This is a genomic window from Desulfolithobacter sp. (assembly GCF_054025815.1).
In genome coordinates, this window is sequence record NZ_JBPMMS010000034.1 from 171,478 (window position 1) to 229,148 (window position 57,671).

General features: G+C 57.1%; 46 protein-coding genes, 1 tRNA gene, 1 other RNA gene, 2 pseudogenes and 2 riboswitches (2 of these 52 only partly in view). Of the genes and pseudogenes, 36 read left to right on the forward strand and 14 right to left on the reverse strand.

Features of this window, described 5'->3' with window-relative positions; all coding sequences use genetic code 11:
• The 3 genes from selD to ACXJJY_RS08940 form a co-directional block, all read left to right on the forward strand.
• Positions 1-739: the 3' portion of a selenide, water dikinase SelD gene (selD, locus tag ACXJJY_RS08930; RefSeq protein ID WP_456387121.1), read on the forward strand. Its footprint begins 347 nt before the window's first position; 739 of the gene's 1,086 nt are visible here — the last part of the coding sequence; its start codon lies beyond the left edge, outside the window; the stop codon is at positions 737-739.
• Positions 740-927: 188 nt separating this feature from the next.
• The gene (locus tag ACXJJY_RS08935; protein ID WP_456387123.1) at positions 928-2,952 is read left to right on the forward strand and encodes an ABC transporter substrate-binding protein; all 2,025 of its coding nucleotides are present in this window, start codon (positions 928-930) and stop codon (positions 2,950-2,952) included.
• Between the two features lie 15 nt (positions 2,953-2,967).
• Positions 2,968-5,682 (forward strand): ATP-binding protein, encoded by a 2,715-nt coding sequence (locus ACXJJY_RS08940; RefSeq protein ID WP_456387125.1) that lies wholly within the window; start codon positions 2,968-2,970, stop codon positions 5,680-5,682.
• Here the strand turns inward: ACXJJY_RS08940 and ACXJJY_RS08945 are convergent.
• The 7 genes from ACXJJY_RS08945 to ACXJJY_RS08975 all read right to left on the reverse strand — a co-directional run bounded on the left by ACXJJY_RS08945 (position 5,669) and on the right by ACXJJY_RS08975 (position 11,080).
• Complete coding sequence (locus ACXJJY_RS08945; protein ID WP_456387127.1) at positions 5,669-6,811, reverse strand: M20/M25/M40 family metallo-hydrolase; 1,143 nt, start codon at positions 6,809-6,811, stop codon at positions 5,669-5,671. The genes ACXJJY_RS08940 and ACXJJY_RS08945 overlap by 14 nt on opposite strands.
• 5 nt (positions 6,812-6,816) lie before the next feature.
• Positions 6,817-8,070, reverse strand: coding sequence for a 2-C-methyl-D-erythritol 4-phosphate cytidylyltransferase (gene ispD, locus ACXJJY_RS08950; protein ID WP_456387129.1), 1,254 nt, complete (start codon positions 8,068-8,070; stop codon positions 6,817-6,819).
• Between the two features lie 79 nt (positions 8,071-8,149).
• Positions 8,150-8,525: RNase P RNA component class A (gene rnpB / locus ACXJJY_RS08955), an RNA gene on the reverse strand.
• A 54-nt stretch (positions 8,526-8,579) separates the two neighbouring features.
• Complete coding sequence (locus ACXJJY_RS08960; protein WP_456387131.1) at positions 8,580-9,221, reverse strand: ribonuclease HI family protein; 642 nt, start codon at positions 9,219-9,221, stop codon at positions 8,580-8,582.
• Positions 9,214-9,942 carry a zinc ribbon domain-containing protein gene (locus tag ACXJJY_RS08965; RefSeq protein ID WP_456387133.1) on the reverse strand — a complete coding sequence of 243 codons (729 nt, stop codon included), beginning with the start codon at positions 9,940-9,942 and terminating at the stop codon, positions 9,214-9,216. Before ACXJJY_RS08965 ends, ACXJJY_RS08960 begins: the two co-directional genes overlap by 8 nt.
• Positions 9,943-9,993: 51 nt before the next feature.
• On the reverse strand, positions 9,994-10,806 hold the full coding sequence (locus ACXJJY_RS08970) for a Nif3-like dinuclear metal center hexameric protein (protein ID WP_456387135.1): 813 nt from the start codon (positions 10,804-10,806) through the stop codon (positions 9,994-9,996).
• A 197-nt stretch (positions 10,807-11,003) separates the two neighbouring features.
• Positions 11,004-11,080, reverse strand: a tRNA-Ile gene (locus ACXJJY_RS08975).
• Positions 11,081-11,395: 315 nt separating this feature from the next.
• Here ACXJJY_RS08975 and ACXJJY_RS08980 point away from each other — a divergent pair.
• From ACXJJY_RS08980 to ACXJJY_RS09005, 6 genes are all read left to right on the forward strand, one after another.
• On the forward strand, positions 11,396-13,210 hold the full coding sequence (locus ACXJJY_RS08980; protein WP_456387137.1) for a M48 family metallopeptidase: 1,815 nt from the start codon (positions 11,396-11,398) through the stop codon (positions 13,208-13,210).
• Between the two features lie 67 nt (positions 13,211-13,277).
• A riboswitch (cobalamin riboswitch) is annotated at positions 13,278-13,518 on the forward strand.
• Positions 13,519-13,846: 328 nt separating this feature from the next.
• Entirely contained in the window at positions 13,847-14,398 is a 552-nt protein-coding gene (locus tag ACXJJY_RS08985) for a PepSY-associated TM helix domain-containing protein (RefSeq protein ID WP_456387139.1), read from the forward strand.
• An 82-nt stretch (positions 14,399-14,480) separates the two neighbouring features.
• Complete coding sequence (locus ACXJJY_RS08990; RefSeq protein ID WP_456387141.1) at positions 14,481-16,136, forward strand: B12-binding domain-containing radical SAM protein; 1,656 nt, start codon at positions 14,481-14,483, stop codon at positions 16,134-16,136.
• A gap of 179 nt (positions 16,137-16,315) precedes the next feature.
• A complete protein-coding gene (locus ACXJJY_RS08995; protein WP_456387143.1) occupies positions 16,316-17,314 on the forward strand; it encodes an arsenic resistance protein in 999 nt (332 codons plus the stop codon).
• A gap of 138 nt (positions 17,315-17,452) precedes the next feature.
• Positions 17,453-18,445, forward strand: a complete 993-nt coding sequence (locus tag ACXJJY_RS09000; protein WP_456387145.1) for an ABC transporter substrate-binding protein — start codon at positions 17,453-17,455, stop codon at positions 18,443-18,445.
• A gap of 14 nt (positions 18,446-18,459) precedes the next feature.
• Positions 18,460-21,195 (forward strand): hybrid sensor histidine kinase/response regulator, encoded by a 2,736-nt coding sequence (locus ACXJJY_RS09005; RefSeq protein ID WP_456387147.1) that lies wholly within the window; start codon positions 18,460-18,462, stop codon positions 21,193-21,195.
• 89 nt (positions 21,196-21,284) lie between these two features.
• Here the strand turns inward: ACXJJY_RS09005 and ACXJJY_RS09010 are convergent, their stop codons facing one another.
• On the reverse strand, positions 21,285-21,566 hold the full coding sequence (locus ACXJJY_RS09010; RefSeq protein WP_456387149.1) for a hypothetical protein: 282 nt from the start codon (positions 21,564-21,566) through the stop codon (positions 21,285-21,287).
• Between the two features lie 285 nt (positions 21,567-21,851).
• On the opposite strand from ACXJJY_RS09010, the gene ACXJJY_RS09015 reads away from it, so the two are divergent.
• From ACXJJY_RS09015 to ACXJJY_RS09070, 12 genes are all read left to right on the forward strand, one after another.
• Positions 21,852-23,672 carry a methyl-accepting chemotaxis protein gene (locus ACXJJY_RS09015; RefSeq protein ID WP_456387151.1) on the forward strand — a complete coding sequence of 607 codons (1,821 nt, stop codon included), beginning with the start codon at positions 21,852-21,854 and terminating at the stop codon, positions 23,670-23,672.
• Positions 23,673-23,724: 52 nt separating this feature from the next.
• A riboswitch (cobalamin riboswitch) is annotated at positions 23,725-23,927 on the forward strand.
• A gap of 122 nt (positions 23,928-24,049) precedes the next feature.
• On the forward strand, positions 24,050-25,039 hold the full coding sequence (locus ACXJJY_RS09020) for a sirohydrochlorin cobaltochelatase (protein ID WP_456387153.1): 990 nt from the start codon (positions 24,050-24,052) through the stop codon (positions 25,037-25,039).
• Entirely contained in the window at positions 25,040-26,071 is a 1,032-nt protein-coding gene (locus ACXJJY_RS09025) for a FecCD family ABC transporter permease (protein ID WP_456387155.1), read from the forward strand.
• A complete protein-coding gene (locus ACXJJY_RS09030; RefSeq protein ID WP_456387157.1) occupies positions 26,068-26,862 on the forward strand; it encodes an ABC transporter ATP-binding protein in 795 nt (264 codons plus the stop codon). Before ACXJJY_RS09025 ends, ACXJJY_RS09030 begins: the two co-directional genes overlap by 4 nt.
• Positions 26,859-27,764, forward strand: a complete 906-nt coding sequence (locus tag ACXJJY_RS09035; RefSeq protein ID WP_456387159.1) for an ABC transporter substrate-binding protein — start codon at positions 26,859-26,861, stop codon at positions 27,762-27,764. The genes ACXJJY_RS09030 and ACXJJY_RS09035 overlap by 4 nt, the downstream gene beginning before the upstream one ends.
• Positions 27,764-29,140: a cobyrinic acid a,c-diamide synthase CobB gene (locus ACXJJY_RS09040; RefSeq protein WP_456387161.1), complete on the forward strand. Its 1,377-nt coding sequence runs from the start codon at positions 27,764-27,766 to the stop codon at positions 29,138-29,140. Before ACXJJY_RS09035 ends, ACXJJY_RS09040 begins: the two co-directional genes overlap by 1 nt.
• Positions 29,141-29,158: 18 nt before the next feature.
• The gene (locus tag ACXJJY_RS09045) at positions 29,159-29,815 is read left to right on the forward strand and encodes a precorrin-8X methylmutase (protein WP_456387163.1); all 657 of its coding nucleotides are present in this window, start codon (positions 29,159-29,161) and stop codon (positions 29,813-29,815) included.
• Positions 29,816-29,826: 11 nt separating this feature from the next.
• Positions 29,827-31,008 carry a cobalt-precorrin-5B (C(1))-methyltransferase gene (locus tag ACXJJY_RS09050; protein WP_456387165.1) on the forward strand — a complete coding sequence of 394 codons (1,182 nt, stop codon included), beginning with the start codon at positions 29,827-29,829 and terminating at the stop codon, positions 31,006-31,008.
• Entirely contained in the window at positions 30,977-32,257 is a 1,281-nt protein-coding gene (cbiE, locus tag ACXJJY_RS09055; protein ID WP_456387167.1) for a precorrin-6y C5,15-methyltransferase (decarboxylating) subunit CbiE, read from the forward strand. The genes ACXJJY_RS09050 and cbiE overlap by 32 nt, the downstream gene beginning before the upstream one ends.
• Entirely contained in the window at positions 32,254-33,066 is an 813-nt protein-coding gene (cobI, locus tag ACXJJY_RS09060) for a precorrin-2 C(20)-methyltransferase (RefSeq protein ID WP_456387169.1), read from the forward strand. The genes cbiE and cobI overlap by 4 nt, the downstream gene beginning before the upstream one ends.
• Entirely contained in the window at positions 33,063-33,812 is a 750-nt protein-coding gene (gene cobM / locus ACXJJY_RS09065) for a precorrin-4 C(11)-methyltransferase (protein WP_456387171.1), read from the forward strand. The genes cobI and cobM overlap by 4 nt, the downstream gene beginning before the upstream one ends.
• A gap of 14 nt (positions 33,813-33,826) precedes the next feature.
• Positions 33,827-34,816: a cobalt-precorrin 5A hydrolase gene (locus tag ACXJJY_RS09070; RefSeq protein ID WP_456387173.1), complete on the forward strand. Its 990-nt coding sequence runs from the start codon at positions 33,827-33,829 to the stop codon at positions 34,814-34,816.
• 209 nt (positions 34,817-35,025) lie between these two features.
• On the opposite strand, the gene htpX is transcribed toward ACXJJY_RS09070, so the two are convergent.
• From htpX to ACXJJY_RS09090, 4 genes are all read right to left on the reverse strand, one after another.
• On the reverse strand, positions 35,026-35,862 hold the full coding sequence (htpX, locus tag ACXJJY_RS09075) for a zinc metalloprotease HtpX (RefSeq protein WP_456387175.1): 837 nt from the start codon (positions 35,860-35,862) through the stop codon (positions 35,026-35,028).
• A gap of 87 nt (positions 35,863-35,949) precedes the next feature.
• A complete protein-coding gene (locus ACXJJY_RS09080; RefSeq protein WP_456387177.1) occupies positions 35,950-36,915 on the reverse strand; it encodes a calcium/sodium antiporter in 966 nt (321 codons plus the stop codon).
• A 196-nt stretch (positions 36,916-37,111) separates the two neighbouring features.
• Complete coding sequence (locus ACXJJY_RS09085) at positions 37,112-37,759, reverse strand: hypothetical protein (RefSeq protein WP_456387179.1); 648 nt, start codon at positions 37,757-37,759, stop codon at positions 37,112-37,114.
• Positions 37,760-38,172: 413 nt separating this feature from the next.
• Positions 38,173-38,913 carry a hypothetical protein gene (locus tag ACXJJY_RS09090; protein ID WP_456387181.1) on the reverse strand — a complete coding sequence of 247 codons (741 nt, stop codon included), beginning with the start codon at positions 38,911-38,913 and terminating at the stop codon, positions 38,173-38,175.
• Positions 38,914-39,011: 98 nt separating this feature from the next.
• On the opposite strand from ACXJJY_RS09090, the gene dnaG reads away from it, so the two are divergent.
• The 14 genes and pseudogenes from dnaG to ACXJJY_RS09160 all read left to right on the forward strand — a co-directional run bounded on the left by dnaG (position 39,012) and on the right by ACXJJY_RS09160 (position 52,912).
• Positions 39,012-40,817: a DNA primase gene (dnaG, locus tag ACXJJY_RS09095; protein ID WP_456387183.1), complete on the forward strand. Its 1,806-nt coding sequence runs from the start codon at positions 39,012-39,014 to the stop codon at positions 40,815-40,817.
• A gap of 469 nt (positions 40,818-41,286) precedes the next feature.
• Positions 41,287-41,364 (forward strand): annotated as a pseudogene (locus ACXJJY_RS09100) (sigma-70 factor domain-containing protein); the annotation flags it as partial.
• A 597-nt stretch (positions 41,365-41,961) separates the two neighbouring features.
• Positions 41,962-42,675, forward strand: a pseudogene (locus tag ACXJJY_RS09105) (sigma-70 family RNA polymerase sigma factor); the annotation flags it as partial.
• 115 nt (positions 42,676-42,790) lie between these two features.
• A complete protein-coding gene (gene dprA / locus ACXJJY_RS09110; protein WP_456387185.1) occupies positions 42,791-43,957 on the forward strand; it encodes a DNA-processing protein DprA in 1,167 nt (388 codons plus the stop codon).
• Positions 43,958-44,117: 160 nt separating this feature from the next.
• Complete coding sequence (gene rpe / locus ACXJJY_RS09115) at positions 44,118-44,780, forward strand: ribulose-phosphate 3-epimerase (RefSeq protein ID WP_456387187.1); 663 nt, start codon at positions 44,118-44,120, stop codon at positions 44,778-44,780.
• 11 nt (positions 44,781-44,791) lie between these two features.
• Positions 44,792-46,387 carry a glucose-6-phosphate isomerase gene (locus ACXJJY_RS09120; RefSeq protein WP_456387189.1) on the forward strand — a complete coding sequence of 532 codons (1,596 nt, stop codon included), beginning with the start codon at positions 44,792-44,794 and terminating at the stop codon, positions 46,385-46,387.
• A 318-nt stretch (positions 46,388-46,705) separates the two neighbouring features.
• Positions 46,706-47,986 (forward strand): dissimilatory-type sulfite reductase subunit alpha, encoded by a 1,281-nt coding sequence (dsrA, locus tag ACXJJY_RS09125; protein ID WP_456387191.1) that lies wholly within the window; start codon positions 46,706-46,708, stop codon positions 47,984-47,986.
• 61 nt (positions 47,987-48,047) lie between these two features.
• On the forward strand, positions 48,048-49,187 hold the full coding sequence (gene dsrB, locus ACXJJY_RS09130) for a dissimilatory-type sulfite reductase subunit beta (RefSeq protein ID WP_456387193.1): 1,140 nt from the start codon (positions 48,048-48,050) through the stop codon (positions 49,185-49,187).
• A 76-nt stretch (positions 49,188-49,263) separates the two neighbouring features.
• Entirely contained in the window at positions 49,264-49,509 is a 246-nt protein-coding gene (locus tag ACXJJY_RS09135) for a dissimilatory sulfite reductase D family protein (RefSeq protein WP_456387195.1), read from the forward strand.
• Positions 49,510-49,578: 69 nt separating this feature from the next.
• Positions 49,579-50,337, forward strand: coding sequence for a biotin--[acetyl-CoA-carboxylase] ligase (locus tag ACXJJY_RS09140; RefSeq protein WP_456387197.1), 759 nt, complete (start codon positions 49,579-49,581; stop codon positions 50,335-50,337).
• A 59-nt stretch (positions 50,338-50,396) separates the two neighbouring features.
• Positions 50,397-51,401, forward strand: coding sequence for a YhdH/YhfP family quinone oxidoreductase (locus ACXJJY_RS09145; RefSeq protein ID WP_456387199.1), 1,005 nt, complete (start codon positions 50,397-50,399; stop codon positions 51,399-51,401).
• A gap of 12 nt (positions 51,402-51,413) precedes the next feature.
• Positions 51,414-52,385 (forward strand): KpsF/GutQ family sugar-phosphate isomerase, encoded by a 972-nt coding sequence (locus ACXJJY_RS09150; protein WP_456387201.1) that lies wholly within the window; start codon positions 51,414-51,416, stop codon positions 52,383-52,385.
• Positions 52,386-52,455: 70 nt separating this feature from the next.
• Positions 52,456-52,665, forward strand: coding sequence for a CooT family nickel-binding protein (locus ACXJJY_RS09155; protein WP_456387203.1), 210 nt, complete (start codon positions 52,456-52,458; stop codon positions 52,663-52,665).
• A gap of 1 nt (position 52,666) precedes the next feature.
• Complete coding sequence (locus ACXJJY_RS09160; RefSeq protein ID WP_456387205.1) at positions 52,667-52,912, forward strand: DUF8180 domain-containing protein; 246 nt, start codon at positions 52,667-52,669, stop codon at positions 52,910-52,912.
• On the opposite strand, the gene ACXJJY_RS09165 is transcribed toward ACXJJY_RS09160, so the two are convergent.
• Positions 52,906-55,275, reverse strand: a complete 2,370-nt coding sequence (locus ACXJJY_RS09165; RefSeq protein WP_456387207.1) for a hypothetical protein — start codon at positions 55,273-55,275, stop codon at positions 52,906-52,908. The two genes, ACXJJY_RS09160 and ACXJJY_RS09165, sit on opposite strands and share 7 nt — an antisense overlap.
• Before the next feature lie 533 nt (positions 55,276-55,808).
• On the opposite strand from ACXJJY_RS09165, the gene ACXJJY_RS09170 reads away from it, so the two are divergent.
• Positions 55,809-56,432, forward strand: coding sequence for a DUF4388 domain-containing protein (locus ACXJJY_RS09170; RefSeq protein WP_456387209.1), 624 nt, complete (start codon positions 55,809-55,811; stop codon positions 56,430-56,432).
• Between the two features lie 18 nt (positions 56,433-56,450).
• On the opposite strand, the gene ACXJJY_RS09175 is transcribed toward ACXJJY_RS09170, so the two are convergent.
• Positions 56,451-57,671, reverse strand: partial view of a sensor domain-containing diguanylate cyclase gene (locus ACXJJY_RS09175; RefSeq protein WP_456387211.1) — the 3' portion only. It continues 306 nt past the right edge of the window; the window shows 1,221 of its 1,527 coding nt (coding positions 307-1,527); the start codon falls outside the window, past its right edge — the gene reads right to left on this strand; its stop codon occupies positions 56,451-56,453.

Sequence of the window (57,671 nt, forward strand, 5' to 3'; positions counted from 1 at the left end):
CTTCCGTCAGGTGGTGGAGGGTGGCCTGGAAAAGATCAGGGAGGCGGGTGCCCTGCTGGTGGGTGGGCATTCCATCGAGGATACGGAGCTGAAATACGGACTTTCGGTCACCGGACTGGTCCATCCGGACCGGGTGCTGAAAAACAGTGGCGCCCGGCCGGGCGATGTCCTGGTCCTGACCAAGCCTCTGGGAACTGGTATCCTCTCCACGGCCATCAAGGGCGGGCTTGGTGGCTCCGGGCTGGAGAAGCGGATCATCGAGGTGATGGCCGCCCTGAACCGGCTACCGGCGGAGATTCTTCAACGGCCTGAATTTATAGATGATCCCGCCATGTGGCCCCATGCCTGTACTGATATCACCGGTTTTGGCCTTATCGGCCACCTGCATGAGATGGCCGAGGCCTCCCGGGTTTCCATCCATGTCCATACCGAGGCCCTGCCGATCCTGCCGGAGACCCTGGCTTTTGCCGATATGGGCATTATCCCGGAAGGGGCCCATACCAATCGGAAGTTTTACCTGTCCCGGGTGGATGGCGCCAGCGAGCCTGCCTCCTCCCTTGAGCTCATATGCTGCGATCCCCAGACTTCGGGGGGGCTGCTCATCTCTTTGCCGGAGGCCGGGGCCCAGGCTCTGCTCGCCCACCTGGAAGATGAGGGCTATCCCCTTGCCTGCGGGATCATCGGCGACGTGCACCCGGAACCCGCCGGGTGGATTATTCTTGAGAAAAGAGGAGGTTGATGACGCTGCCCACCCTGTTCCCTCCCTGGATTGCCCTCCAAGCCTTTCGGGCAGATTTCCGTCCGGCCCGGTTGTCGTCGGCGCCAGAGCGTCGTGTTGCGTGGCTCTCCGGAGCCACAGGGAAAAGTTGCTTCTGGATTTTCTGTCTTTTGGCCTTGGTGCTGGCTCCTGGTTATTCGGGGGTCTCCGTGGCTGTCGCCGCCCTGCCCAGGCTGCTGGTGGTGCACAGTTACGAGCCGGACCAGATGACCGATCTGGAACAGACAAGGGGGCTGCTCTCCGGGCTTGCCCGGGAGGGGTATCTGGATGGAGAGTCCATTGATATCCAGCACTTTTACATGAAAACCAAGAAGGTTTTTATCTCTCCCGAACAGATAGAGGAGCGGGGCCGCGAGGCCCTGGCCCTGATCCATGAACTCAAGCCGGACCTGGTCCTGACCATTGACGACAATGCTGCCCGTACCGTGATGCTTCCCCTGGTGGACAGCGATATTCCGGTGGTGTTTGCCGGTATGAACGATCAGGTCGAGGACTATGACAAGATACGTCATTTCATGAACTCCCGGGCCCGGCCGGGACATAATGTGACCGGGGTACTGGAAAAACTCTACATCTCCAAATCGGTCCGGGTGATGAAGGAGGTTCTTCCAGAGCTTGGCAAGGTCGTGTTCATCGTCGACAATACGCCAACCGGCGAGGCCCTGGAAAAACAGGTGGAGTTTGCCCTCGGGTCCGATAACGGCGGACTTCTCTATTCCATCTGGAGGGCGGACAGCCTGGCCAGATACCGACAGTTCATCCGCAAGATCAACAGCGATCCGGAAATACAGGCCTATTATCCGCTGGTCACCCGCCTGATCCGGGCCGACGGCAGTGTGGTTCCCCTGCCGGAGGTCACCCGCTGGACCCTGCGCAAGTGCAGGAAACCGGCCATGGCGTTCAGTTATTTTCTGGCCCAGCAGGGGTATTTCGGCGGAGTGTCAGTGGATTTCCAGGCCATGGGGAAGTATACGGCCCGGAAGGTGGCTCGGATCCTGGATGGAACTCCGGCCGGGATGTTGCCGATAGAGGAATCCATCGAGTATGCCATTGTCTTCAATGTGGCCCGGGCCCGGCAGCTGGGCATCACCATACCGGTGGAGGTTCTCAGTGCCGCGGATGCCGTCTATGATACCCTGGGACTCCGGACGGAACCGGAGAACCCGACTCTTCTCATCATTCAGAGCTATGAGGAGGGTATAGGGTGTGGTGCTGCCCTTGACCTTGGACTGGTGGAGGCCCTGGCCCAGGCCGGGATGCATGTGGACAAGAATGTGACCATCCGGCGTTTTTTCATGGACACCCGCTACCGTCACACCACCCCCTGCGCTATCCATGCCCGCGGTCAGGCCGCTTTGCGGGAGATTCATGCCACGGATCCGGATGTCGTCGTAATCCTGGGGGACAATGCCATCGCCGAGGTAATGCTGCCGTTGGTCGGCACGGATTATCCGGTCCTGTTTGGCGGCATGAATAGGAATATCCAGCGATATAATAATCGGAAACATTTCATGAACACACTGCAGGTTCCCGGCTTCAATGTCACCGGAGTGACCAGTGAGGTGTTTTTCGACAAGATCATGGAGATGGTCCATGTGATGCTGCCCAAGGCCAGAAAGATGGTGGCCATCATGCCCGATACCGAACCGTGGCTGCGTGACCTGGGTGAGCGGATGCAGCGGTACGCCGAATCCTTCGACAGCCAGTGCGATTTTCCGGGTTCTTTTCAGTTGGAGCAGGTATCCTCCCTGCTGGAGTTCCAGCGCCTGGTCCTGAAGTATTCCGCCGATCCGTCGGTGGATCTCTTGGCCGTGCCCATGCCGGTTGGGCTGTTGCGTGAGGACGGCACGGTCAATCCTCTGGCCGATACCCTGAGCTGGCTCTTTGCCAACCAGCACAAACCAGGCTTTACCTTTGCCGTGGACTGGGTGGCCTATGGCTACCTCATGGCTGTTGGTATGGACCTGAGGGGTTGTGGCCGGCAGTTGGGTAACCAGCTGATCCGGGTCCTTTCCGGTAGTGCTCCCGGTGAAATCAGTATAGAGTCGCCGGAAGAATACTACCTGGCTGTCAACCAGGCCAGGGCCCGACAACTGGGGCTGCGGATTCCTCTGGAATTTCTCGAGGCTGCCAGGAAGGTGTTTGCAGACATGACTCCAAGCCTTGCCAGGTAGGCGGACCTGTTCTTGATGACTGATAATCCGGCCAACCGACGCTTTCTCTACTCCCTGAGGACAAAACTCCAGGTGATGACCCTGGTGGTGGTGCTGTTGCCCATGGTGGTGATGACCATTGCCGTGGTCCATGTTCTCAGGCAGCACCTGGACGAAGATATCGCCCGGCAGCTCTATTCCGACGTCTCCGTCGCCACCCTGTTTTACCAGAAGGAGATGGGGAGGGTACAGGATGCCGTTCATTCCATATCCCTGGACAACACCGTCAAGACAACCTTTTACCTCGGAATCAAGGGGCAGCTCAAGAAACATCTCGAAACCCTGGGCGCCCAGTACAATCTGGATTTTCTCCTCATCGTCACTCCCCTTGGCCGGTTGGCGGTCTCCCCCTATCCCGGCCGGGAAATGGGACATGATTTCTACGAGCATCCGGTCATCGCCGAGGCCGCTCTCATGAGCGACTATTCGGCCACCATGCTGGAGGAAAATGCCACTCTGCTCCATTTCCTGGAGCTCAAGGGCAGAAATGTCGACAACATGCCGGTCCTGGTCATGGAGGCGGCCAGTCCCATCGTGGTGCGGGACAAGTTTGTCGGCATTGTCTTCGGCGGCCGGATGATGAGTGGTAACGAGTCGTTCCTGGAACAGGTCCGCACCGTGGCCGGCTGTGACCGGGTGGAGCTGATCGCCGGCAACCGGGTGGCCGGGTCAAGCCTGGACCCCGACGGCCGCGCGGGAAGGTGGGGAGTCCGTTTTCCCGAGCGCCTTGACTACGAGGTGACGAGCGACGCGGTGTTCGGGACCCGGATTTTCTCTCCCCTGGACATGGAAGAACAGATCTATGCATATCATCCGCTGGAGATGCCGGAAGAGTCCCTGGCCGCCCTGGTCTGTTTCCGCGATGTGTCCCACTTTCAACCCCTGCTCACCAGGATGTGGCGCCTGATGATATCCATCTTCTTCGCCGCTCTGGTCCTGGCCCTGGTCCTGACCCTGGTTATGTCCCGTTTCATTGCCACACCGCTCCACCGGCTGACCACCGCCATGCGCAACGTACGTAAGGACGGAGTATTCGAGCCGGTTCCCGTGCGCCGCGATGATGAGATCGGTGATTTGATATCGGGTTTCAACCGCATGGCGGGGCGTCTTGAACAGCGGATCCAGGATCTGCACCACGAGGTTCTCTGCCGGAAGGAGGCGGAAAAAGAGCTGGCAGCGGAATCGGAACGGCTACGGGTTACCCTGGAGTCCATAGCCGATGGGGTAATTGCCACCGATACCAGCGGCAGGGTGGTCATCATGAATCGGGTGGCGGAACAGCTGACCGGATGGGACCGGGAGGAGGCCATGGGCCGGACGGTGAACGAGGTTTGCCCCATGGTCGATGAGCTGACCGGCAATGCTCTGGGTAACCCGGTGGCCCGTATCATGGAGACCGGCCAGCAGGCTCTGACCAGTGGCGATCTCATCTTGCGCGCAAGCTCCGGTGGAGAGCTTCTGGTTACCGAAAGCTGCGCTCCGTTGAAAGACAGGGATGGTTACATTGTCGGCGCAGTGCTGGTTTTTCGTGATGTAACCCAGCGCCGAAAAATGGAAGAGGAGCTGGCAAAGGTCCAGAAACTGGAATCCATCGGGGTGCTTGCCGGTGGTATTGCCCATGACTTCAACAACCTGTTGACGGCGATCCTTGGCAATATCTCCCTGGCCAAACTGGAGGTCGACCCGGGCGAGCAGCAGTACCGCAACTTGGAAGACGCCGAGCTGGCCAGTCTGCGGGCCAGGGATCTGACCCTGCAGCTTCTGACGTTTTCACGCGGAGGCGCGCCGGTGAAATGCAAACTGGATCTGGGCAAGCTGATCGAGGAAGTGGCTGGTTTTATTTTGTCTGGCTCGCCGGTGCAGCCGGAGCTGCACCTGGCCGACAACCTGTTGCCTGTTCATGCCGACGGAGGTCAGATCAACCAGGTGCTCTCCAACCTGCTGATCAACTCCATGCAGGCCATGCCAGGCGGTGGTACGATCCGCATTGCGGCCTGTAATTGCACGGTGGCGGAGGAGACCTCTTTGCCCCTGCGCGAGGGACAGTATGTGCAGATCACTGTCGAAGACCAGGGTATGGGTATCCCGCCCGAGCACCTGGACCGGATCTTTGATCCCTACTTCACCACCAAGGAGGCTGGCAACGGCCTGGGGCTTGCCATCTCTTACGGCATTGTCAACAAGCATGGCGGCCATATCCTGGTGGACTCCGTCCAGGGCAGCGGTACCATTTTCCATGTGTACCTGCCCGCCTGCCCGGAAGAGGGCCGGTCGTGGAACGGGGGTAAGCATGATGGACCGGCGGAGGGCAGTGGCCGGATCTTGGTTATGGACGATGAGGATATGGTCCGTTCCGTGGCGCGCTCCATCCTCACGGCCCTGGGCTACAGTGTGGAATGCGTGGCAGATGGAGAGGAAGCGGTGCGGGTGTATCGGGATGCCATGGAGAGTGGCAACCGGTTTGATGCCCTGCTGGTGGATTTGACCATTATGGGCGGTATGGGTGGTGAAGAGACCATCCGCATCCTGAGGCAGATCGATCCGGAGGTAAAGGGTATCGTTTCCAGTGGCTACTCCAGTCACCCGGTCATGTCCAGGTACAAGAGCTTCGGCTTTGCCGGGGTGGTGATCAAACCCTATCAGATGGATGAACTGGGCCGGGTCCTGCGGGAGGTGCTCAACCGCACATGAGTGCCAGCACCAGCCGGGTCAGCTCGACCATGTCATTCAGGTCCACCTGTTCGTCGGTGGAGTGAACATTGGTCATGCCGGTGGCGACAATGGCGGTCTGCAGGCCGTAGCCGTTGAAGATATTGGCGTCGCTGCCACCGCCGGCGGTCCTGAATTCCAGCTTGAGGCCGATGCGGTCCGCTGCCCGGGAGATCCTTCTTATAACCGGATCACTTCTGTCAAGCAGCATGACCGGGAAATCCATAGTAGTGCTGATATCCACCTGCGGCTTGCCGATGGCGCATCTATCCGGGTTCTGCCAGGAATCGATCACCTCGTAAAACGCCTTTTCCACTTCTGCGGTCAACCGGTCCAGCTTGTCCTGGGCATGACTGCGTACTTCTCCCTCGATGCAGACTTCCTCCGGGACAATATTGGAAGCGGTTCCACCGCGAATGGTGCCGAAATTGACCGTTGACTCGCGGTCTATCCGGCCACAGGGCACCCTGGCCAGGGCATTGGCCGCCAGAATGATGGCGTTTATCCCCTTTTCCGGGTGGAGGCCTGCATGGGCAGCCACTCCCCGAAGTTTGATCCGGAGACGGTTCGCAGCAGGAGCACCGATGATAACCCGGCCAAAACCGCTGGAGTCCAGGGCATACCCCATTCTGGCCCTGATATTGTTCGGATCAAGGGCCTTGGCTCCCAGCAGGCCGATCTCTTCGCAGGTGGTGAAGACAAGTTCCAGCGGTCCAATGGGCAGGTTATGCTCGCGGACGGTTTCCACGGCCTCGATCAGGGCAGCGATGCCTGATTTGTCGTCGCTGCCGAGAATCGTCTTTCCCGCGCTCCTGAAAATATTTCCCTGGCGCACGACCTTGATCCCGGTACCTGGTTCGACCGTATCCATGTGGCAGTTGAAAAAAATCGGTTCCTGCTCCTTGTCTCCCTTGAAGCGGACAAACAGGTTTCCGCAATCTGAACCGGTAACGGCTCCGGAGTCGTCTTCAAAGATTTCATCGGCCCCGAGCCGGGTGAAGATGTCGCGGAGCAGGGCGGCCATCCTGCCCTCCCGGCGGGAGGGACTGTCGGTTTCGCAGAGGGTGACAAAGGTGTCCGCCAGTCGCTGGCGGTGGATATTTGCAGGCATGGAAATCAGGTGTCCCTATGGCTGATCAGGACCACGGCCTGGGCGGCGATTCCTTCCCCCCGGCCAGTGAAGCCCATTTTTTCTGTAGTTGTGGCTTTGATGTTGATGGCCTCGCAGTGGCAGGCCGTCTTCAGGTTGTTGAGCATTTCGCCCAGAAAAGGGGCCAGTCTGGGCTGCTGACAGATGATGGTGAGGTCTGCATTGACGAGGACTTTTTGCCGTGTCTTGAGCAGGTTCATGACCCGCTCCAGGAGTTTGATGCTGCTGATGCCCCGGAACCGCTCGTCACTGTCGGGGAAATGGCGTCCTATATCGCCCTCTCCCAGGGCCCCGAGAAGGGCATCCATCAGGGCGTGGACCAGGACATCGGCATCGGAATGGCCAAGAAGGCCCAGCGAATGGGGTATGTCCACTCCGCCAAGGATAAGTTTTTTTCCTTCCACCAGCCGGTGAGCGTCAAATCCGGTGCCGATACGCATTGTTTTTTCCTGTTCCCGGCCGGATCGCCGGTCTGTTTTCTGCCCATTTTCTCCAATCATGGAGGAGGCCAGGAGAAGGTCGCCTGGCCGGGTCAGCTTGATATTCTGTTCGTCTCCGGGCACAACATAAACCGGTATGTTGCCATGTTCAAGCAACGAGGCCTCGTCGGTGCCGGTGAAGCCATCCTTTGCGGCCAGGCCGAAGGCCTGTTCGAGCAGTTCCCGGCGCATGGCCTGGGGGGTCTGGGCCAGCCAGACCCGACTCCGGTCAATGGTTGACTTTATCCGGCCATTCTCCGGGTCAACCTTTTTGAGTGTGTCCTTGGCCGGAATCGCGGTAATCACTGCTCCGTGGCGGACAACCCCGGCCAGGCAACGGGCGATAATCCGGTCGCTGACCAGTGGCCTGGCACCGTCGTGGACGAGGACGGTGTCGATTTGTGGTGGCAGGGCGGCAAGGCCGTGGGAGACCGATTCCTGCCTGGAGGTCCCGCCTCTGGTCAGGATGAGCTTTGCCGGCAGCGGGCTGGAAAGATATCTGGTCAACAGGTCCAGGCTCTGCTGATAATGGGAAGGGGGGAGGGCGACCACCACGGCGGAGATGGCCGGATGATCCAGGAAAATTCTGATGGTGTGGATCAGGACCGGTGTCCCGGCCAGATCAAGAAACTGCTTGGGCCGGTCCGCTCCCATCCGGGTGCCGAACCCAGCGGCCGGAATGATGGCCCCGGCCCGGGCCGATGTTTCTCTCTTTCCTGTACCTGCGGTACTCATGGTCATGGCGAATCAAAAAGAGGTGAAAAAAAGAGTGCAGGACAAACTCGGCCGCGCAGACCTCATTTATCCTGCACTCAAAAAAAAATCGGGACGGGCTGTAAGCCGAATTCTGTCTCCGCCGAAGCGGAGCATGATCATTTCTCTGGGATACCGGTCGCCCGGTATCTCGTGCAACCTACCCGGAAGCCTTGGACGGGCCGCCCTCAAACGCTTCCCTATTTGGTCTTGCACCCGGTGGGGTTTACCCTGCCTTCCGTGTCGCCACGAAAGCGGTGAGCTCTTACCTCGCCATTTCAACCTTACCTGTGCCCGCGGTGGCGGGCCATCGGCGGTGTGTTTTCTGTGGCACTTTCCTCCGGTTACCCGAAGTTCGCGTTACGAACCACCTTGCCCTGTGGTGTTCGGACTTTCCTCTCTGGATCTCAGGTGAAATACAGAGCGATCATGCGCCCGTCCCAAACTGTATAGCCATGTTTAATATGGTGCTGGTCCGGAATATTGTCAAGGCCGGGTCAGGCGCCCTGAAGCTGCCGGTGGTTGTCGATGCCCTGGTTGGCCAACTCGTCGGCCCTCCTGTTCTGCGCCCTTGGCACATGGTGCACCTTCCAGCTCTCAAAGGAGCGGAGCTCCCGGTGAACCTCTGTAAAGAGCGGTTTGAGGGCCGCGCTCTTGACCTGGTAGCATCCCTGGAGCTGGCGGACAATGAGTTCGGAGTCCATAAAGATCTCCACCCTGCAACATCCCTCGTCTCTGGCTGCCTGCAGGCCTAGGAGCAGAGCTCGGTACTCGGCCACGTTGTTGGTGCAGGTGCCCAGGTACACTGCCCTGGTGGTCAGCTCACGGTCGCTGTCGTCAAGCAGGACAATGCCGGCCCCGGCTTGGCCGGGATTACCCCGGGAGGCGCCGTCGGTATAGAGCCGGCAAATACCCGGGGTGCGATGACGCTCCGTGGGGGGCACTGTTTCCGGGGCAGGAGAGGAGTTGGAGGGTTTATCCGCATCCGCGGATCGTTTTTTCTGTTCTTCTGCCAGGCCAATCAGCGCCGCCCGGACCTCCTCGGCCCGGTAGTCGGGAAAGAGGACGGAAAGGGTGGTATCAGACAGCCTGGCAGCCAGGGTCTGCAGCAGTTCTTCATCGCCCGGTCGGTTACGCATCCGCGGTCTCGCTCTCTTCTTCCCGGAAGTAGAGGATCCGGTGGCAGGTGGGGCAGATGTTCATCTTGTCGCCCTTGCGGACCTCGTTGAACTGCTGGGGCGGAATGGCCATGAAACATCCCTGGCAGATTCCGTCCAGGGTGGCGACCACAGCCATGCCATGCCGCTTGCTGAGCAGCATGTTGTAGCGTTTGAGCAGGGCAGGGCTCAGTTCGGCAGCCAGTTTTTCCCGTTTCTTGACCACGCTTTTCTTGCGGGTGGTGATTTTCTTGACCGCATTCTTGATTTTGGTGGTTTCCTCGGCCAGCAGTTCCTCTTCACCCTTGCACAGGTTTTCCAGCTCGGCGGCCTGATTTTTCAGCTGTTCGGTCTGTTCCATGATCGAAGTCAGTTGCTCCTGGCTGTCCTTGATCTGCCGCTTGGCGTCTTCGATTTCCTTGAGAAGGGCCTGGTGTTCGCGACTGGTCTGGACCTGCATCATCTTGTTCTGCCGGTCTTTGATCCTGGCGGCTGCGTCCTCGTGTTCCGCCTTGACTTCCCGCTGCCGCTGCTCCAGGGCACTGACCTTTTCCCGGCACTGGTTTATCTGTTCCTGCTTGTCGGCAATACTCTGCTGCCGGTCGGTGATTTCCTGCTGTTTCTCGCTGATTTGTTTGTCAAATCCGGCGATTTCAGTGTCGATTTCCTGCAGGACAATGAGTTTGCTGATTTCTTCGTTCAATGGTGTACTCCTTATGCAACACGGTTTCAGGCCGGCAAAAAAGGCCGGCAGTTAAAATATTCGTGCAAGCGGACTTCGCTGGGCCGCCGTATGCAGGGGCAGTTCCAGTCCGGCCGCCTTAAGTTCCTTTGCCAGTGCCCGGTGGAGCGATGCGATGACGATCTGTTCGGTTGCAAAATGTCCGCCGTCCACCAGCCAGTGCCCGGCTTCCTCGGCCCAGCGGGCCGTGGCGTGTTTGAGCTCCGAGCTGACAAAGACATCGGCTCCCAGCTCCAGAGTTTTCCCGGCGTAGTCAAAGCATGATCCGCCGCAGACAGCCACCCTGCGGATAGTCTCGGGACGCGGACCGGCCTCGAGTAACCAGGGGGGCTCAATGGCCTGTCTGAGGCGGTCGATAAAATCATCGGGAGTCAGGGGGGCCGGGTATTCTCCTATCCGGCCAAGACCACAGGGCGCACCCGCGTTTTCACAGGGCGTCGGATCAAGAGGTCGTGTTTTTTCAAGACCGAGTCTCCAGGCCAGGATATCACTGACTCCGCTGCGGGCGGCATCGAGATTGGTGTGACAGCCTATGACGCATATGTTGCGACGAATGGCCGTACTGATAAGCCGGCCGTCCGGCTGTTCGGTACGAATGGCTTTTGTCGGGTGGAAGATCAGGGGGTGGTGGGTGATGAGCAGGTCTGCATGGAGTTGCAAAGCCTGGTCCAGTACCTGGGAGGTGGGATCAAGGGCCAGCATGACACCATGGACCGGTTGCCCCGGGTCACCGATCAGAAGTCCGACATTGTCCCATGACTGGGCCAGCTCTGCCGGGGCTATACGTTCTAAAATGTCAAGAATATGCTGGACGGTTGCCGTCATGGTAGCGATTATGACTGTGGCGCAGGAGTGAGGTCAAAGAAAAAGAGGCACACCCACCGGGGATGTACCTCTTTTTCTCGAGCTTGGTGTTGCTGTCGTCTGTTTCTGGAAAAACAGATTGTCGAAAACTGATGATTTTGCTCAAGACCCTGCGTAGTGTTATGCATGGCGATTATCCCGCCATGCCGAATTGTCCGTGGTGGGCCTACCTGGACTCGAACCAGGGACCGACCGGTTATGAGCCGGTGGCTCTAGCCAGCTGAGCTATAGGCCCATCTATGATGGAAAAATAATATATTTTACCAGGATTCAGGCTGCGGTCAATACATTTTTTAGGGTGTGCAGAAAAAAATATTTTCTGTTGTCCTGGTCCTGTGGTAGTCTCTGTCTTTGAATTTTTTCCGCTTCAGGTCGCCTGCCAGGTCCTGCCACCGGATGCTCCGGTATCCACGGTTGGGTGCTCCCCGCCCGCGGGGATGGCGTTTACCGTCCCTTAGCTTTGTTGACGACCTTTGCAAAGTATGCGGGAGAAGCGAGCGGGACATCTGGTCCCTGTCACATATAACTCCTTGTCAGTAGTGGTTCCGGGATGATCTATAATAATCTTATCTATTTTCTGGTGGTCATCTTTGTCTTTTCCACCGATACGGCGCCCAGGGAGCCACTGCTGACGCCAGCCTACGGAGCCATGGTCCTGGCTGGCCTGCTGGTCCTCTTTTCCCGGGTAGCGGGCCGACTGTATCAACGGGCCCGTTTCGGCTCGGCCTCGGCCTATTTTTCCGCTGAAAGGCGGCTTTCTCTCCTGGCCGTTCTGTTCTTCCTGGTCGCCGTCTATGTGGTTGATCTCAAGTATTACCTCCGTTTTCTCTCCCTGGACGGCCGGTTACCGGTCCTGGAGAATCTGGGCGGGCTGGCGTTTTTTTTCGTTTTTCTGTCCCTGATGTGGCTAAAGGCAAGACCTGCTTACGAGGGTGTCTTTCAGCGACGCTACACCCCGACCAGGTTCGTGGTGTCCAATATCAAGGCCAATCTGCCCATTGTTCTGCCCTGGCTGGTTCTGTCCCTGGTTTTTGATCTGCTTTCGGCCCTGCCCCTGCCTCGTTTTCATCAGATCCTGACCTCGCCCTGGGGTGATCTGATTCTTTTTACGTCCTTTGTCGTTTTCCTGGCCGTCTTCTTCCCGCCCCTGGTCCGCTGGCTGTGGAACTGTCGGCCCATGCCCGATTCTCCCCTGCGCCGGGAGATGGAACGTTTTTGTCGGCAGCAGGATTTCAGGGCGGAAATCCTCTACTGGCCGCTGTTTGAAGGGCAGGTTTTGACTGCCGGGATCATGGGTGTCGTCCCGGGTCTCCGCTATCTGCTGGTAACTCCGGCACTTTTGTCCGCCCTGGACCAGGAAGAGCTGGAATCGGTGCTGGCCCATGAGATAGGCCATGTCAAGCGGATGCACCTGGTGCTCTATATCTATCTTTTTCTCGGTTTCAGTCTTCTGGCCGGCGCTCTTGCCCGGGTGCTGCCCTATCTGGTCCTGGGCTGGGACTTCTTCTACCTGACGGTGGAGTGGCTGCATGTCTCGCCCGAAACCCTGCTGGCAGTTTTCAGCGGCGGTCTGGTCCTCCTGTTGATGATCGTTTATTTCCGTTTCATTTTCGGATTTTTTATCCGCAACTTTGAACGGCAGGCCGATCTGTACGTCTTCCGGGCTCAGGGCACCGGTTGGCACCTTATCCGTTCTTTTGAAAAGATCGCCACCCTGTCGGGCAATATCCGTGATGAAAAATCATGGCACCATTTCGGCATCGGCGAACGGATCGCTTTTCTTCAGAGCTGTGAACAGGACCGTTCTCTCATCCGGCACCATGACCGCAAGGTCTGGCTCAGCCTGACGGCCTACACGCTGATCGTTCTCAGCAGTGTGGTGGCTGTCTGGCAGGTGGATCTGGACAAACTGGCCGCCGGAAACGAGGCAAGGTACATGGAGGCGGTGCTGGAGCAGAAACTTCGTCAGGAGCCGAAAAATTCGGTCTGGCTTCTGCTGCTTGGCGACCTGATGCAGGAAAAGAAGATGGAGCGCAAGGCCATTGATGCCTATGAGCGGGCTCTGAAACTCGATCCGCTCAATGGAGATGTGGCCAACAATCTTGCCTGGCTGCTGCTCACGGCCAGCGATCCCGCGCTCCGCGACCCGGTACGCGCCCTGACTCTGGCCCGGACTGCTGCCGCTCTCAAGCAGCATGGGTACATCTTAGACACTCTGGCCACGGCTTACTGGGCCAACAATCTCAGGGAAGAGGCCATTTTGACCGAACTCAAGGCCCTGAAGCTGGATCCGGAAAACCGGCGCTATTACCTGGCCCAGATACGCAAATTCAAGGAATCGACCTGGGATGGGCAGGATTCCTGAGCCATTTTCCATAAGAAAAAAATCCCTCATTCAGTGTTTGACGAAACATAAGCCACAATATACAGTGGCGAAAATCTGCATTGCCGGTACGCTTCAAGGGAAGCGTGGCAGTCTGGCGACCAGCCGGACGACAGGGAATCCGGTGCAAATCCGGAACTGTCCCGCAGCGGTAAGTGGAAACGACAACCGTCTCCCGATAACGGGAAAAGCACTGTCCCCTTTCGGGGATGGGAAGCGACGGTCAGTAGGAAGAGAACCATGTTCTCCTGTCCACAAGTCCGAAGACCTGCCGGCAACATGTCCCATACTTGACCCTTCGAGGAAAGGAGAGAGGTATGTCCGTGTCTGTTCAGGCCGCGTTTGCGGCAGAGTCTGCTGTTTTCTCCACCATTTGTAAACGTGATGGCCGGTTGGCCCCCTTTGCTGTGGACAGGATCACGGGGGCGATTCTGAGAGCAGGTCCACCCTGCACCCTGATCTGCCCGAAGAGCGGCAACAGATCCCGGCCATGCTGCCCTCTTCCATGCAGGACATTTTCCAGCCGTTTCGACCGGAAAATGTCCTGCGACCGGATTTCTGTGGCGCTTTTCCCTCAACAGTTGAACAACCAGTTCCCTTTTTCCAGAACCCGCAGTCATGGATTTTAAATCAAGACATCTGCTCCGTACCCTGCATCGCTGGTTCGGCCTGCTTCTGGCCGGGTTGATAATTTTTTACTGTTTCACCGGCCTGCTCCTGAATCACCGGAAGAGTTTTGGCTATTTTATCGACCGGCACCGAAGCGTTACCCGGGTGGAAAAGTCGGACACCAGGCAGATACGGGAGTTTATAGACTTCTACAAGAACCAGATCGGGCGTAGCGATGATCCCACGGTCATTCGTATCCGCGGCGGCTCCACCATTGAGTTTCTCTATGGTTCCCATGGCAGGACCACCTATATTATAGACCCGGTCCGGGGAACGATGGAGAAAGTCGAGAAAACCCCGCGGCAACCATGGAATTATCTCAACAGGCTGCACAAGGCCTTCAAGACCTCCACCGCCTGGGTGGTCGTGGCCGATTTTGCCAGTGTCGCGATTTTTCTGTTGACTCTGACCGGGTTCTTTATCCTGCGCTATCGTCCCCTGGACTGGCTGATGGTGATCGGGGGCATTCTGCTGCTGGCCGTGGGTGTTTTTCTGGCCTGAGCGACCGGCGCCGGTGGTGCTGTCTGACGGAATCTGAGAAAGAACGTGGCGCGCCGGATGTGTTTACTGGTATCATGTTTCCATGTATCATCTGGTCGCCATCAACTGCCGCTATTCCCATTCCTGCCTGGCGCTTTTTTATCTACGCGGTGAGCTTGCAACTTTTCTCCCCGGGTGCCGGGTACGGATCAGCCAGTTTTCCCTGGGTGATCCCTATTACCAGACCCTGCTCGCCCTGGCCGGTTCCGGAGCAGACGCCATCTTTTTTTCGGTCTATGTCTGGAACCATGCCTATGTCAGTCGGCTCATTCATGATCTGGCACGGGTACGACCCGGGCTGCCGGTGGTCATCGGTGGTCCCCAGGCTCCTGCGCTCACCGGCCTGCCGTCCACCTGTACCCTGGTCCGGGGTGAGATAGAGGGAGTGGGCAGACAATTTTTCAGGGATCTCCAGAGCCGCCGGCTCAAGACCGAGTATCGGGCCGGGGTCAGTCAGCGTTTTGCGTCCCCGTACGAGGCGAACGATTTTCAAGGCGAGCTTTGTCATCGCCAGGTCTACTATGAGTCGTCCAGGGGCTGTCCTTTTTTCTGCTCCTACTGCCTGTCCTCCACCTCCAGGGGGGTGCGCCATAAACCACTGGAGCAGGTTAAGGCCGAGTTGGATTTGATCCTGGAGCACGAACCTCCGATCGTCAAGTTTGTCGATCGAACTTTCAATGATGATCCTGGTCGTGCCTTGGCCATCTGGTCGTATCTTGTCTCCCGGCCAGGTTCCACCAGGTGTCATTTCGAGATCGCCCCGGACCGGTTCACCGGCGAAATGCATTCCTTTCTCCGCACCGTGCCTCCAAACCGTTTTCAGTTCGAAATCGGGATCCAGAGTCTCCATCCACCGGTCCTGTCCGCGGTCAACCGGCGGATGGACCTGGAAGCGGCCCTGGACAACATCAGGAAGCTGGTGGCGCTCGACACCATCCACATCCATGTGGATCTGATTCTCGGCCTGCCCTGCGAGGATCCAGACACCTTCTACAAGGGGTTCAACCGTCTCTTCCGGGTTCGGCCTCATCATATCCAGATGGGGTTGCTCAAGGTACTGCCGGGCACAGAGATGTCCGCCCGGGCGCCGGAGTTTGGCCTGGTGTACTGCCAGGAGCCACCCTACGAGATTCTGGCCACCCGCTGGCTGGAACATGACACCCTCCGGGAACTCTATTTTTTCTGTGAACTGGTGGAGGCCTTCTACAACAACCGCTATTTCCCCTCTCTGTGGAACTACCTGGTCAGGACCGGTGAGGACGCGGCTTCTTTTTTCCTGTCTTTGCTCTTCCTGGCCCGGGAGCAAGGCTTTTTTGACCGGGCCCGGACCCAGAAATTCATGAGTCGGCTACTTTGCGAACTGGTTTCGGTCAGGGATGACGGACAGGTTCTAAGGGAACTGCTTTGCTACGACTGGTTGCGTTGCGGCTTTCGCTATCTGCCATCCCATCTTCAGACCACATCCTTTGGCGTCCTGCGGCATGAGTTGCGTTTTCGGTTGCCCCAGAGCCTTGACGGAGTGTACTGTTACAGGGATCGGGACGCCTTTCTGAAGAAATGCCAGTTCGAGTATTTTTCCGGCCAGACCCTGCAGGAGCTCGGCCTGCGTGCTGATGGTTTAGGTGGCGTGGTTGCGTTTCTGCCTGAAAAGAGTGGCGGGGTCTTCAACCATTGCCGGGTGCTGGTCCTGCCAGACTAAGAGTCCTTCCCCTGAATCAGAGGTGGAACTTCCATGCCTGTGTCCGGGGGGTGGTTTAAGATGCTGGCCGAGTTGCACGCTTCCCTTGCTCTGTCCGAAGAAGAGCGCGGCAACAATACCGCAGTGTTGGTTCGCGGATCCAAGGCCTGCTTCCGGAAAAACATCTGGTTTTCGCTGTTATGATATTTCGTAACCTGCTCACGTTTCCGGCAAGACATCTTGCCCTGGTGATCCCGGTGGTGCTTTTCTCCGGTTTGGCCACCGGCCTCTTTCTTGATACTTCGGCTCTGAAAACCTGTATCCTCCCGGTCACCATTCTCATGATCTATCCGGCCATGATCGGATTTCAGCCCGGGGACCTGTTCAGTTTGAAAGAAAAAAAACTGATGCTCTGCAACCTGGGGCTCAACTTCGTGGTCCTGCCGATCTGGGCCCTGCTGATAGGCCGAACTCTGCTTGCCGGTCAGCCGGATCTTTTTGCCGGCCTGCTTATCATCTCGGTCATCCCCGGCGGTAACATGGTGGTGTCTTTCACCATGATGTTCAAGGGCAATGTCCCGGCCTCGCTCAAGATGGCGGCCACCAACCTGATTCTGGGCTCATTCCTGGCACCGGTCTATTTGTACGCCCTGGCCGGGACCACGGTTTCTGTCGATGTGGCCCACCTGGTCCGGACCATCTCCCTGGTGATTTTTGTGCCCCTGGTCATGGGTATATCCACCTATCGGTGGCTGATGAGGTACTACAGCGAAGAGGAGTTCAGGCAGCATATAAGGCCGCTGCTGCCAGGACTGAGCTCCTGGGGACTGGTCTATATTCTCTTTACCAGTATCAGCATGAAGGCGCCGATGATCCTTGGTTGCCCGACGCTGTTGATTCAGGGCCTGGGTGGCCTGCTGCTCTTTTATTTCGGGGTTCTGGTTTTCACTGTTTTTCTGGCCCGGAGCCTGTTTGACCGCAGGGACGGTATCACCCTGTTCCTGAACGGAGTGTTGCGAAATCTCGCCATTTCCATCGGGCTTGCGGTCACGGCCTTTGGCTCCCGGACCGCGATGATGGTCGCCCTGGCTTTTCTCTTCCAGCAACAGATCGCGGTCTGGTTCTGGAAACTGGACAGCCGCTGGTCCTTTCTGGCCCGGAAACAAGGCGAAAAATATGATGGTCCTGTTGGGGGCTGATTCCGGTAAATATTTAGCGTACCAGCTGTTTGTGCCGAATTCAGGGTTCAAAGTGTATTTTTGACGTTTGACTTGGCCCGGGATAATTTCATATACTTGAGAATAACGACCCCATCTTCCCTGTCCAACGAGGTCCAGATGTGCCCAGTCTACCGTCTCGCTCTCTTGTTCCTGTTTGCTTTTATCGGCACAGTTCAGGCTGAAGAGCCGAAAAAGGTTGTCTTCATTCGCTATCCCATTACCCCCAACGGTTTTGCCACCCTGGTCAGATCCTTCAAGTCCACCATGCAGGCGCATGGCTATGTGGAGAATGAAAACATCGTCTACGTCGATGTCCTGACCAGCACGGCCGACAGGTCCTCGGTGCCGGAGATCAGGGCGGCGGTGGATGCCCACCGGGCCACCGCGGACATGTTTATCACCTGTGGCTGGGTTTCCCTCTATGCCCGTGATCTGCTTCGTTCAAGCGATGTGGATCAGCTCTTTGTTCCGGTGCTGCGGTCCGTGGCCCTGAAGATGCTTGAATCGCTCACCAGGCCGCCGGAAACCAATCTTTCCGGGGTCTATCTTATGTATCCGCCGGAAAAAATCTTGCGCCTTGCCCGTCTTGTCATACCTGGTATGCGCCGTTACGCCTATGTCTACGATTCACGCATCCCGGCTGACATGGCCTTCAAGGCAGCCTATGAGTCACTGGCAGCCGATGACCGCCATGGGACCGAAGTCCTGTTTGCCGATCTCGCCCTGGGGGTTCCTGCTGTATTGAAGATTCTCAAAGACAGGAATGTCGATGTGTATGGCGGAATTGTCGGGGCTTTTCAGCACCGTCTGGAGCTTGCCCTCTCCGGACTGCCGGTTGTCACTTCTTTTACTCTGGATATTGAACGGGATGAGATCGACCGGTATGTCCGCCAGAGCAATGTGGTGGCCGGTCTGTTCAATTCCTTTGCCTATTGCGGCACGCAGGCGGCCGAGATGACCGCGGATATCTTAGACTCGAGAAAGACCATCCAGGAGACCATCCCCCGGCCGGCCCGTCAGATCGCGTTCATCAACCTGGTCGCGGCCTCCAGGCTGGGGCTGAGCATATCCTTCGATGCCCTGGAAGCCGTGGACATTGTCGTCCGCTGAGGAAGAAGAAGCCGATGGTTCTTCGTTTACCCCCGCCACTGCGTTCGGTCCGGACCCTGTTTCTCCTGGGCATGACTATTCTGATCCTGGTCCTGTCCCTGCCCCTTCTGTACTCCGGTATCCGGATCATGGACAACCTCATCGAGCAGTATGGCATGGAGTTGCTTGCCGGCGAGCTGCAGGCCAGGATCGCCCCGGTGGAACGCCGCTACGAGACCCTGCACCGGGTGGGTCTTGAAGACAGCCAGGTCCATCTTCAGGAGATCATGGACGATGGGTTGCGCAGTTTTGCCGCCTTCCGTTACAAGAATACCGGAACCATGTTTGTCGTTCGCAGTGACGGCACCATTCTGCTCTCTTCCGATTTTTCCGACTCTCGGTCACCGGGCTTTGCGGAATTTTTTTCATTGCTCAAAAAAGGATCCTCTCCTTTTGCATACCGCGTGGAGGACGCGGCGAAACGGGCTGTTTTTGAGTATTACGAGCCCTGGGACAGTTATGTCGGGCTGAGTATGGAGGATGCCGAGCTTCTTGCTCCACGGGACCTTTTCGTTCAGATCAACCTGGCGGTTCTGGTCCTGGTCGTTGCTGTTGCCCTGCTGTTCACCCAGGCACTGCAGAATTATCTGGTCGCGCCGTTGATCAGTCTGGCCGATTTTGTTTCCAGGGTTCAAAGCGGCGATTACCGGGCCAGACCTGTTGGCACCTATGTATACGAGCTTGGGATGCTCAGGGACGATCTGCTTGCCATGGTGGAAACTTTGCGGGCCAGGATGGAAGAAAGGGAGTTTCAGCTGCGCCGGATAAGAGAGCGCGAGGAGGAGCTTTCGCGGACATTGAAGGTGCTGCAGGAAAAAGAACAGCGGTACAGGGCAATTTTCAATGCACCCAGTGACGCTATGGTTATCCATGATTTGGAAACCGGGGCTTTTCTGGAGGTCAATCGGGGCGCTGAAGAGATGTTTGGTTACACTGAGGACGAACTGAAGGAAAAGACCATTGCCGATCTAAGTCAGGGGGAAGCGCCCTACGGAAGAGACGAGTCCAGGGCCTGGCTTGACCGGGCCATGCGCGATGGATCGGTTCGTTTCGAGTGGCTGGGCAGGAGAAGGGACGGTACCCTGTTCTGGCTTGAGGTGGCCCTGCATGCGGTCAGGTTTGGCGAGCAGGACTATATCATTTCCGTGGCCCGGGATGTGGATGCCAGGAAGCGGGCCGAGCTTGAGCTGGCCCGGGAAAAAGAACAGTTGGCCGTGACCCTGCGCAGTATCGGTGACGGCGTAATCACCACTGATCTCGAGGGCCGGGTTGTGCTTCTCAATCGGGTTGCTGAACAGCTCACCGGGTGGAACGAGGAAGAGGCCCGGGGCCGGCCGTTGTCCGAGGTTTTTGCCATTGTCGATGAGCGGAGCGGTGATCCCCGCCCTGATCCGGCGGCTCTTGTTCTGCAGAGCGGAAAAATGATCGAGCTTGGCAACCATGTGGCTCTGGTGGCCAGAGACGGAACAAGACGATCGATCGCCGACTCGGCCGCCCCAATCCGTGGTCCGGAGCGGAATCTTGTCGGGGTGGTGGTGGTCTTTCGTGACGTGACCGAGAAATACCGCATGGAGCAGGAATTGCTCAAGGTGAAGAAGCTTGAGTCCGTCGGGGTGCTTGCAGGCGGGATCGCCCATGACTTCAATAACATTCTGGCAGCTATACAGGGTAATATCAACCTTGCCAGGGCCCGGCTTGGGTCTGTGGCTGAGCAGGCCGGCCCGGTAGATGAGTTGCTGGTCCAGGCGGAAAAGGCGGCTGAGCAGGCCGGCCATCTGGCCACCCAGCTGCTGACCTTTGCCCGCGGCGGAGAGCCGGTAAAGCAGACGTCCCATCTTTCGGAAATCATTCGCGAGGCAGCAGGTTTTGTCCTTCGAGGCAGCTCGGTTCAATGCAGGTTCGATCTGGCCCCTGACCTGTGGCCGGCCGAGATCGATCCGGGGCAGATCAGCCAGGTTATCCAGAATATCATTCTCAATGCACGACAGGTCATGAGCGAGGGCGGCCTTATCCAGGTCAGGGCTGAAAACTGCGAGGTCTGTATTGGCAGGAACAGGACAACGCCCAAGCGATGTGTGCAGATCGTTATCAGTGACAACGGGCCGGGCGTTCCTCCTGAGGTGGTGGAAAAAATATTTGATCCTTATTTTTCTCTCCGGGATGGTGGCAGCGGCCTGGGGCTTGCCATCTGTCACTCCATCATTGACAAGCACGACGGACGGATCAGCGTCAGCTCCCGCTCTGGAAAGGGAACGAGCTTTACTATTTTGCTGCCGGTGGGAGAGGTCTCTGCACCACAGGAAGAGACAGATGCGCAGTATTCCTCATCACGGAAGCAGGCCCGTGTCCTGCTTATGGATGACGACCCCATGATTCGGGACATGCTGACCCAGATGCTTGTTTTTATCGGGCACCAGGTCCATGCCGTGAGTGACGGGCAGGAGGCGGTCGACAGTTACAGGGATGCGCTGGCACAAGGGAATCCTTACGATCTGGTGATCCTGGATTTGACCGTCCCCGGGGGCATGGGAGGGCAGGAGGCGGTCCGCAGGCTGCTCGAGGTCGATCCTGAAGCCAGGGTTGTTGTTTCCAGCGGCTATTCCAATGATCCGGTGATGGCAGAGTATCAGCGGTTTGGATTCAGGGCGGCGATTTCCAAGCCTTTCAACCTGGAAGATGTAAAGCGAGTTTTTCACTCTTTGGGATTTTGAAGGCCTGTCAGGCCGTTGAAAAACTACTGCGCTTTTTCGCCTCATTTTTCCTTGTCTCATCTTTACTCGTTACGTTTTTCAACAGCCTGCTATTGAGTTTTTGTGTTGCGCGGCCACAGGTGTGATCGATCTTGTCCCCCGGCCCGGTGGTTTTGAGAACGGGTGATGTTTTTTCTCTCAGGGGGCGGAGCGGTGGAATGGTTCTTGAGATGACTGACCCAGCATTGCCAGGGCCGGATGTCTTCGGTGCAGGCAAAAGGGCAGCCGGAGAAATCCGGCTCGCGAATGGGACAGAGCCCGCATTTGAGGTTACAGATCAGTTTCGCAGCCTTTTCAAGAGCCCTTTCGGTGCGGTCATGTGTATGGTTCATGGTGGTCCTCCTTTTGGCATACGCATATTATCTTCATAGACAGTACCGTCTCCTTGTTTGGTCTTGATTAGAAAAAGATGAAAAAGCAGTCACAACCTGTTTTCCTGCTTATCCCTCCCCATCCTGCGGATTCATGCCCGGGTGTGAATTCGAGCCGATTCGAAAACAAATCTTAACCAAACACTAATTTTTTTTGACTACGATTCCTGCATGTTGCAGATCTGTCGCTGCGACAGTGCCACCTGGTGGCATATTGTGAATACCAGTGCAGGAGGATACATTATAATGTTGCAATGGCTGACAAAGAGGAAATGGATTACGGTCGGGACCAAGATTCTTTTCGGGGTAGCCCTGGTTTCCAACCTGTTTATAGGGGCTTTGCTCTATGTCAACCACCAGTCCAGCCGGACTGTCCAGCAGACCGTGGATGATGTTTTACAGATTCGGGAGCAGCTCAGTTCAAATCTCCGTTCGACCATCTTTCAGCTCCAGGACGAATTTATCAGGCTGCCGGAGTTTTTCCAGGTGGATCGCCGGGCTGAAGTACTTGCGGGCGTGGATCGTGATTTCCAGGTCGAGGGCCGGGAAACCCTGGTCGGTCGCCAGGCCTACAGGTCTCTCTACTCCAGGGCTGAGCGCCGGGACCTGGCCCGGAACCGGATGGTGGTCCAGGAGCGGGATGGGAAGCTGGTGTTATCCTATGGTGTGTTTGACAGCGGCAATAATTTCACCGAGAAGGTGGAGCGGTTGACCATCCAGAGCAAGAACCCATCAGGAGATGCGGCCCGCCTGCGGGAACTGATTGCGCGGTTGGAGGACCAGGCCGGAGAGGTGGAGGCTCTGCAGCTAAAGATTCGGGAGCTTGGCCTCAAGGTTGCCGACGAGAGTCTCAGGGCCGAGAAAATCAGGACAGAGATTCTTGATCATGTGGAAGAAATCAATGCCATGGAAAAGAGGCTGGCCGCGGTCCGCGTGCAGCAGCAGCATTTCACTCTTGGTATGGGCGTGCTGGCCATAATCGCCAATATGGTCGCCCTGTTCTTTCTTACTCGTGTTATCGTTGAACGGCCACTGTACCGGTTGACACGCATTATAGACGAAATCCGGGCCGGCCGGTTTCCCGATATTCCCTGTCAGCAGCGGGGTGACCAGATAGGGGTCCTGTCCGGAGCGATCAAAAATTTTCGCGAGGCCCTGGCCGAGCTGCAGATGGAGGACCGGCGCAAGGCAAAGGAAAAAAACATCATAGATGAACTGATAGAATCCATTGCCACCGTGGTACACGGCCTGGAACAGAGGGCCAGGCAGCTGGTTGAGATGTCGGAAACGATGCAGGAGCTGGCGGCCACCACGGGCAGCCAGTCGGAGAACGCTACTGTGCGGGCCCGTGATACGGCGGAGCATACGCAAAATGTCTCGCAGGCCACCGGGCAGCTGCGGCAGACTGTGGAAGGAATCAGTGGTCGGATTGCCAGCCAGAACGATCTGGTGGCCGGAATCGTACACGGGGTGACGGTCTCCCATGGCAATATACGTCAGCTCCAGAGGGCCATCGGGGATATTGGCGGGATTATAGGCCTGGTAAGGGAAATTACCGATCAGACCAAGCTGCTGGCTCTCAATGCGACTATCGAGGCGGCCCGGGCCGGTGCTGCCGGCAAAGGGTTTGCAGTGGTTGCCAGCGAAGTCAAGGATCTGTCCCTGGAAACAGAGCAGGCAACCCAGGATGTTATGGACAAGGTGCATGCCATTGAAAGAGCCAGCCAGACCTTTGTCGACAACCTCCATGACATCGAGCAAAGGGTTCAGGATCTCAACATGATTACCGCCGATATAACCGCTGCTGTGGTTGAACAGCAGGAGGTGGCAACCACCATCGCCGGATTGAGTTCCCAGACATCGGAAAACACCAGGATGGTTTCGGCCAGCATAACCATGGTCAACGAGGCCGCGCTCCGGGCCCGGGAGTTGTCCCGCCAGGTCCACGAATATTCCGATGAGATAGCGGGGCAGCTGACCAGCCTTCTTGCTGAGACTACGACCAAACTCCGTTACCTTGGCCGGGACAGGGGGGGCGAGGAGCTGGCCGTGGAAGGGGCTGGATAGGGCTGTCGCGTTGGCAGGAGGCTTTGCCTTGACTTGGAAACCGCCTTTTAGTATGCTGATCCTGTTTTCAGGTGTCCGCATATGTGGATGAAAAGGGAACCCGGTGCAAGTCCGGGGCGGGCCCGCCGCTGTAACCGGGGACAAATCCTGCAATCTGTCGAAGGCAGAGAATGCCACTGGCCGCTTGGCGGCTGGGAAGGCGCGGGAGGAGGCTGATCCGGGAGCCAGAAGACCTGCCTGAAAAATACTCCGTGGCCGACGGCAAAGGCACAGGGAGACTTGGAGAGACTCTGGGATAAAGACGGGACATCCTGGATCAATGTAACAATTGGTCCGGGATTTTTTTATTTCCGGACCGTACAAGAAGGAGGTTTCACATGAAGTTGAAATCGGTTTTTTGGGCGGTGCTGATCCTGTTTTTTCTGTCAGCGGCAACCTGTTATTCCAGTGGAGAGTACAAGGTGGAACATAAAAGCGCCATAGTTCTTGCCATGTTCGGAACCACGGTGGAGCCGGCCCTGCAGGGGCTTTTGAATATTCGGGAGAAAGTCGTGTCCAGGTATTCGGAAACGCCGGTCCGGGTTGCCTTTACCTCAAACATCATTCGCAAGAAATGGCAGCAGAGGGCCCAGGATCCCGAATATATCAAGGCCCATCCGGAGATACCTGCCGATATTCTCCATGTCAAGACCCCGTTGGCCACCATTGCCGATCTCCAGGACCAGGGATACGATACCATTGTCGTTCAACCGACTCATATCGCCATGGGTGAGGAGTTTCTCGACCTGGAAACCTATGTGGATGGACTGATGAGCATGGGCACGGTGAAAAAAGCCAAGTACAAGCCCTTCCATAAAATTGCCCTGGGACGTCCGGCGCTTGGCACCTACGGAACCGCTCACCCCTATGATGCTGATGTTATGAAAGCGGCCCGGGCCCTGGCCGTGGACGCGGATCTGGCCCGCCGTGAAAAGGCTGCCCTTGTGTATATGGGTCATGGAAACGAATACTTTCCTTCTGCCGGTTCCTACCTGGAGCTGGCCGACCGCATGCGTCAGCTCTATCCCGACGTCCTGACCCTGATCGGCAACGTGGAAGGGTTTCCGGCCCTGGAAGATGTACTTGATTCGCTCAGGCATGCCGGGGTGAAAAAAGTCGTGCTCAAGCCTTTCATGGTGGTGGCCGGTGACCATGCCATGAATGACATGGCCGGTGACGGGGAGGATTCCTGGAAGAGTGTGCTGGAGAAGAACAATATCCAGGTAATCGCGGTCAGGAAGGGGTTGGGAGAAAACGATAAGTTTGCTGACATCTTTGTGCAGCATCTGGTCGATGCCGCAAGTGATGCCGGCATCCAGCTCAAGTAGATGTCTGGCTGGCGGGGATCCTCTCCACTACTCCTCGTCGTCCTGGCCGGCCTGCTGGTCGCGGGCATGGTTCTGTCCGCCACCATGGGCTACATGAGGATCCCTGCCATTGATGTCCTTAATCTGATCCGTGATCGAATCCTGGGGCTGAACGGTTCCGGAGACCCTGTGTCTGCCGCAGTGGTCCTTAACGTCAGGCTGCCCCGGATAATCGAGTCGGTCCTGGTGGGCGGGATGCTGGCTGTGTGCGGCGGGGTCTTTCAGGCCATTTTGCTCAATCCGCTGGCCGATCCATACACCCTTGGCATTTCTTCCGGAGCAGCCTTTGGCGCCTCGCTGGTTATTGTGCTCCAGGTCTTCGGGTTGTCTCTGCCCCAGTTCATATCCGTACCCTTGTTCGCTTTTGGCGGCGGGGTGGCAACCCTGGCGGTGGTGCTGTCGCTTGCCGCGGGTGACCGGCGTCTCTCCTCCACCAGCCTGATCCTCTCCGGGGTCATTGTCGCAGCGATTCTGTCGGCGGCAATCGGTTTTCTCAAGTTTCTGGCCGACGAACAGGTGGGGGTGATCATTTTCTGGCTCATGGGGAGCCTGTCCGGGGCCTCCTGGCAGGACATTCTCGTCCTGGTACCGGTGGCGCTTGGCGGGTTTTTGATCGTGCTGCTCCATGGCAGGGATCTCAACGTCATGGCGACAGGTGAGAGAACCGCTGTGACCATGGGCGTTGACACTGTCCGCCTGCGGCGCACGCTCCTTGTCACCTGTACCCTGATGGCCTCTGTTTGTGTGGCCGTGGCCGGGATCATAGGTTTTGTCGGCTTGATCGTACCACATCTGCTCCGCTCGGTGATAGGTCCGGACAATCGCTGGCTTCTGGCCCTGTCCTTTTTCGGAGGGGGGCTGTTGCTGCTCTTTGCCGATACCCTGACCAGGGCCGTGCTGCCTGCCGAGGTGCCTATTGGTGTCCTTACCGCCCTGATCGGCGGGCCGTTTTTCTGTGTGATATTCAAGAGAAAACTGAGGGAGCAACAATGACGGTTCTGGCAGCGGAGCAGGTTTCGTTTGCCTACGGCAGCCAGGGGGTGCTTGTCGGCGTGGATTTGGCCTGCAGGGAAGGGTTCTGCTACGGAATCCTGGGTCCCAACGGTAGCGGCAAGACTACTCTGCTCGATCTTTTCTGCGGCCTGTTGCATCCCGGGGAGGGGAGATTGATCTTCATGGGCCGGGAGCTGCGGAGGTGGCCTCTCAGGGACCTGGCCCGCCGTCTGGCTCTGGTTCCGCAGGAATTTGCCATTCGCTTTGGCTTTACCGTGCGTGACGTGGTCGCCATGGGCCGCCATCCGCACCTGCATCGGTTCGCGAGCCTTGATCCCGGCGATCACCTCCTGGTGGAACAGACCATGGAGGAGCTCGGGATCAATCATCTGGCTGACCGACCGGTGACCCGGTTGTCCGGCGGGGAAAAACAACGGGTGGCTGTGGCCAGGGCCCTGGTCCAGGAGCCCAGGGTGCTGCTGCTTGACGAGGCCACCTCCAACCTGGACATCTACCACACGCTGGCTATTCTGGAGGTGATCAGGCGTCGAATCCGTGACAACGGCCTGACTGTGGTCGCTGCCATGCACGACCTGAACCTGGCGGCCTGGTTCTGTGACGAGTTGGTTTTTTTGAAAAAAGGACGTGTGGTAAGCCGGGGTCGGGTGGGTCAGGTCCTGGTACCGGAAATCATCGATGAGGTCTACGGGGTGTGCTCCCGGGTACGCCGGGACGGGTTTACCGGCGGACTCCAGGTCAGTTTTAAACAAAGACGCGAGGAAGCGGCATGAAACCTCGATACATTGTCACCTGCCTGCTGGCACTGTGCTTTTTTCTGACCGCTGGTGGTCCGGCGCGTTCTGCTCTCCTGCGCGACAGTGACAACCGGATGATAGTATTTGAACGCCCTTTTTCCCGGATTATCTCTCTTTATCCCGCCCACACCCGGAATCTCCTGGACATGGGCCTGGAACCGGAGAAAATTATCGCCGTGGGACGCAGCGACCGTCAGCTTGATCGGCCCAGGGTCGGTTTTCGAGACGATCCGGAACGGTTGCTTGCTCTGGAGCCCGACCTGGTCCTGATCCGGCCAATGATTAGCCGCGCCTATCCTCAGCTTGTCAAACGTCTCGAGCTGAGTGGGGTCACTGTGGTTTCCCTGCAGCCTGCCTCCGTGGACCGGCTTTTCTGGTACTGGGAAACCCTGGGCCGATTGACCGGAAAGGAGGATGGGGTTCGGACCATGATCGGCCGTTTCGGCCGCGAGCTGGAGTTCATTCGGCGTCAGGTGGAGCTGATTCCGGCCGGGAAGCGCAAAAAGGTCTATTTTGAGGCCATTCACCGGCGGATGAAGACCTTTGCTCCCGGGTCCATGGCCATTTTTGTTCTCGAATCCGCCGGCGGGGTCAATGTGGCCACCGATGCGCTCCAGGTGCGCAATACCAATATTGCAGCCTATGGCAAGGAAAGGATCCTGGCCCAGGCTGCGGAGATAGATGTCTTTCTGGCCCAGAAGGGACGGATGAACCCTGTGACCGTGGAGATGATTCGCAGCGAACCAGGGTTTGAGGTGATCAAGGCGGTCCGTAATGGTCAGATTTACCTGGTGGACGAAAAACTGGTCTCCCGGCCCACCCTGGGACTGCTTGACGGTATAAGAACAGTGTTTGATATTCTCTACCCAAAGCGGTGATGGACCACGGACCGGCTATACTCATCGCCGGGACGCATTCCGGTTGCGGCAAGACCACGGTGAGCCTGGGCATCATGGCGGCTCTTCGGGCCAGGGGCCATGATGTGCAGCCGTTCAAGTGCGGGCCGGACTTCATCGATCCCACCCTCCACCAGGCAGTGACCGGTCGCGTGTCTCGGAACCTGGATCTGCGCATGTGCGGCGAGGATTTTGTCCGCTCCTGTTTCAACTCTTACCGTTCCGCCAGGCCCGGGATTTCTGTGATTGAAGGAGTTATGGGGCTCTATGACGGGGAGGTGGGGTCGGCCGCCCACCTGGCCCGGCTTCTTAATCTGCCTGTCCTTCTGGTGGTGGATGTCCGGTCGGCCGCCCAGTCTGTGGCTGCGGTGGTACATGGGTTCGCCTCCCTGGATCCCGGGGTGCACCTGGCCGGAGTAGTGTTGAACCGGGTGGGCAGCGCCAGGCACCGTCAGCTGATCGAGGAGGCCCTGGGCCGGTACTGTGATCTTCCGATTGTCGGTTTTTTGCCCCGTAACCAGGAGTTGACCATTCCGTCCCGTCACCTGGGGCTGCACATGGGCTCGGAACACAGGCTGGCCCTGGAGAGGCTTGCCCGGTTCATGGACGAACACCTGGATCTGGACCTGCTCCTGGAGCTGGCGAAGCAGACGAGATCAGGACACGAGGGCTCCCGGCCAGAAGCTTCTCCCGCTACCTCGCTGCAGACGGATGAAACGGTGCGGATCGGCGTTGCCCGGGATGAAGCCTTTTGTTTTTATTACCAGGATAACCTGGATATGCTCAGTGACGCCGGAGCGCAGTTGGTGGAGTTCAGCCCCATCCATGATGCGATTTTACCGGAAGGACTCGATGGGCTCTATCTTGGTGGTGGCTATCCGGAGCTTTTTGCCCGGCAACTCAGCGCCAATAAAACCATGCGGACAGCCATAAAAGAGTTTGCCAGGTCCGGGTGTCCCGTGTATGCCGAGTGTGGCGGTTTTATGTACCTGACCCGGTCCATCGTTTGTCTTCAGCACACTATGGACCAGGAGGGCGTGGAATATCCCATGGCCGGGGTTTTTCCGGTGACGGCCCGCATGCAGGCCCGGCTGCGCCGGCTTGGCTACCGGCAGGTGGTTCAGAAACGGGCCGGATTCTTTGGTCCTGCCGGCCGGAAACTGTTCGGACACGAGTTTCATTACTCGACCATTGATCCCATGCCCGAACACGTGGAACGGGTCTACTGCCTGGAGGACGGTCGGCATGAAGGTTACCGGATTTATAATACCCTGGCCGGATACCTGCACCTGCACTGGGGCCAGACTCCGGAGGCGGCCCGGAATTTTGTTCAGGCCTGCAGGGATCTGGCCGGCTAAAACTTCAAGGATACTGTTGTGCACAAGGTTTCACCAGAAATTGACATAAGGAAAATCGCGCCCCGCGATATCGAGGCTGAAAGTTTCCGCATTATCGAACGGGAACTCACTTCCCGGGACCATCCGGTTCTGGCCACCCTTACCCCGGAAGAATTTGGTGTTGTCCGGCGCTGTATCCATGCAACCGGTGATTTTTCCTTTGCCGATACCATGCGTTTTCATCCCCGGGCGGTTACTGCAGGTCTTGCTGCCATCCGGGCAGGAAAGAATATCCTGGTCGATGTCAACATGGCAGCGGCCGGTATTTCCGTGGCTCTGCTGGAGCGGTTCGGCGGCCGGGTCATTTGCCGCATCGGCGAACCGGAAACCGCTGATCTGGCCCGGAGCAAGAACCTGACCCGTTCCGAGGCCGCATTTCTCAGGGCGAGCCGGGATAACATCGGCATTGTCGCCATTGGCAACGCACCTACGGCCCTGCTTCAGACCATGGAAATGATCCATACAGGGCTCTTTGAGCCAGATCTGGTCATCGGGGTGCCGGTCGGTTTTGTCAATGCACTGGAATCCAAGGAAATTCTGGCCAGAAAGCCCTATCCCCACATCACGGCTCTGGGTCGAAAGGGGGGAACACCGGTGGCAGTGGCCAGTGTCAATGCCCTGCTTCGGCTGGCGTGACCGGGAAAACATTGACAACATCAGAAAAGACAAAGAGATTGCGTTCCGGCTTCACCACCGGTGCCTGCGCCGCGGCCGCGGCCAAGGGGGCGACCCTGCTTTTGCTGCGGGAGCGCCGGCCGGACTCGGTGGAAATACCTTTCCCCACCGGTGACCGGCATGGTTTTATGCTTCACTCCTGCTGCCTGCAGGATGACCAGGCCACGGTCTCGGTGATCAAGGACGCTGGTGATGATCCCGATGTGACCAACGGGGCCGAGATCATAGCCGTGGTTGAGCCCGGAGAGATGGACGGCGGGGACTGGCTGACGCTTTGTGGCGGCCCCGGGGTCGGGACGGTGACAAAACCCGGGTTGCCGATCGCGCCTGGTGAGCCTGCCATCAACCCCGTACCACGGCAGATGATCCGCAAGGCCCTGCAGGAGGCCCTGGTCGAGGTGAGCAGTGTGTCGAAGACAGACGGTGTGTCGAAGACAGACGGTGTGTCGAAGACTGACTGGCAGCCATTGCCCCTCAAGGTGACCATCTGTGTCCGGGACGGGGAACTGCTGGCGGAGAAGACCCTCAACAAAAGGCTTGGTATTGTCGGCGGCCTCTCCATCCTCGGCACGACCGGCATTGTCAGGCCGATCTCTGCCAGGGCCTGGACCGACACCATAGATGCTTCCATGAAGGTGGCCCGGGCCGCAGGGCTTAACGAGGTGCTCCTGTCCACCGGTCGTACTTCTGAGGCCGCGGTTCAGCGCTATCTCGAAGTCCGGCGGGGCGTTCCTCTGCCCGAGGAGGCCCAGGTGATGATGGGCGATTATCTGGCCTATGGACTCAAGGCGGCCCGCCGGCACGGTTTTGCCAGGATTCATCTGGCCGGCATGTGGGCCAAGGTCCTCAAATGTGCTCTTGGAATACCCCAGACCCACGTCCGGCACGGGGTCCTGGAGGTGCGTCAGGCCGTCGACCTGCTGGAGCGTCTGGGCCTGGATCGGGCCATTGCCGAAGAGCTTGCCGGTGCCAACACTGCGCGGGAAATTTATGAACGGCTCAGCTCAGCCGGCCGGACCGACCTGATCCGGGCCGTCTGCAAGGAGGCCGTGCAATATGCCAGGAGACGTTCGGGCCTTGACGTGGAACTCTACCTGGTAACCTCGGAGACAGGGGTGGTGTGTGTTGAAGGCAGACGGCATGTCCATGATTGAGTTGATCGGTGTGAGTGGCAATGTCCTGGATGAAACCGTTCGGGAAGTGATCGCCGGGTCTCGGGCTGTGGTAGCTTCCGGTCGGCATATGCGTCTGGTGGAGGATTTTTCCGGGCGGATTATCCCCATTGCGCCACTGCAAACCATGCTTGAGCGGCTGGCAACGGAGCTGGCCCAGGGGCCGGTAACGGTTCTGGCCTCGGGCGATCCGTTGTTTTTCGGCATCGGCCGGGCCCTGCTGGGGCGTTTTGGGCCAGACCGGCTGCGCATCCGTCCGGCCCTCTCAGCCATGCAGCTGGCCTGTGCCCGGTTCAAGACCCCCTGGGACGGCATGGTCTTTCTCAGCCTCCATGGTCGGGAGGCGGACACTCTTGTCAGTCAGGTCCTTATCGGTCTGCGACAGGCCGGTGATGGCAGGGTCATGCTCTTCACAGACCAGCACAACAGCCCGGACAGGATTTCTGCCCGGTTGCTCCAGACCCTGGAAGAATATGAAGCCGTGGAGCTGGCCCGAACCATCCGGGTTCAGGTGGGAGAAAATCTCGGACTGGCCGGTGAACAGATAACAGAGGGTGATTTGGCCCGGATCGCCAGCCGTTCTTTCGGGCCTCTAAACATGATGCTGATCAGTCGGGAAAGCGATGCGTTCGCCGGGCCGGTCCTGGGTCTGAATGAAGAGGAGCTGGTGCATTCCCGTGGACTTATCACCAAGGACGAGGTGCGGGCTGTAACCCTGCATACCCTTCGTCTGCCGCCTTCGGGGGTGTTCTGGGACGTGGGGGGAGGTTCTGGCTCGGTCAGCGTCGAGGCTGCACGTCTGTGTCCGTCCCTGAATGTTTTTTGTGTGGAACAAAAAGAGGAGCAGCAGGAAAATATCCGTGCCAATATCCGCAAACACCAGGCCTGGAATGTGCACCTGGTCAGCGGAGCAGCTCCGGACATATTGAATGGGCTGCCGGACCCTGAACGGATTTTTGTCGGTGGGTCCGGAGGACGCCTGAAAGAAATTATCGAAAACTGTGCCCGGCGTCTGAAGACGGGGGGCAGGCTGGTGGTCAACGCGGTGCTTGAAAGAACCGCTGAACAGGCGCCGAAGTACATGCTGAGTCATGGCCTGTCTGTTCGTGTCTCCAGGGTCGGTGTGAGCCGCTGGCAGGAGACCGGGGAAGAGTCACAGGTTGGAGAAGACAGACGTCGCCCCCGGCCGACAGGCATCAATCCCATAACCATAATCTGCGGAATCAAATGACGAGTATACAACCAAAAGGCCAACTGTTTCTTGTGGGCGTGGGGCCGGGAGATCCGGAACTGATGACCCTGCGGGCCGTACGTGTTTTACGGCAGGCACCGGTCTGGCTGGCGCCCAAGGGCAGAAAGAACGGCAGCAGCAGCGCCCTTAAGATTGCCGCATCCCAGGTGGACACCGCGGACAAGACCATTGTCGAGCTCCATTTCCCCATGAAAAAAGTTCGGCTGGGCCAGACACCTGATCCGGAATTGCAGGAAGGATGGAAAGCGGCTGCCGAAGCCGTACTCGATCATCTTGTCAGCGGCCGGGATGTGGCTTTTCCCACTCTTGGTGATCCGGCCCTCTATTCCACCGCCTTTTACCTTCTCACCACTCTTCACCAGCGATATCCCGATGTCCAGGCAACCATCATACCCGGAATCACGGCCATGGCCGCCTGTTCGGCCAATGTCGGCGCGCCGCTGGGGCTGGGTGACGACGTGGTCTCCATTGTCCCGGCTGTCTTTGACGATGAGCGGCTCCGGGATATTCTCACCCGTGTCGATGCCGTGGTCCTGATGAAGGTGCACCGCCGGCTCGCACCGGTGGTGGCCCTGCTCGATGAACTGGGGATCACAGATCAGGCCGTACTTGTTGAACGATGCGGTATGGAGGACCAGAGGATCTACACCGATGTCCGGGAGGCACTGGGTCGGGACCTGCATTATTTCACCACCATGCTGATCCGCCGGAGGGCGGTGGGCACCGGGCTGACCAGGTACGAGGGCTGTAATGAAAGGAGTCGGTCGATATGCAGGGAAATGGTATGAAGCCGGTCTGTTTTGTCGGTGCCGGTGCCGGAGACCCGGAGCTTTTGACTCTCAAGGGAAGAAGGATACTGGATGAGGCCGACGTGATCATCTATGCCGGCAGTCTGGTCAATCCGGAGCTGCTTGCCGGAGTGCGGGCCAAGGTCTATGATTCGGCGGGAATGGACCTTGACCGGATCATGGATATCATGATCAGGGCCCATCGTGAAGGTAAGAAAGTCGTCCGGCTCCATACCGGAGATCCGGCTATCTACGGCGCCATTCGGGAGCAAATGCAGTGTCTTGATGCAGAAGGTATCAAGTACGATGTGATCCCGGGAGTCAGCTCGGCCCTGGCCTCTGCAGCTGCGCTCAAGGTGGAGCTGACTGTGCCCGAGGTCACCCAGACCGTCATCTTCACCCGTCAGGCCGGAAGGACTCCGGTGCCGGAAAGGGAATCCTTACGGAACCTGGCCCGGATCCAGGCCTCCATGTGTGTCTTTCTTTCCGTCTCCATGATAGACAAGGTGGTGGATGAGCTGATCTGTGGCGGATATCCGGAGGATACTCCGGTGGCGGTGGTGGAAAAGGCGTCCTGGCCCGATGAACGTATTGTCCGCGGAACGCTTGCTGATATTGGTGACGAGGTCAGAAGCTCCGGGATTCGCAAGACGGCCATGATCCTGGTGGGACGGGCCCTGGCTGATGGCCCGGCCGCAGCATCCAGGCTTTATGACACCGGGTTCAGCCATGAATACAGGAAATAATGCGGACAGCGGTTTTGGCCATAACTCGAGGCGGCAGGGAAAAGGGTGAGCAGCTGGCCCGGTCGCTGGAGCAGGCTGATTTTTTCTTCTGCCGTGGCAGGCTCAGGGAGACCATTGCCAGGGTGTGGCAAGAGAGTGTCGACGACAGGCGATATGACGCCTTGGTCTGTATCATGTCCACCGGTATCGTGGTTCGAACCATTGGTCCGCTGCTGCAAGATAAACAGACCGATCCCGCAGTGGTGGTCTGCGATGAGGCTGGCCGTTTCGCCATTTCCCTGGTTTCCGGCCACGTTGGGGGTGCCAACACCCTGGCCGAACAGGTGGCCGACATCCTCGGGGGACAGGCAGTGATCACCACGGCCTCGGACGTACTGGGCAAAACTCCGCTGGACCTCTGGATCAGGGAGCAGGGATTTGTCGTGTCGGATCGTAAGGGGCTCACCCGGATCATGGGCAGGCTGGTGAACGGTCATATCATCCGTATCTGGAGTGAAGTTCCCCTGCCCGAGCTGCCTCCGGACATGGAAAAAACCGATGACCCCGGCAAGGCAGATCTCCTGGTAACCTGCCGGGCCGACATGGCAGTCAGGGGGGTGGTTCTGCATCCGAAAATACTGGTGGCCGGCATTGGCTGCAACCGCGGCACTGCGGCCCGGGAGATAGAACAGGCCCTGGCCGGGGCCTGTGCAGATCATAATCTGGCCCTTTTGTCCATAGCCCGCCTGGCTTCCATTGACCTCAAGCAGGATGAGAGGGGATTGCTTGAATTTGCCGGGATTCATGGCTATCCACTGGTTTTTTTTAACCGTGATCAACTCAACAGGGTCGACAATGTTTCCTCTTCCGATGTTGTCTTCAAGGCCACCGGTGCCAAGGGGGTGGCCGAGCCTGCCGCCATCCTTGCCGCAGAAAACGGCCGACTCCTTGTCCGGAAAATGAAATGGCCCAATGTCACCGTGGCTGTTGCTGTCCCTGCCTGGTTTCCGTGCCCGGTCCGGTGACGATATCAGTCCGGTATTGCAGTACGGCGGCCACGTGAACCGCGGCAACCGAATCATTCATGGAGGAGGTTGAGCTGGCAGAGGAAATGGTTGACCTGACCCACCAGTATGCTTCGTAACCCGTTGATCTTGTCCGTCTGTGTTGTGCAGGAGAAAGAAAGAAGCCCGCAGGAACCGTTTGCATGAGGTTTCTGCGGGCTTCTTTGTTTTTACATGGACAGCAGTCGCCGGATCCGCTCCTCAATGGGAGGATGAGTTGAAAAAAGATTGGCCAGCGAGCCGCCGGTGAGAGGGTTGACGATATACATCTGGGCGGTTGCCGGGTTGACATCCATGGGGATCTGTTTGTTGTAGTTGGCCAGCTTGTTGAGCGCCGATGCCAGTGCCCTGGGGTGGCCGCAGATTTCCGCCCCGGCCCGGTCGGCAAGGTATTCCCGGCTCCGGGATATGGCCATTTGAATCAATGTTGCCGCCAGCGGGGCCACGATCATCATGACGATGGTTGCCAGCGGATTGCCCCCCTCCTCGTCATCTCTTGGCCCGCCGAATATCATGGCCCATTGCGCCATGGTGGCCAGGTAGGAAATGGCACCGGCCATGACCGCGGCAATGGAGCTGATCAGGATGTCACGGTTTTTGATGTGTCCGAGTTCATGGGCCAGGACCCCTTCCAGTTCCTGGCGGTCGAGAATCTGGAGGATACCTCTGGTGACCGCGACAGCGGCGTGCTGCGGGTTGCGGCCGGTGGCAAAGGCGTTGGGCGTCGGACTTTCGATGACGTAGACCCGGGGCTTGGGTATTCCGGCCCGCCTGGCCAGGTTGGCAACAATCAGATGCAGATCCGGGGCCTCCGCCTCGCTGATTTCCCGGGCACCGTTCATGGCCAGGGCCATCTTGTCCGAGTTCCAGTAGGCAAGGAAGTTGAGAGCCACTGCCATGAAAAGGGCGATCATCATGCCCTGCTGGCCACCCATGGCCCGACCAGCCACCATGAACAGGGCGGTCAGGGCTGCCATGAGGATGAAAGTCTTGACTGTGTTGATCATGGTTTTTTTCCTTGAGTTTGCCTGGTTTTGTCTGTTCAGGCAAAACATAAGACCGCTGAGGACAAAGTCAAGCAGGCCTTCGGTCTCTTACAGAAGAGCCAGGCAGTAGCCTCCGTAGCCCAGGAGAAAGAGCAGGCCGTGCCATCGGCTGGTGCCTCTGTTGCGCTGCAGAATGGGGATCAGGATCAGGGTGAAGGCCAGCATGATCGGCAGGTCCCGGTGGAGAAGGTCACTGGACAGGGCAAAAGGCTTGATCACTGCGGTCAGGCCGAGGACCATGAAAAGGTTGAACATGTTTGAGCCGATCACATTGCCTATAAGCATTCCCGATTCCTTGCGCCGCAAGGCGGAAAGGCTGGAGGCCAGCTCTGGCAGTGAGGTGCCGATGGCTGCCAGGGTGAGGCCGATGATCAGCTCGCTGATACCGAAATACCTGGCCACGTCCACTGCGCCGTTGATGAACAGCGACGAGCCTGAACCCAGCAGGATCAGGCCCCCGGTCACAAGAAGGATGGGCACCAGCATGGGTTGTGCTGTGGTTCTGCCGGCAGACTCGGACAGGAGTTCTTGCGGTATCCGGCCGGTCTTGCGGTAATAGGTCAGGGTGGTGTAACCGAGCAGGGTGATGATAAAGATCAGGCCGACAGAGCGGGGAAAGAATCCGTAGGCGCTGCAGAGCATGAGCAGGATGCTTCCTCCCAGGACCAGTAGCAGTTCATTCCATACCTCGCGCAGGGTCAGGTGGAGTGGAACTATGAGAGCACAGAAGCCCAGGATGAGCCCGATGTTGGCGATGTTGGAACCAACCACGTTGCCGATCATGATGTCAGGGTGACCCTGGATGGCGGCGGTGAGGCTGACAAAAAGTTCCGGGACCGAGGTGCCGAAGGCCACTACGGTCAGACCTATGACCAGGGGAGAGACGCCCCAGCGCCGGGCCAGCCTGACTGCCCCGGAAACCAGGGATTCGCCGCCGCTGACCAGCATGACAAGGCCGGCCACGACAGCACCAAAGGCGAGCCATATCGAGGGAAAGTTCGGAGGGTAGTCCATGGACATGATGCCTGTGTGATCTGAGGTGAAACACTCAATTCAGGTATAAAATGGTCTGAGGAGACCATACCTTCCATAAACTGATTGTTTGCATACCAGCCGGTGGAACAGGTACGGGCCTGGAGCTGTTTTTGTTCAAAACATCAGGGAAAAACCGGTAGGTCCTGATTTTTCCCTGATTACGGTTTCAGAGGGTTTAAAGAAACAGGCTGATCAGCTTGATGGTGTTGTCCTGGGTGGTCAGGGTCGCATCCAGGGTCAGTTTCAGATTATCGCTTTGGATAATCTGGGTGGCGATGATTCGGTCTGCCATCAGGCCGATATTATCCGCCATGACGAGAATCTTGTCTGCCATCTCCAGGATCCGGTCTGCCATCAGGCCGATGTCGTCGGACAGTCTCAACATGGCGGCAAGAGAGCTGTCCAGGATCGCCAGGGATGTGGAGGCGGACAGCCCGCCGATCTGCACGGTGAGATCTGCAAACGCATTTGCCAGTGACAGGCTCACTGTGGACAGAGTCTGTAGTGCCACCAGCATGTCCGAGGTCAGGCTCAGGGTGGTGCCGGCAGCCGCAACGACAGAATCGTAGGTGGCGGCTATGTTGGCCTGGTAGCTGGCAACCGCTGTTTCCAGATCGGACAGCTGGATATCCATGGTCAGCGAGTTGAGAGTGGTGTTGTTGACCTGGACGAGCAGGTCGTTGCCCTGCAGGATCAGTCCATTCAGCTCGGCAGTGAATGCGGCGCTGTCCAGGGCCGCCCGGACCGGCTGGGTGGATAGTAGCAGAAAGAGGAATGTGGCAAGGGTGAGGACGTGATGTCTTTTGAGGTTGATTGACGGCATGGGTGGTGTACCTCCATAAGTTTAAAAAGAATAAAAATAAAAATAAAAAAAATATTGTGTCAGCATCAAAAATCAGACAATGGCTGGACCGGGAGATAAATCGCCTTTCTCTCTGAGACGGTGATTAAAAAACAAAAAAATGTCCAAAACATAAAGTTGTGGTACCGTGTGGCATGTTTCCCGGCGGTGGTCATGGTTGGCGAATTGGCCGTCCGCGGGGGCAGATGCCTGATAACCTGGCGATCTTGGGCGCTCATCAATAAAAAAGGTGAAGAAAAAAGTCCAGGTTTTATTTGGGGCCGGTAAAGTTACCGGGGTTCTGTGTCAGCTGCCGGGAACCAGGGACTGGTGTGTTTTTTGTCCCCGGGGAAGGTGTTTGGCCCGGACTCGTGCCAGAATGGGCTGTCTGTGGTCTACGCGTCCCGCTGTTTTCTGGTCAGGGTCCGCAGATCCAGTCCTTTTTGCAGCTTCCAGGCCTTCTCGATGATCGGTTTCAGCTGGCCCTTGATCTCGGAGAGCGGTTTGATCGGCGGGATGATGGGTAACAGTTCTTCCACCGGTGACGGTGGGGTGACGCGCAGTTTTTTGTCCAGGTTCCGGCCGGTCCCGGGTGTCAGTCCGCCTTCCATGGAGCCGGCCTTGTACGATCCGGTTCCGTCGATGTTGCGCATGAAATCCATAATTGTTCCCAGGTCGTTTTTTTTGTAGAAGAGCTTGATCTCCTCGGCAATGACATCATGCTCTTGGGCCAGTTTCTGCACCCTTTCCCGATACTGGCTGATATGATTCTCGAGTTCCCTGTAGAGGTCGAATATCATGTGTCTGAAGCGGCTGTGGGCGGTCAGCCCATGGGTGTCGAGGCCGGAGAAGACCTGCTGGCGGATGGTTGGCGAGGAAACAATATAGGGGTCGTAGAACAGGAGATGTTCCAGGCCGGCTTGCCTGAAAAAGTCATGGATAAGGCGTTCATCTTTCAGTAAGATGTAGAGCCGGACCAGATCGAGACCTATTTTTTTTTCCAGCAGCGAGAAAGAGCGGAAGACCTGCCGATCATAATCCCTTATATTGTCCTCGATGAGTTTGCGGAAGCCAAAGTAGCGGTCAGCTATTTCCTTCTTGATCTCCAGCGAGAGAATCTTGTCAATATCTTCCATGGGCTCTCCTCCAGAGTTCGAATCCGTCCTGAGCGATGTAGCATACAGTAATGCATGTGTGAGAAATTTCCATACGGATATTCAATCCAGGGGCAGTGATGGCTGATCTGCGTGAGGAAATCAAGAACCAGGTCCGGGAGTCGGCTGATATTGTTCAGGTGATTGGTGAGTGTGTGGAACTGAAAAAGACCGGGAGCAGCTACACCGGCCTCTGTCCATTCCATGCCGAGAAGACGCCTTCGTTTTCCGTCAATCCCCGGAGGCAGTTTTTTCACTGTTTCGGTTGCGGCGAATCCGGGGACGTTTTTTCTTTTGTGATGAAGTATCATCACCTTTCTTTTCCAGAAGCTCTCAAAGAGCTTGCCCGTCGCTGCCAGATAGATCTTCCCGAACCAAACCTCAGCGAGGAGGATCGTAAGCGCATCCGCCGGCGGGAACGTCTCTACCGGGTGAACGAAGAGGCTGCCGAACACTATCACCGCTACCTGCTCGATGCCGAAGCGGCCAGGAAGGCCCGGGAATACCTTCGGCACAGGGGCGTCCCCGAGTCGGTTGTCAAGGCCTACCGGCTTGGCTATGCGCCGGATTCCGAGGTGGCAGGCTGGACCTTCATCACCGACTTCCTGCGGCAAAAGGGACTGTCCGTGGCCGCCATCGAACAGGCCGGCCTGGCGGTGCGCAGTGACCGTGGAACCTGGTATGACCGGTTCCGGGACCGGGTGCTCTTTCCCATCCATGACATGACCGGTCGGGTGGTGGCCTTTGGCGGTCGGCTCCTTGGAGACGGCATGCCCAAATATATGAACTCACCCCAGAGTCAGATATTTGACAAAAGCAGGATCCTCTTTGGTCTCTACCAGCACCGCGAGGCCATCCGCCGACAGCGCCAGGCCATAATGGTGGAGGGAAATTTCGACCTCCTGCTTCTGGCGGTGCACGGTATCGATAACGTGGTGGCCCCGCTGGGCACGGCTTTGACCCGCGCCCATGTCCGTATCCTGAGGGGATACTGCGACGAGGTGGTGCTGCTCTTTGACGGTGACCGGGCCGGACTCAAGGCCGCCATGCGTTCCATTCCGTTCTTTCTGGCCGAGCAGGTGGATGCCAGGGTGGCTTTGCTGCCCGAGGGCGATGACCCCGACACCATGGTTCGCAGGAAAGGTGCCGATGCGGTTATGGATCTTGTCAGAGCAGCGAAACCTCTGGATGAATTTGTTTTCGAGGCCCTGGTCCGGGAGCATGGCCTGACCCTGGAAGGAAAAAACCGGATTATCGGTGAACTCAGGCAGGTCATCTCCGGCAGCTCCGATGAGAGCCAGCGATCCCTGATGGCTGCCCATTTTGGCGAAAAGCTGGGAATATCTCCAGGGCAGCTGCTCTCCGGCATCCAGCCGGGCAAAATCGTTTCGGAGAAGTCGGTTTCAGAGGGTCATTCCCGGGGGCGGTTGTCCCGTCAGGAACGGCAATTGATCGATTTTCTGATTCTCTATCCCGAATTCATTGAAGAGTTGCTGGCAAATGGATTGCATGAAGTGGTGCAGGATCCAGGGACCCGCCACTTTATTGACACCATTGTCTCCCTCACCGGTCAGGGGGATATCACACCGGAAAAGATCCTTTCCGGTGTGACCGATGAGCGGCAGAGGAAATATGTGGCCGAGGTTCTGATTCGGGGTTCCTGGGCCAGCGACGAGGAGCGGGAGCAGCAGGCCAGGAGGTTTTGTGATGAACTGTTGGCCTGGCTGGAGTCATCCCGATACAGACAGGATGCGGCCAGGTTGCAGGCCGAGATTGACGAGGCCCAGCGGTGTGGAGACCGGGAACGGCTTATGATGCTCCTGGAAAAGAAACAGGAGATGAGTAAAAAAAATTTAACTTTTAGTTATAAATTGTTGAAAGAATGATGTAATATGGTACGTTACAAAAACGTACTTGAGGGGTGATGCTGTATAAGTCCAGTTGTTTCGGTAAGTTGCTGTTTTAGTTTAGTGATTACAGTAAGATACAATGGTTTTGCTGGACAGGCCCGCTGGAAGATGAGCCGGACGGGCAAACGGGGGAGTCCAGAAGTAGCCGAGATATTTTTCTGGGTACGGTCCGGAGGTGCTGATGGCCTTGAAGGAGAATTTTCCAGACAGTGCTTTTGAGGATATCGGGCTGGAACATGATGACCAGGCAGATTCGGGTGATCTCACCTGGCTGTTTGCAGAAGAAGAGGGGGGAGATCCAGTGGATATGCCAGAGGAACTGCAGTCACAACCGTTTCCAGCGACAGTGGTGGACGTCGATCGCCGATCTGCCTTTGACCGGCGCAGTGGCCGAGACCGCCGGCAGGGTGGTGACCGGAGGGAGCAGGGGACCAGTATCGATCCAATGAACATCTACCTCCGTGAGATGGGCAACCTGAACCTGCTCAGTCACGAGGAAGAGATCGAGCTGGCACGCATGATAGAGGAAGGAGAGATGCGGGTGCAGCGTTCGGTACTGCGTCTTTCGCTGGGTATTTCCGCTCTCAACGATCTTGCTGATGCGCTCTGCCGCGGTCGGATGCGGATCAACACCGTGATCAAGGGACTCTCGGAAAACGACGATCGTTCCCTGGCAGCGGTCAAGGAAGAGTTTCTTGCCCTGATAGACAAGGCCAATGAACTCGATGGCCGCCGCAAGGAGCTCTATGCGGAGCTCAAAAAGGTCGCAGGGATTCCGGAAAAGGAAGAGCCGCTGGTGCGGGAAATTCTCGATATAGGGCTTGAAATCGCCAGCCTGTTCGAGCCCTACCGGCTCTGCACCAAGGGGATCAACTCGGTGGCCGATGCGGTCAAGGAGCTCAGTGAGAAATTCAAGAAGGTCCGGGTCAAGGCCCGGCAGCGGGAACAGTTGGCCCTGCGTAAACAGGGTCCGGAGAACGGCGGTGAGGCTTTGTCCGTCAGGGAGATCGAGCGGCGCATTGCTTTGGAGATTGGCGACTCGATAGGGGTTACCTGCCGAATATTTGACGAAATTCTGACCGAAATAGAGTATGGCCGGGAGTCGGCCAGGCAGGCCAGGGAGGCCCTGGTCCGAGCCAATCTGCGGCTGGTGATTTCTGTCTCCAAGAAGTTTCTCAACCGTGGCCTGCAGTTGCCCGACCTGATCCAGGAGGGCAACATCGGCCTGATGAAGGCGGTGGAAAAATATGACTACAAGCGGGGATACAAATTTTCTACCTATGCGACCTGGTGGATCCGTCAGGCAATAACCCGAGGTATTGCCGACCAGGGCCGCACCATCCGCCTGCCGGTTCACATGATCGAGACTATCAATCGTATGTTACGGTTTTCCAAGGAATTTCAGCGTCTTGAGAGCAGGGATCCCACCCCGGAAGAGATGGCCGAGCAAATGGGCACCGACGTGGAAAAGGTCCATATCGCCCTCAAGACGGCTAAAGATGCCATCTCCCTCGATGCGCCGGTGGGCGACGAGGAAGACTCGCTACTCTCGGATTTTATCGAGGATCATGCCCACCCCGACCCCCAGGAATCCTCCATGGTAGAGAGTTTGAAGCGTTGCCTGTGCCGGGTGATGTCTTCCCTGACTCCACGTGAGGAGAAGGTTCTGCGTATGCGCTACGGAATCGAGGTGGGCTGCGATCATACCCTGGAGGAAGTGGGGAAATGCTTTTCCGTCACCAGGGAGCGGATCCGGCAGATCGAGGCCCAGGCCATCAAGAAGCTGCGTCATCCGAGCCGCAGCAAAGACCTGAAACCCTTTATTTCGGATTGACCTCCGGTGTTGGCTATGACGGGGCAGCACATCAGATCCCGCGGCCTCCCCACGTTGTTGTCCACTGGTCCGGAACAGTGCCGGCCGGTAGTTTTTGCGGGGCAGATCCTGCGCCATGCGTTCTGATTTGCTCGATTGGCTGAGTCTGGCCCTGGTGCCCGGCCTCGGCCCGGCACTGACCGGTCGGCTGCTGGACAGGTTCAAAACACCCCGGAATATTTTCGACGCCCCGCCTGATGCCTTTCGCTCCATTGCCGGTTTGGGGCCCAAGATCATCGCCCGCCTGCAGGATCCGGCACTTCTCTCGCGAATCCATGGTATGGCCAGGGATCAGCTTGCCTGTCTGGCCCGGACAGGGATCACTGTCCTGACCTGTCAGGATCCTGAATTTCCTGACCGCCTGCTGCATATTCATGATCCTCCGCTGCTGCTTTTCTGCCAGGGCCGGCTGGAGATGCTGAGACGGCCGGCTGTGGCCGTAGTCGGCTCCAGGGCGGCCACCTCATATGGGGAACGGGTGGCCCGTGAGCTTGGACGCGAGCTGGCCGATCACGGGATTGTCGTGCTCTCGGGTATGGCGTTTGGTATTGACGGAGCCGCCCATTGGGGAGCGCTGGAGAGCAGCGGTCTGGCTGTCGGGGTGCTCGGTTGCGGTATCGATGTGGTCTATCCCCGTCAGCATGAAGCTCTGTTTTCCGAGGTTGGTCGTCGAGGCCTGCTGGTCTCTGAGTATGGTCCGGGTATCTGTCCGGCCCGGTTTCGTTTTCCGGCCCGGAACCGGATCGTTTCCGGTTTGAGCCTGGGGGTCGTGGTGGTCGAGGCAGGATCCCGTTCCGGAGCCCTGATTACCGCCAGGTTGGCTCTGGAGCAGGGGAGAGAAGTTTTTGCCGTTCCTGGACGGGTGGATTCGTTCAGGTCTCGTGGGACCCATGAGCTTTTGCGCCAGGGAGCGACCCTGGTCGGTTCGGTGGACGACATCCTCGATGAGTTGCGGTTTGTGGTAAATGGTTCCGTGGCACAGGGCAAGGGGGAAAGGTCCGGCGTACCACAGGTCGATACGGAAGAGGTGGGCAGGGATGGCTTGAGCGCTGACGAGGTTCGGGTACTTGCCGCTCTTGACACCTATCCATGCGATATCGATTCGCTGGCCCGTGCCGTCCAGATGGAACCAGCCCGCCTGCACGGCATACTCCTTAAGCTGGAGATCTCGGGCCGGGTCCGGCAGCTTCCAGGCCAGCAGTATGAGCGCACAGGCAAGGGTGCGTGGGAAGCGGAGGGGTAAATCCGTGCACAGCGGTGCCGGTCCCTGTAGAGAGAGACATCAGTTGTTGCTTGTCCGTAATTCCAGCGATTGACAGATATTTTTTTGAAGTACCATCGAAACCCAGCCTCTTTCTGGAATCTGATGGTCATCGTAAATATATACTTTCCAGGTAGTTACTATGAAATCAATGATGATTGCCCCCTCCATTCTCTCTGCGGATTTTTCCCGTCTCGGGGAGGAGGTTCAAGCTGTGGCCGATGCCGGAGCCGAGGTTATCCACGTGGATGTCATGGATGGCCATTTCGTTCCCAATATCACCATAGGCCCGCTGGTGGTCAAGGCGGTCCGGGCGGTGACGGATGTGCCGGTGGACGTCCATTTGATGATCAGTGACCCGGATCGGTATCTCAAGGATTTCGCCGATGCCGGTGCTGACTGGATCACTGTTCATGTGGAGGCCTGTACCCATCTGCACCGGACCCTGCGCCGTATCCGGGAGCTCGGTAGAAAAGCGGGTGCGGTGCTTAATCCAGCCACCTCGCTCTCCACCCTGGATTATGTGCTGGAGGAGGTGGACCTCGTCATGCTCATGAGTGTCAATCCCGGTTTTGGGGGCCAGTCATTTATTGAATCGTCGCTGGAAAAGACCAGGGAGCTGCGGCGTCGTCTGGACAAGGTCAATCCAGAGGCCGGGATCGAGATCGACGGCGGTGTCAGTCCGCAGACCATCGGCCGTATAGCCGATGCCGGGGCCAATATTTTTGTGGCCGGCTCAGCCATTTATGGGCACAGTGATTATCGGGCGGTGATCGCGAAGCTCAAGGATCTGGCCGGATTTTAAGGAGAAGAATCATGCAGGGAAAGGATTTCTCGAATCTTCAGGCCGCATCCAGGCTTTCGGAGCTTGCCCAAAACCCCTGGAAGCTGAACGTCCCAGGCGGGCTTGACGGGGATCGGGTCAACCGCTTCCGTGCCCGTGGCTGTGGCTTTGATCTGCTCTTTGCCTGCCAGCGGCTGGACGACAGGGTCCTGGACGGGCTTCAGGAACTCGCCGACGAAGCCGGGCTGGTGGAGCAGTTCATGGCCATGAAGAAGGGAGAGGTGATGAACCGTATCGAGGGATACGAAAGCGAGGGTCGCCAGGTGCTGCATACAGCCTGCCGGGATATCTTTTCCGATACGCCCCTGGCGCCTAAGGCCACGGCCCAGGCCCGGGAACAGCTCGCGCGGTTGCGCGTTTTTCTAGAAGACCTGGACCGGGGTGAGCTGCGAAACCAGCGTGGTGAGACGTTTACCACCATGGTCCAGGTCGGAATCGGCGGCTCGGATCTCGGGCCGAGGGCCCTGTGTCAGGCGCTTGCCGGGTATGCCCTGCCTGGTCGGACCACTCGCTTCATTGCCAACGTGGATCCGGATGATGCCGCCTCGGTCCTGGTCGGCCTTGACCTGTCCAGGACCCTTTTCAATATTGTGTCCAAGAGCGGAACCACTCTGGAGACCCGGACCAACGAGGCGCTGGTCCGGGCCGCGCTCGAAGAAGCCGGCCTCGACCCTGCCCTTCATTTGGTCGCGGTCACCGGGGCCGGCAGTCCCATGGACGATCCAAAGCGCTACCGGCGCACCTTTCACATGTTTGATTATATCGGCGGGAGGTTTTCCGTTACCTCCATGGTCGGCGGGGTGGTGCTCGGTTTCATGCTCGGCTACGATGGGTTCATTGAACTGTTGCGCGGCGCAAACGACATGGACGTGCTGGCGGAGAAACCGGGTTTGCTCGACAATCTTCCCCTGCTCATGGCCATGATCGGTATCTGGAACCGCAACTTTCTCGGCTACCCGACCCTGGCGGTACTGCCCTACAGCCAGATGTTGCGCCGGTTTCCGGCTCACCTTCAGCAATGTGATATGGAGAGTAACGGCAAGTCTGTGACCCGGCAGGGAAAACCGGTCAGGTGGAAGACTGGGCCCATTGTCTGGGGAGAGCCGGGGACCAATGGTCAGCATGCATTTTACCAGCTTTTGCACCAGGGAACTGAGATCGTTCCGGTTGAGTTTATCGGTTTCCGCCAATCCCAGCAGGGCCATGACCTTGTAGTGGATGGGACCTGTTCCCAGCAGAAGCTGGTGGCCAATATGTTGGCCCAGGCCCAGGCCCTGGCCATCGGACAGGAGCATGACAATCCCAATAAGAGTTTCCCCGGCAACCGGCCAAGTGCCATTCTTATCGGTGAGAGACTGACTCCGTATTCCATGGGAGCATTGCTGGCGCTGTACGAGAACCGGATTTCCTTCCAGGGCTTTTGCTGGAACATAAACTCTTTTGATCAGGAAGGGGTAGAGCTGGGCAAGGTCCTGGCAGGAAGGATGCTGGACTGCCTGGCCGGGATCCCTGGCGCGTCGGAGCACTCCCTGGAAAGACGGTTTCTGAAGATCGCAGGACTTCTGTAACGGCAGGGGCAAAAAGAAGAAGAAAGTCTGTGATCGGTTATCCCGGAACAGGGCGATATTGGTTCTGGTTTTCAGGTCATTGGTCCGGCTGGAAAGCGAACAGAAACAGGATGGGGTGAATCGGCGCAAAGAGAAGCTGTGCTTTATGTTTAGCGGTTTTTTGTTGACAAAAAAAGGCAGGAAGTATATGGTCCGTGACTGAATGAGTATTCAATGGGAGTAATGCGCAACCGTTTTGTGCTGAGTGGGGCGGGCGGGCATCCTGTTGGAATAGAAAGTAATGGGCAAAACCAAATATCATTGAGAGGAGGAACACTGATGCCAAAGCATGATACGCCTTTGCTGGACGAACTGGAGAAAGGCCCTTGGCCGAGTTTCGTCACTGACATGAAACGCCAGGCCGAGACCAAGCCAGAGTGCTGGGACATTCTCGGTCAGCTTGAGCTGTCCTACAAGGACAGGATCACCCACTGGAAACACGGCGGCATCGTAGGTGTTTTTGGTTACGGTGGTGGTATCGTTGGCCGGTATTCCGACGTTCCGGATAAGTATCCGGGTGTCGAGCATTTTCATACTGTCCGTATTAACCAGCCGTCCGGGTTGTATTACTCCACCGAGAATCTCCGTGCCCTCATGGACCTGTGGGAGAAGTATGGTTCCGGCATGACCAATATGCACGGATCCACCGGTGACATGATTCTGCTGGGGACCAGGACCGAGAACCTGGAGCCCCTGTTCTGGGATCTGACCCACGAGCTGGGCCAGGATCTTGGTGGCTCCGGTTCCAACCTGCGGACCCCGTCTTGCTGTCTTGGACAGTCCCGCTGTGAGTGGGCCTGCTACGATACCCAGGAACTGTGTCATCACCTGACCATGCATTATCAGGACGAAATCCATCGTCCGGCCTTTCCCTATAAGTTCAAGTTCAAGTTCTCCGGCTGCCCCAACGACTGCGTGGCGGCGATTGCCCGTTCCGACTTTGCTGTTATCGGTACCTGGAAAGATGACATCCAGATCGATCAGGCTGCAGTGAAAGAGTACATTGCCGGTAACTACCCAGCCGGTGGCGGGTCCCATGCCGGTCGTGACTGGGGTTCGTTCGATATTCAGAAAGAAGTTATTGACCTTTGCCCCACCGGTTGCATGTGGATGGAAGGTGATGAGTTGAAGATCGACAACGCCGAGTGTACCCGCTGCATGCACTGCATCAACGTTATGCCGCGCGCCCTGCGTCCCGGCAAGGAGAGAGGTGCAACCATCTGCATCGGCGCCAAGGCTCCGATTCTTGACGGAGCCCAGTTCGCCACCATGGTTATTCCTTTTATCGAGGTGACCAAGGATAACGAGTTCGAGAATGTAATCGATGTCATCGAGAAGATTTGGGACTGGTGGATGGAAGTTGGTAAAAACCGTGAGCGTGTCGGTGAGACCATGCAGCGTATCGGTCTGCCCACCTTCCTGTCTGTAATGGAAGTTGAGCCAATGCCGCAGCATGTCAAAGAGCCGCGTTCCAACCCGTATGTATTCTGGAAGGAAGAGGAAGTTCCAGGCGGCTTCGAGCGTGACATCAAGGAATTCCGCAAGCGCCATGCCATGTAATTCCGCCCTGCGGTGACTGTTTAACGATTCTACTGAATATTATAGATAAGGAGATTATATCATGGGTTACGATCCGAATAATCCGATGGAAGGGCGGATTACCGATCTCGGTCCGCATTACTACGGAGATTTTCTGCCCCCTGTCATCAAAGAAAATAAAGGCAAGTGGCTGTATCACGAGATTCTTGAGCCGGGTGTTCTGGTTCACGTATCCGAGACCGGTGCCGAGTGTTACACCGTTCGGGCCGGTTCTCCGCGTCTGGTGTCCATCGAGTATGTTCGCGAAATCTGCGACATTGCTGACAAGCACTGTGATGGCTATGTCCGGTTTACCACCCGGAACAACATCGAGTTCATGGTCGACTCCAAGGACAAGGTGCAGCCGCTGATCGATGATCTGAAGAGCAGGGGCAACAAGTTTCCGGTTGGCGGAACCGGTTGTTCCGTGACCAATATCGTTCATACCCAGGGCTGGGTCCACTGCCATACCCCGGCAACGGACGCTTCCGGTCCGGTCAAGGCGGTCATGGATGACCTGTTTGAGTATTTTGGCTCCATGACCCTGCCGGCCAAGGTCAAGATCGCCCTGGCCTGCTGTCTGAATATGTGTGGTGCGGTCCATGCTTCGGATATCGCCCTGCTTGGTGTGCATCGTAAGCCGCCAATGATCGATCACGAGCGGATCACCGGCGTCTGCGAGTTGCCGCTGGCCATCGCCTCCTGTCCCCTTGGAGCAGTGAAGCCTGCCAAAGCAGAGGTAAACGGTGAAGAGATCAAGACGGTCAAGGTGAACGCGGATCGCTGTATGTTCTGCGGTAACTGCTACACCATGTGTCCGGCAATGCCTTTGGCTGATCCTGAAGGTGACGGTATGGCCATCCTGGTAGGCGGTAAGGTGTCCAACGCCAAGTCGGCACCCAAGTTTTCCAAGCTTGTCATTCCGTTCCTGCCCAACAATCCGCCCCGCTGGCCCGAGGTCACCGAGGCGGTTCGCAAGATTCTCGTCACCTATGCCGAGCACGCCAACAAGTACGAGCGTCTTGGCGAGTGGGCCGAGCGGATCGGCTGGGAGAAATTCTTCGAGCTTTGTGAGATTCCGTTCACTGAGAAATCCATCGACGACTACCGGCTGGCTTACGACACGTGGCGTACAACAACCCAGTTCAAGTACACCGCCGCAACCGCCGCTTACACCAAGTAAATTCTCTGTAGTACAGGCTGGCACACCTGGTGCCAGCCTGATTTTTTCATTCTTGGTATTTTAAAGGAGGCCAATAATGGCTCTGAGCAAAGAAGAACTGAAAGCTGCCATTCTTGAGAAGGCAATGAAGGCTCCCAAGCCGCAGCTGTATGTCAAGGATTTCTACAAGTGTGACCCCGATGCAAAGCCTCGGGCAATCAAAAACGCTGCCAACGAACTGGTAAAAGAGGGCAAGCTTGCCTTCTGGTCCTCCGGGTCCACCACCATGTACGCCGCAAAAGATCGGGTGAAGGACGAAGAGGGAGATAAGGGTGTAAATTAGTCATCCTTTTTCCATTTCGTCCCACTGAAGCAGAGGCCACGTGTCTCTGCTTTTTTTTGTAGATCGATCATGTGTTCATCCGATCTCCTTTACTTCCATCGCTTCGGATGCGTGGACTCCACCAACGTCCTGGCCCTGGAGATGGGTTCCAGAGATGCCCCTCACCGCACCGTGATTCTGGCTGGACAACAGCGTTGCGGCCAGGGACAGCGGGGTCGATCGTTCAGCTCCCCTGCGGGAGGGCTCTACTTTTCGCTCATCTTAAGGCCAAATATTTCACCTACCCGCCTGCCTTGCATCACTCTGGCCACTGGTTTGGCCTGTTGTCGGAGCCTGGCAAAGCTGTCCTCTGTTCAGCCAATGGTCAAGTGGCCCAATGATCTTTATCTTGGCAGGCGTAAGCTGGGCGGAATCCTGAGCCAGTCACAGGGCTTTCCCGGAGCCGATGATTTTTTTGTCGTTATCGGGATCGGTATCAACATTAACACTGATCTCGCCGCTTTCCCAACCTCTTTGCAGCCGCAAGTGACCTCTCTTTATCACAGTACCGGACGTTTTTTCGACCTGGAGCAGATGGCCCGCACAGTAGCCCTGGAGGTGACTGGGCTGGTTGAGACTCTTGAGGTCCAGTGGGATTCTTTGCTGGAAGAGTTTGCAACTCATGATTATCTTTTCGGCAGAAGCGTCAGGTACCATCCTGTCATCGGTCCGATGGTCCAGGGAACCGGGGCCGGTATTTCCGCTGATGGAAGTTACCTGGTTCGTCTTGCCGACGGGACCAGTATCCGTGTTGTGGGTGGAGATCTGGTATTGTTTGACCAGTCTTGATAAAGACTGATTCCTTTCGTCTCTCTTGAACTCAGGTTTTTTATCCAACGGGATTTATTATGTTGACTGAGAGGTTCCCGGCGCTGCTGGTCAGTGCTGCTGATGACAAGACATATGTGCCCAGGGTGGCCCTGGTATCGCTTGACGATCTTCCCGCAGTTGATGTGCTTATCAAAGTCCATTATTCGTCTCTGAACTATAAGGACGCCCTTTCTGCCAACGGGAATCGTGGTGTAACCAGGAGGTATCCCCATGTTCCAGGTATTGACGCGGCCGGTGTGGTGGTCGAGAGCGCAAGCGACAGGTTTGCGCCCGGTGACCGGGTTCTCTGCTGTGGCTACGATTTGGGCATGAACACCTGGGGAGGATTCAGCAGCTATATCAGGGTGCCGTCCGACTGGGTTATGGCGGCGCCTGGAGGCCTTTCCCTGAAGCAGACAATGGAGATCGGAACGGCTGGGTTCACAGCTGCCGGATGTGTTTTTGAACTGCTTGAATCCGATTGCCGTGCTGACTGTGGATCGATCCTCGTTACCGGAGCCACCGGCGGGGTGGGATGTGTGGCTGTGGCCCTGCTGGCAAAACTGGGTTTTAAGGTTGCAGCGGTCACCGGCAAGAGTAGTGAACATGCATTTCTCCAGCGGCTTGGAGCTGATACTGTCATCGACCGGGACAAGATGTCCGTCGGAGGCACAAAGAAGCTCCTTCGCGAGCGCTGGGCCGGGGTGGTGGATACAGTTGGAGGAGATATCCTGGCCACTGCCATTAAACAGTGCCGGTATGGCGGCGTGGTCACCTGCTGCGGCAACGCCGCTTCCGGGGAACTGCCTCTCAATGTCTATCCCTTCATCCTCCGTGCTGTCCGGTTGATTGGTGTCGACTCTGCCACGTGCGTCATGGAGCGAAGGGAACAATTGTGGGAATTGCTGGCCGGTCCCTGGCGGCTTGACTGTCTTGGCGATTTGAGTCAGACCCTTACCTTAAACCAACTGCCGAAGGCCATCGATTCGATGCTCCACGGGCTGTCAAGGGGGCGAATTGTTGTTTCATTACTGGAACAATAGGATACAGGAACAATGAGTGTAAAACAGGCAAGAAAAGTTTTGACCATCGAGGCCGAGGGGATTCTGGCGGTCCGTGACCGGTTGGGAGAGGAGTTTGTCCGGGCGGTGGATCTTATAATGAAGTGCCCGACCAGGCTGGTGATCACCGGTATCGGCAAGTCTGGTATTGTCGGGCAGAAGATTTCCGCCACTCTCAATTCCACGGGAACCCCTTCCTTTTTCCTCCATCCGGTAGAGGCCATGCACGGCGACCTGGGCATGGTCTCGCCTTCAGATGTGGTCCTGGCCATATCCTACTCCGGTGAGACAATGGAGCTGAACGGGCTGCTTGGAAGCCTGCGGGAACGCTCTGTACAAATCATTGCCATGACCGGTAACCCTCACTCGACACTGGCTGGCTGCGCCGATGTAACCCTTGATGTCCATGTCCCCCGGGAGGCCTGTCCCCTGGGGTTGGCTCCCACAACTTCGACCACCGCAACCCTTGCGTTGGGTGATGCCCTGGCCGTGGTCCTGTTAAAGCGCAAGCAATTTCGGGCAGAAGATTTCCGTCGCAATCATCCCGGGGGCAGCCTGGGTGAACGGCTCAAGGTCGCAGTCCGCGAGGTTATGCTCACCGGATCCCGTATCCCGCTGGTCTCTGATCAGGCCAGGTTCACCGATGCGGTATCCGAGCTCAATGAAAAAAATTTCGGAGCCGTGGTGGTGGTGGATGACAAAAACCGGCTGCAGGGAATCATAACCGATGGGGATGTGCGCAGGCATATTCTGGCACATCACTCCCTTGAAGATTCGCGCATCAGCGAGGTAATGACCGAAGATCCGGTGACCATCAGCAGGGACCTGATGGCGGCGGATGCGCTGAGTATCATGCAGAGTCGGGAAATCACCGTTTTACCGGTGGTGGGAAAAGGTCAGATTCTGGAAGGCATTCTCCATCTGCATGATCTGTTGGGCAAGGGAGAATTTCGTTTTATGATTTGAGCTGGACAGTTTGATGGAAGCGGTTGACGCCTGTGCAGCCAATAGCGACGTGTAGCGGGGAGGTTTTGATATGTGTCAGATAAGTGCAGTGTTAGAGCGTGATGGCAGCCGGGAGACAATCATGGAAGGTGTGACCGGACTGGAGGTCACCGGTGAAGGAGTTTTGCTGACCACTTTTTTTGAGGACCCGAAACTGGTTCCCGATGTCGCCGTTGCGCGTATCGATTTTCTTGGCGGGTCTGTGGTCATGGTGCCAAGGGAACAACCACAGGGAGAGTGAGATGAACGACCTGGAAAAACTGCGGATTATGCTGCCGCACTGGATAGAGCATAACAAGGGGCATGGAGAAGAATTCTTCCGCTGGGCCGATACGCTGGCCGGGGCTGGTGAAGAAGAGATCGCTGAGCTTTTGCGGGAGGCGGTGAAAGCTCTCCATGAGGCCCACCATGCCCTGGCAAAGGCTCTGGAAAAGGCTGGCGGGCCCATTGAGAAACAGGATGGGCATCACGGCCATCATCATCACTGACCCGAGTACATGGACCAGCCTGTGGCCGGGTCGAACTGATAATCCAGTTCCAGGCGAAAGAGGCGGCCCTGGTTCTTTTCCGCACAAGCAAGCTTGAATACCATCTTGTTCCCTTCCCGACGGAGGAAGGTGACCTTGGGATTGAGCAGCAGCGAGGTTTGGGATGAAGGGTAGTGTTTCTTGAATATATCCCTGAAATGTTCTTCAAGCCAGCCGATTTTTTCCTGGATGGCAAGCTGTTCCCGGGTTTCCGCGATCCGCTTCTTAACACTTGAAGCTATGGCCCCAAGTGATGGCTCCCTGGCCAGGGGGCTCTGGCGGATAATTTCCTGGATTCTTTGGTAATGCCCCAGGGCCTGGTCCAGGTCTCCGGATTCAGAGGCCAGGGCTGCTTCCCGCTGTTCCCGGGCGATCCGAACCATGAGCAGGGTCCGTTCGATCCTGACGACAGAATCGTCCAGGCCGTCATTGGCCTGTTTCTCTTCCCGGAGGAAGCTCAGTGCTTTCTCGTATTCACCTATGGCCAGGTCCCAGTTCCCCTCTTCGTAAGCACGGCGGGCTGTGCCAAGCATCTGATAGAGACGGGCCTCAAGGCCAATCCGTTCCATTTCCTGCCGCTCGGCGGGAGATGCGATGTCTGGTTCGTCCCGGAGCAGGCTCTGGGCCTGATCCAGGGCTTCGAGGGCCGTGGTCCACTGTTTGTTTTTGAAACTTTTTCCGGCCCTGTCCAGAGCGAGCCTGAAGGAGGCCCTGGCCAGTTCCTTCCGGATGGGTTCAAGTGGCGGTGGAGCACTCAGATCGTCGGCCAGGGCAAGCACCTGCCTGTACTTTTCTGTCGCAAGTTCCCACTCTCCAGTGGCCATGTTGTCGCGGGCCTCCTTGAGGGTCACCGCAAGTCGAAGCTGTATCAGCTCCTGCCCGGCGTTTCTCTCCTGGTCCTCCAGGCCCTGGTTGCGAGCCAGGATCTGCGCTTTTTTCAGCGCATTGATGGCTGCGGTTATGTCGCCCTTTTTCTGCAGATCGCGGGCCTCTGCCATGAGCCTGTCATACTCCGAAAGTGTTTTTGCCTGGGCGGCGTCAATATATTTGCCCTGGTAGAGAGTCCGGCCCCGCAGCCCTTCCTGGAAATCCCTGCTGCTGCGTAGACGGGAGAGTTCTTCTTCCAGGGCAGCCTTGTCCGAACGGAGAACCAGGATGGTATCCAGGGTTTTTTCAAGCTTCCTGGCAAGTTTCTCTGCCTTTGCATACTCTCCAGTCTCGGCAAGATTGCGAACCTGCTGCCAGCTGCTCCTTGCCTCTTCAAGGTTTGATTTGTCCTGGAGGTAGAGGTACCCGGCCCCGCCGACAAGACCGGCGACAATTCCGACGACCGCGATGCGCAGCACGGCGCCGGCGATACCCCGTCCTTCTTTGCCGGTCTTGCGGGGTTTTGGTGGAGGTGGAGGAGATGCGGATTTCTCAGCGGTCCGGGGTTCCGGTCTCTCCTGGTTTGGCTCTGCATCTCCGGCCAGACGCAGGGATTCCTGAATCCGCTGGCGCAGTTCCTCCAGTCCAGGATAATCGGCCACGATCTCTTCAAGTCTGCCCAGCAGGTTCAGGGATTCCTGAAGTTTTCCCTGCTGCTCCAGGGCTTTGCTCTCGTTGAACAGGGCTTGGGCCCTCTGCATAGCTTCGTCCAGGGCCTGTTCAATTTCTTCGCGTCCGGGAAATTCCGTGCCGGCAGGAAGCTGGGCCAGTTTTTCCGCTGCCCCTGCCAGTTCACCGCGTTCAAAGCGGAATCGGATGAGATCGATCAGGTCTTCGACCGTGATTTCTTCCTCATCGGAACTTTCGTCCATCAGGCCGAGTTCGGCAAAAGAATCCTCCTCTGGAAGCAGGTCATTGTCCGGCTCATCCGAATCAATGATGTCCGCTATCTGCAGGGTATCCAGAGGCAGTTCGTCCCCATGGCTGACGTACCATTTTGCCGCCTCCGGATTAAAGGGATCACGGGTGTTGCAGCGTGTGCCGGTAATCATCTCCCCAATATGGATGATCAGTTCGGCCAGGGAAGGATTCTTTTCCCAGAAATCAGCTATCCGGATGGCATCAGGGTCAATGTCCGGATGAAACAGCGGAGTCAGGGGTTTGACCGTGGGGGCAAAATGGGGATATCCAAAAGGAAGATCGATGCCGACCAGATGGCGTTCACCCACTGTCACGGTTCCGTCCGGCGAGGTTACAAAGCCGCGTACCCGGTATTCGATTTCATAATGATCCGGTGGATCACCGTTGGTCTTGATGATAGTGATACTGGGATACAGTTCCAGGGTTTGCAGGACCTGTTCGTGATCAGATATTAATTGCGAGGAACCGGATGGCATGGGGCGACCTGGATTTCTTTGGGTTGCGATGAGGACCAGTGGCGGAACCAGCTGATCTTTTGGACAATATTACAATATAACGAATTAAGGTTACCATCGAAACGTGACTTCTCACTGGTATGGAAAAGGATCACATCGCATGGCTTTTGAGAAATTCTCTGTCAGGGAGCGCCGGTGAGGGATTGTTTTTTAAATCCCTTGGCGAAAATGGCCATGTTATCTCCCGGCACTGCAATTTGCCGATTTTGATGGTAATCACATAACGTATTGTATGGCAAACAGAAAACAGAAACAAGTAGCTTTGCATCCTGGTTGTGATTTGATATTCAACGGGAACAGGAGCCATGACAACAACCAATTGAGCTGGCGAGGGAATATGTGTACAATGGAGGTGTACTGGTTCAGCGTGAATTGAAGTTTTCGGCGCCTCAATATTTTGAGAAGACTTGACCATATCTTATGCCAAGTCTTCTCGAAACGTCGAGGAGACATATTGATTATAATCACATAATATTTTTTCTCCCGGACTATCCATGATGACCTTTGCGGCGGCCTTTACCATTGTCGAAGAACGTAATTGCCCGATATACCGGCGGGGGGAGAACCTGGTCATGACCGACAAGGCTGTCGCTCTCCCCATGGGCAAGCCCGCCTGCATGATATTGATTCGTGAGCTCACGGGTCTTCTTTTTGAGCTTTTGCCCCACGTGGACGACGGTTTTACCGCCCAGAAGGAACGCCTTTTTACCTGTGGTGGCTGCACTGGTCTGATCAAATACCGGCTTGCTGAGATGCCCGATACCCCGGCAGAAGATGTGGAGCAGGATGGCTCGGTTATGAGCGGTTTGATCGAGGCGGTTTCTCCGGCCGAGTTGCTGCAGATTTTTCATATGCACCAGAAAACCGGTAAGCTGCTACTGGAAACTCCTGGAGGTACTGCCAGGGTAACCTTCAGAGAGGGGGCCCTTGTCGCGGCCCGGTTTGGCGAGTTGGACAACCAGGAGGCGGTTTACGCCTTGCTCAACGAAAAGGAGGGCAGTTTCCGTTTCATTCCCGGATTGCCTTCTTCGTTGATGCAGGCGCGGGAGATCGGAGATTTCATGATGATTCTCATGGAAGGATTGAAGCGACTGGATGAGAAAAGACCGGATGGCTGAGTCCTGCCGGAAAGAGGCTCAGCCGCTGCAGGCACGGGTGGCCACCTCAATTGCCTCCACCCGGTTACGCCCGTTTTTTTTGGCCAGGTACAGGGCCTGGTCGCTGCGTTCGATAAGTTCGGTCCTGGAGATCTTGCATTGATCCGCCTCGTTACTGGCAAGACCGCAACTGATGGTCACCGGAATTTTCAGGTCATTGTAGATGATATCCATCTGTTCGATGCCCCGGCGGAGCCGTTGGGCCAGTATCCTGGCACTGTTCAGCCCTGTTTCCGGCAGGATGACTGTGAATTCCTCTCCACCATAACGGGACACGATATCGCACCGACGCACCAGTGATACCAGCATTTCGGCCACAGCTTTGAGGACATGATCTCCGGCCGGATGACCGTATTGGTCGTTGACCTTCTTGAAATGATCGATGTCGGCCAGGATCATGGAGAGAGGGTGATTGTAGCGGCTGGACCGTTCAATCTCCGCCTCAAGGATTTCCTGGAAGTACCTGTGGTTGTACAGTCCGGTCAGGCCATCTTTGAAGGCCAGTTTGCGCAGGCTGTCGTTGGCCAGCTTCAACTCCATGGCCAGTTGCTCGGCGTTCTGCTTGGCCTGTTTCAGTTCCAGAACCAGTTGCGCGTAGGAGAGATTGAGCCGGCCGAGTTCCTCGTTGGCTTCCTGCATGATCAGAGAAAAGGGTTTTATGTTGCCCGGGTCGATGGAAAACACCTCCATGAGATTATGGGCCTTTTCTCCCACCTTGTCGATCAGGGTAGCGCTCTGTTCGTCGGAAAACATGTATGCCTCGGTCAGCAGTTTGTGTACTTCCATGGATTTACGGTTGCTGTGCAAACCATGGTAGATGGCGGCAATCTTGTCGGAAAGGTGGAGGATCAGGGCGCAGTCTCCATATTTTTCATCCCTGACATCCGAGTGATGGAAGCGGATTGGTCGCCAGATCGATTCCGGCAGTTTCCAGAGCGAGAGCAGATGGCTGCCCACTTGGGTGTGGTCAAAGCCGAACCGGCGTTGTTCCGCCTCGCAGATGGTCATGCCGCTGATCCGTTTTTCATCCTGGACAGAGGCGTAGGAGGCGGAATCGGACAGATAGAGAACGAGAATGCCTATATCCTGGAGCAGGGCGGAGATAAACAGGTCCCGGTCCTGGTAACCCGTTTCCTCGGCCAGGGTCTCGGCCGCCACTGCCGCAGTGATGGCCCGGCGCCAGAACAGGTTCATGTCAAA

Bases quoted from the DNA above. Each gene is read 5' to 3' on its own strand.
- ACXJJY_RS08940 (WP_456387125.1), top strand. From the start codon at position 2,968: ATGACTGATAATCCGGCCAACCGACGCTTTCTCTACTCCCTGAGGACA.
- ACXJJY_RS08945 (WP_456387127.1), bottom strand. From the start codon at position 6,811: ATGCCTGCAAATATCCACCGCCAGCGACTGGCGGACACCTTTGTCACC.
- ispD (WP_456387129.1), bottom strand. From the start codon at position 8,070: ATGACCATGAGTACCGCAGGTACAGGAAAGAGAGAAACATCGGCCCGG.
- ACXJJY_RS08960 (WP_456387131.1), bottom strand. From the start codon at position 9,221: ATGCGTAACCGACCGGGCGATGAAGAACTGCTGCAGACCCTGGCTGCC.
- ACXJJY_RS08970 (WP_456387135.1), bottom strand. From the start codon at position 10,806: ATGACGGCAACCGTCCAGCATATTCTTGACATTTTAGAACGTATAGCC.
- ACXJJY_RS08980 (WP_456387137.1), top strand. From the start codon at position 11,396: ATGATCTATAATAATCTTATCTATTTTCTGGTGGTCATCTTTGTCTTT.
- ACXJJY_RS08985 (WP_456387139.1), top strand. From the start codon at position 13,847: ATGGATTTTAAATCAAGACATCTGCTCCGTACCCTGCATCGCTGGTTC.
- ACXJJY_RS08990 (WP_456387141.1), top strand. From the start codon at position 14,481: ATGTATCATCTGGTCGCCATCAACTGCCGCTATTCCCATTCCTGCCTG.
- ACXJJY_RS08995 (WP_456387143.1), top strand. From the start codon at position 16,316: ATGATATTTCGTAACCTGCTCACGTTTCCGGCAAGACATCTTGCCCTG.
- ACXJJY_RS09000 (WP_456387145.1), top strand. From the start codon at position 17,453: ATGTGCCCAGTCTACCGTCTCGCTCTCTTGTTCCTGTTTGCTTTTATC.
- ACXJJY_RS09005 (WP_456387147.1), top strand. From the start codon at position 18,460: ATGGTTCTTCGTTTACCCCCGCCACTGCGTTCGGTCCGGACCCTGTTT.
- ACXJJY_RS09010 (WP_456387149.1), bottom strand. From the start codon at position 21,566: ATGAACCATACACATGACCGCACCGAAAGGGCTCTTGAAAAGGCTGCG.
- ACXJJY_RS09015 (WP_456387151.1), top strand. From the start codon at position 21,852: ATGTTGCAATGGCTGACAAAGAGGAAATGGATTACGGTCGGGACCAAG.
- ACXJJY_RS09020 (WP_456387153.1), top strand. From the start codon at position 24,050: ATGAAGTTGAAATCGGTTTTTTGGGCGGTGCTGATCCTGTTTTTTCTG.
- ACXJJY_RS09025 (WP_456387155.1), top strand. From the start codon at position 25,040: ATGTCTGGCTGGCGGGGATCCTCTCCACTACTCCTCGTCGTCCTGGCC.
- ACXJJY_RS09030 (WP_456387157.1), top strand. From the start codon at position 26,068: ATGACGGTTCTGGCAGCGGAGCAGGTTTCGTTTGCCTACGGCAGCCAG.
- ACXJJY_RS09035 (WP_456387159.1), top strand. From the start codon at position 26,859: ATGAAACCTCGATACATTGTCACCTGCCTGCTGGCACTGTGCTTTTTT.
- ACXJJY_RS09040 (WP_456387161.1), top strand. From the start codon at position 27,764: ATGGACCACGGACCGGCTATACTCATCGCCGGGACGCATTCCGGTTGC.
- cobI (WP_456387169.1), top strand. From the start codon at position 32,254: ATGACGAGTATACAACCAAAAGGCCAACTGTTTCTTGTGGGCGTGGGG.
- cobM (WP_456387171.1), top strand. From the start codon at position 33,063: ATGAAGCCGGTCTGTTTTGTCGGTGCCGGTGCCGGAGACCCGGAGCTT.
- htpX (WP_456387175.1), bottom strand. From the start codon at position 35,862: ATGATCAACACAGTCAAGACTTTCATCCTCATGGCAGCCCTGACCGCC.
- ACXJJY_RS09080 (WP_456387177.1), bottom strand. From the start codon at position 36,915: ATGGACTACCCTCCGAACTTTCCCTCGATATGGCTCGCCTTTGGTGCT.
- ACXJJY_RS09085 (WP_456387179.1), bottom strand. From the start codon at position 37,759: ATGCCGTCAATCAACCTCAAAAGACATCACGTCCTCACCCTTGCCACA.
- ACXJJY_RS09090 (WP_456387181.1), bottom strand. From the start codon at position 38,913: ATGGAAGATATTGACAAGATTCTCTCGCTGGAGATCAAGAAGGAAATA.
- dnaG (WP_456387183.1), top strand. From the start codon at position 39,012: ATGGCTGATCTGCGTGAGGAAATCAAGAACCAGGTCCGGGAGTCGGCT.
- dprA (WP_456387185.1), top strand. From the start codon at position 42,791: ATGCGTTCTGATTTGCTCGATTGGCTGAGTCTGGCCCTGGTGCCCGGC.
- rpe (WP_456387187.1), top strand. From the start codon at position 44,118: ATGAAATCAATGATGATTGCCCCCTCCATTCTCTCTGCGGATTTTTCC.
- ACXJJY_RS09120 (WP_456387189.1), top strand. From the start codon at position 44,792: ATGCAGGGAAAGGATTTCTCGAATCTTCAGGCCGCATCCAGGCTTTCG.
- dsrA (WP_456387191.1), top strand. From the start codon at position 46,706: ATGCCAAAGCATGATACGCCTTTGCTGGACGAACTGGAGAAAGGCCCT.
- dsrB (WP_456387193.1), top strand. From the start codon at position 48,048: ATGGGTTACGATCCGAATAATCCGATGGAAGGGCGGATTACCGATCTC.
- ACXJJY_RS09135 (WP_456387195.1), top strand. From the start codon at position 49,264: ATGGCTCTGAGCAAAGAAGAACTGAAAGCTGCCATTCTTGAGAAGGCA.
- ACXJJY_RS09140 (WP_456387197.1), top strand. From the start codon at position 49,579: ATGTGTTCATCCGATCTCCTTTACTTCCATCGCTTCGGATGCGTGGAC.
- ACXJJY_RS09145 (WP_456387199.1), top strand. From the start codon at position 50,397: ATGTTGACTGAGAGGTTCCCGGCGCTGCTGGTCAGTGCTGCTGATGAC.
- ACXJJY_RS09150 (WP_456387201.1), top strand. From the start codon at position 51,414: ATGAGTGTAAAACAGGCAAGAAAAGTTTTGACCATCGAGGCCGAGGGG.
- ACXJJY_RS09155 (WP_456387203.1), top strand. From the start codon at position 52,456: ATGTGTCAGATAAGTGCAGTGTTAGAGCGTGATGGCAGCCGGGAGACA.
- ACXJJY_RS09160 (WP_456387205.1), top strand. From the start codon at position 52,667: ATGAACGACCTGGAAAAACTGCGGATTATGCTGCCGCACTGGATAGAG.
- ACXJJY_RS09165 (WP_456387207.1), bottom strand. From the start codon at position 55,275: ATGCCATCCGGTTCCTCGCAATTAATATCTGATCACGAACAGGTCCTG.
- ACXJJY_RS09170 (WP_456387209.1), top strand. From the start codon at position 55,809: ATGATGACCTTTGCGGCGGCCTTTACCATTGTCGAAGAACGTAATTGC.